The organism is Paenibacillus sp. RC21, from assembly GCF_044907935.1.
In the GTDB taxonomy this organism is placed as follows: domain Bacteria; phylum Bacillota; class Bacilli; order Paenibacillales; family Paenibacillaceae; genus Paenibacillus; species Paenibacillus terrae_A.
The window spans coordinates 1-57671 of record NZ_JBIYCS010000006.1; the positions used below are offsets into that span (position 1 = coordinate 1).

49 protein-coding genes, 19 tRNA genes, 1 rRNA gene and 3 riboswitches (1 of these 72 running past the window's edge) are annotated in these 57671 nt (G+C 47.7%); of the genes, 47 read left to right on the forward strand and 22 right to left on the reverse strand.

The genetic code is table 11. The annotated features are described in order from the left end of the window. The 20 genes from rrf to ABIA61_RS18990 form a co-directional block, all read left to right on the forward strand. A 5S ribosomal RNA gene (rrf, locus tag ABIA61_RS18895) occupies positions 1–93 on the forward strand; the annotation flags it as partial. A 37-nt stretch (positions 94–130) separates the two neighbouring features. Continuing rightward, positions 131–207 (forward strand) — tRNA-Ile (locus ABIA61_RS18900). Between the two features lie 24 nt (positions 208–231). After that, positions 232–307, forward strand: a tRNA-Ala gene (locus tag ABIA61_RS18905). A 4-nt stretch (positions 308–311) separates the two neighbouring features. Next, positions 312–387 (forward strand) — tRNA-Asn (locus tag ABIA61_RS18910). 210 nt (positions 388–597) lie between these two features. Beyond that, positions 598–669 (forward strand) — tRNA-Glu (locus ABIA61_RS18915). Between the two features lie 6 nt (positions 670–675). Then, a tRNA-Val gene (locus ABIA61_RS18920) sits at positions 676–751 on the forward strand. A gap of 31 nt (positions 752–782) precedes the next feature. After that, a tRNA-Met gene (locus tag ABIA61_RS18925) sits at positions 783–856 on the forward strand. Between the two features lie 24 nt (positions 857–880). Next, positions 881–957 (forward strand) — tRNA-Asp (locus tag ABIA61_RS18930). Positions 958–1038: 81 nt separating this feature from the next. After that, positions 1039–1111, forward strand: a tRNA-Phe gene (locus tag ABIA61_RS18935). A 25-nt stretch (positions 1112–1136) separates the two neighbouring features. Next, positions 1137–1212 (forward strand) — tRNA-Thr (locus ABIA61_RS18940). Between the two features lie 4 nt (positions 1213–1216). After that, a tRNA-Tyr gene (locus ABIA61_RS18945) sits at positions 1217–1302 on the forward strand. Positions 1303–1322: 20 nt separating this feature from the next. After that, a tRNA-His gene (locus ABIA61_RS18950) sits at positions 1323–1395 on the forward strand. A 16-nt stretch (positions 1396–1411) separates the two neighbouring features. Further along, positions 1412–1486, forward strand: a tRNA-Gln gene (locus ABIA61_RS18955). 4 nt (positions 1487–1490) lie between these two features. Beyond that, a tRNA-Lys gene (locus tag ABIA61_RS18960) sits at positions 1491–1566 on the forward strand. A gap of 14 nt (positions 1567–1580) precedes the next feature. Further along, positions 1581–1667: transfer RNA gene (locus ABIA61_RS18965), tRNA-Leu, on the forward strand. Between the two features lie 6 nt (positions 1668–1673). After that, a tRNA-Gly gene (locus ABIA61_RS18970) sits at positions 1674–1748 on the forward strand. Between the two features lie 10 nt (positions 1749–1758). Next, positions 1759–1830, forward strand: a tRNA-Cys gene (locus ABIA61_RS18975). Positions 1831–1856: 26 nt separating this feature from the next. After that, a tRNA-Arg gene (locus ABIA61_RS18980) sits at positions 1857–1933 on the forward strand. 22 nt (positions 1934–1955) lie between these two features. Beyond that, positions 1956–2029 (forward strand) — tRNA-Pro (locus tag ABIA61_RS18985). 9 nt (positions 2030–2038) lie between these two features. Beyond that, a tRNA-Gly gene (locus ABIA61_RS18990) sits at positions 2039–2109 on the forward strand. A 105-nt stretch (positions 2110–2214) separates the two neighbouring features. On the opposite strand, the gene ABIA61_RS18995 is transcribed toward ABIA61_RS18990, so the two are convergent. The 3 genes from ABIA61_RS18995 to ABIA61_RS19005 all read right to left on the reverse strand — a co-directional run bounded on the left by ABIA61_RS18995 (position 2215) and on the right by ABIA61_RS19005 (position 4557). Continuing rightward, on the reverse strand, positions 2215–3318 hold the full coding sequence (locus ABIA61_RS18995; protein ID WP_283654269.1) for a PAS domain-containing sensor histidine kinase: 1104 nt from the start codon (positions 3316–3318) through the stop codon (positions 2215–2217). Continuing rightward, on the reverse strand, positions 3311–3964 hold the full coding sequence (locus ABIA61_RS19000; RefSeq protein ID WP_014279401.1) for a response regulator: 654 nt from the start codon (positions 3962–3964) through the stop codon (positions 3311–3313). Before ABIA61_RS19000 ends, ABIA61_RS18995 begins: the two co-directional genes overlap by 8 nt. Positions 3965–4107: 143 nt before the next feature. Further along, positions 4108–4557, reverse strand: coding sequence for a GAF domain-containing protein (locus ABIA61_RS19005; protein WP_283654270.1), 450 nt, complete (start codon positions 4555–4557; stop codon positions 4108–4110). Positions 4558–4856: 299 nt separating this feature from the next. Between ABIA61_RS19005 and ABIA61_RS19010 the strand changes: the two genes are divergently transcribed. Further along, positions 4857–5597: a Crp/Fnr family transcriptional regulator gene (locus tag ABIA61_RS19010; protein ID WP_283654271.1), complete on the forward strand. Its 741-nt coding sequence runs from the start codon at positions 4857–4859 to the stop codon at positions 5595–5597. A gap of 258 nt (positions 5598–5855) precedes the next feature. Here the strand turns inward: ABIA61_RS19010 and ABIA61_RS19015 are convergent, their stop codons facing one another. After that, the gene (locus ABIA61_RS19015; protein ID WP_014279404.1) at positions 5856–6017 is read right to left on the reverse strand and encodes a lysine-specific demethylase; all 162 of its coding nucleotides are present in this window, start codon (positions 6015–6017) and stop codon (positions 5856–5858) included. Between the two features lie 292 nt (positions 6018–6309). On the opposite strand from ABIA61_RS19015, the gene ABIA61_RS19020 reads away from it, so the two are divergent. The 5 genes from ABIA61_RS19020 to ABIA61_RS19040 all read left to right on the forward strand — a co-directional run bounded on the left by ABIA61_RS19020 (position 6310) and on the right by ABIA61_RS19040 (position 12471). Beyond that, positions 6310–7641 (forward strand): extracellular solute-binding protein, encoded by a 1332-nt coding sequence (locus tag ABIA61_RS19020; RefSeq protein ID WP_283654272.1) that lies wholly within the window; start codon positions 6310–6312, stop codon positions 7639–7641. A 109-nt stretch (positions 7642–7750) separates the two neighbouring features. After that, complete coding sequence (locus ABIA61_RS19025; protein ID WP_283654273.1) at positions 7751–8641, forward strand: carbohydrate ABC transporter permease; 891 nt, start codon at positions 7751–7753, stop codon at positions 8639–8641. Between the two features lie 13 nt (positions 8642–8654). Next, positions 8655–9479: a carbohydrate ABC transporter permease gene (locus ABIA61_RS19030; protein ID WP_283654274.1), complete on the forward strand. Its 825-nt coding sequence runs from the start codon at positions 8655–8657 to the stop codon at positions 9477–9479. 30 nt (positions 9480–9509) lie between these two features. Beyond that, the gene (locus ABIA61_RS19035; RefSeq protein WP_283654275.1) at positions 9510–11306 is read left to right on the forward strand and encodes a sensor histidine kinase; all 1797 of its coding nucleotides are present in this window, start codon (positions 9510–9512) and stop codon (positions 11304–11306) included. Continuing rightward, positions 11287–12471, forward strand: a complete 1185-nt coding sequence (locus ABIA61_RS19040; RefSeq protein ID WP_283654276.1) for a response regulator — start codon at positions 11287–11289, stop codon at positions 12469–12471. Before ABIA61_RS19035 ends, ABIA61_RS19040 begins: the two co-directional genes overlap by 20 nt. A gap of 72 nt (positions 12472–12543) precedes the next feature. On the opposite strand, the gene ABIA61_RS19045 is transcribed toward ABIA61_RS19040, so the two are convergent. Then, a complete protein-coding gene (locus ABIA61_RS19045) occupies positions 12544–13449 on the reverse strand; it encodes a LysR family transcriptional regulator (RefSeq protein WP_283654277.1) in 906 nt (301 codons plus the stop codon). A gap of 163 nt (positions 13450–13612) precedes the next feature. Here ABIA61_RS19045 and ABIA61_RS19050 point away from each other — a divergent pair, with 163 nt between their 5' ends. From ABIA61_RS19050 to ABIA61_RS19075, 6 genes are all read left to right on the forward strand, one after another. Next, complete coding sequence (locus ABIA61_RS19050) at positions 13613–14203, forward strand: flavin prenyltransferase UbiX (RefSeq protein ID WP_283654278.1); 591 nt, start codon at positions 13613–13615, stop codon at positions 14201–14203. A 28-nt stretch (positions 14204–14231) separates the two neighbouring features. Further along, on the forward strand, positions 14232–15650 hold the full coding sequence (locus tag ABIA61_RS19055) for a non-oxidative hydroxyarylic acid decarboxylases subunit C (RefSeq protein WP_283654279.1): 1419 nt from the start codon (positions 14232–14234) through the stop codon (positions 15648–15650). Positions 15651–15691: 41 nt separating this feature from the next. Then, a complete protein-coding gene (locus ABIA61_RS19060; RefSeq protein WP_283654280.1) occupies positions 15692–15928 on the forward strand; it encodes a non-oxidative hydroxyarylic acid decarboxylases subunit D in 237 nt (78 codons plus the stop codon). Positions 15929–15987: 59 nt separating this feature from the next. Next, positions 15988–16449, forward strand: a complete 462-nt coding sequence (locus ABIA61_RS19065; RefSeq protein ID WP_283654281.1) for a pyridoxamine 5'-phosphate oxidase family protein — start codon at positions 15988–15990, stop codon at positions 16447–16449. 165 nt (positions 16450–16614) lie between these two features. Continuing rightward, entirely contained in the window at positions 16615–17775 is a 1161-nt protein-coding gene (locus ABIA61_RS19070) for a serine hydrolase domain-containing protein (protein WP_283654282.1), read from the forward strand. Positions 17776–17947: 172 nt separating this feature from the next. Next, positions 17948–20284, forward strand: coding sequence for an Ig-like domain-containing protein (locus ABIA61_RS19075; protein ID WP_283654283.1), 2337 nt, complete (start codon positions 17948–17950; stop codon positions 20282–20284). Between the two features lie 102 nt (positions 20285–20386). Here ABIA61_RS19075 and sdaAA read toward each other — a convergent pair whose 3' ends face one another. Both sdaAA and sdaAB read right to left on the reverse strand, forming a co-directional pair. Continuing rightward, complete coding sequence (gene sdaAA, locus ABIA61_RS19080; protein ID WP_283654284.1) at positions 20387–21286, reverse strand: L-serine ammonia-lyase, iron-sulfur-dependent, subunit alpha; 900 nt, start codon at positions 21284–21286, stop codon at positions 20387–20389. After that, on the reverse strand, positions 21276–21965 hold the full coding sequence (gene sdaAB / locus ABIA61_RS19085) for an L-serine ammonia-lyase, iron-sulfur-dependent subunit beta (RefSeq protein ID WP_283654285.1): 690 nt from the start codon (positions 21963–21965) through the stop codon (positions 21276–21278). The genes sdaAA and sdaAB overlap by 11 nt, the downstream gene beginning before the upstream one ends. Positions 21966–22174: 209 nt before the next feature. Continuing rightward, positions 22175–22288, reverse strand: a riboswitch (glycine riboswitch). Positions 22289–22501: 213 nt separating this feature from the next. Here sdaAB and ABIA61_RS19090 point away from each other — a divergent pair. From ABIA61_RS19090 to ABIA61_RS19120, 7 genes are all read left to right on the forward strand, one after another. Further along, on the forward strand, positions 22502–24079 hold the full coding sequence (locus ABIA61_RS19090) for a DUF6359 domain-containing protein (RefSeq protein WP_283654286.1): 1578 nt from the start codon (positions 22502–22504) through the stop codon (positions 24077–24079). Positions 24080–24403: 324 nt separating this feature from the next. Next, positions 24404–25435 carry an ABC transporter ATP-binding protein gene (locus ABIA61_RS19095; protein ID WP_404581126.1) on the forward strand — a complete coding sequence of 344 codons (1032 nt, stop codon included), beginning with the start codon at positions 24404–24406 and terminating at the stop codon, positions 25433–25435. Then, the gene (locus ABIA61_RS19100; RefSeq protein ID WP_404581127.1) at positions 25413–26339 is read left to right on the forward strand and encodes an ABC transporter ATP-binding protein; all 927 of its coding nucleotides are present in this window, start codon (positions 25413–25415) and stop codon (positions 26337–26339) included. Before ABIA61_RS19095 ends, ABIA61_RS19100 begins: the two co-directional genes overlap by 23 nt. A gap of 14 nt (positions 26340–26353) precedes the next feature. Further along, the gene (gene opp4B / locus ABIA61_RS19105) at positions 26354–27322 is read left to right on the forward strand and encodes an oligopeptide ABC transporter permease (RefSeq protein WP_044647740.1); all 969 of its coding nucleotides are present in this window, start codon (positions 26354–26356) and stop codon (positions 27320–27322) included. Between the two features lie 40 nt (positions 27323–27362). Beyond that, entirely contained in the window at positions 27363–28262 is a 900-nt protein-coding gene (locus ABIA61_RS19110; RefSeq protein ID WP_192512264.1) for an ABC transporter permease, read from the forward strand. Positions 28263–28304: 42 nt separating this feature from the next. Next, positions 28305–30125 (forward strand): oligopeptide ABC transporter substrate-binding protein, encoded by a 1821-nt coding sequence (opp4A, locus tag ABIA61_RS19115; RefSeq protein WP_283654289.1) that lies wholly within the window; start codon positions 28305–28307, stop codon positions 30123–30125. 101 nt (positions 30126–30226) lie between these two features. After that, positions 30227–31120: a LysR family transcriptional regulator gene (locus ABIA61_RS19120; RefSeq protein WP_283656174.1), complete on the forward strand. Its 894-nt coding sequence runs from the start codon at positions 30227–30229 to the stop codon at positions 31118–31120. Between the two features lie 21 nt (positions 31121–31141). Here ABIA61_RS19120 and ABIA61_RS19125 read toward each other — a convergent pair whose 3' ends face one another. From ABIA61_RS19125 to ABIA61_RS19140, 4 genes are all read right to left on the reverse strand, one after another. Further along, positions 31142–31792 (reverse strand): amino acid ABC transporter permease, encoded by a 651-nt coding sequence (locus tag ABIA61_RS19125; RefSeq protein WP_283654290.1) that lies wholly within the window; start codon positions 31790–31792, stop codon positions 31142–31144. Between the two features lie 14 nt (positions 31793–31806). Then, positions 31807–32466 carry an amino acid ABC transporter permease gene (locus ABIA61_RS19130; protein WP_283654291.1) on the reverse strand — a complete coding sequence of 220 codons (660 nt, stop codon included), beginning with the start codon at positions 32464–32466 and terminating at the stop codon, positions 31807–31809. Positions 32467–32484: 18 nt separating this feature from the next. After that, positions 32485–33315, reverse strand: coding sequence for a transporter substrate-binding domain-containing protein (locus ABIA61_RS19135; RefSeq protein WP_283654292.1), 831 nt, complete (start codon positions 33313–33315; stop codon positions 32485–32487). An 83-nt stretch (positions 33316–33398) separates the two neighbouring features. Beyond that, on the reverse strand, positions 33399–34157 hold the full coding sequence (locus ABIA61_RS19140; protein ID WP_044647746.1) for an amino acid ABC transporter ATP-binding protein: 759 nt from the start codon (positions 34155–34157) through the stop codon (positions 33399–33401). Positions 34158–34464: 307 nt separating this feature from the next. Between ABIA61_RS19140 and ABIA61_RS19145 the strand changes: the two genes are divergently transcribed. After that, complete coding sequence (locus tag ABIA61_RS19145; RefSeq protein WP_283654294.1) at positions 34465–34920, forward strand: cupin domain-containing protein; 456 nt, start codon at positions 34465–34467, stop codon at positions 34918–34920. Positions 34921–35020: 100 nt separating this feature from the next. Here the strand turns inward: ABIA61_RS19145 and ABIA61_RS19150 are convergent, their stop codons facing one another. The 6 genes from ABIA61_RS19150 to ABIA61_RS19175 all read right to left on the reverse strand — a co-directional run bounded on the left by ABIA61_RS19150 (position 35021) and on the right by ABIA61_RS19175 (position 46269). Beyond that, a complete protein-coding gene (locus tag ABIA61_RS19150) occupies positions 35021–35728 on the reverse strand; it encodes a GGDEF domain-containing protein (RefSeq protein ID WP_283654295.1) in 708 nt (235 codons plus the stop codon). 93 nt (positions 35729–35821) lie between these two features. Continuing rightward, positions 35822–39412 (reverse strand): collagen binding domain-containing protein, encoded by a 3591-nt coding sequence (locus ABIA61_RS19155; RefSeq protein ID WP_404581128.1) that lies wholly within the window; start codon positions 39410–39412, stop codon positions 35822–35824. Between the two features lie 214 nt (positions 39413–39626). Beyond that, complete coding sequence (locus ABIA61_RS19160; protein WP_283654297.1) at positions 39627–40253, reverse strand: class D sortase; 627 nt, start codon at positions 40251–40253, stop codon at positions 39627–39629. A gap of 104 nt (positions 40254–40357) precedes the next feature. Then, on the reverse strand, positions 40358–44044 hold the full coding sequence (locus ABIA61_RS19165; protein WP_404581129.1) for a collagen binding domain-containing protein: 3687 nt from the start codon (positions 44042–44044) through the stop codon (positions 40358–40360). Positions 44045–44257: 213 nt separating this feature from the next. Next, a complete protein-coding gene (locus ABIA61_RS19170; RefSeq protein ID WP_404529715.1) occupies positions 44258–45025 on the reverse strand; it encodes a transglutaminase family protein in 768 nt (255 codons plus the stop codon). A gap of 52 nt (positions 45026–45077) precedes the next feature. Further along, a riboswitch (cyclic di-GMP riboswitch) is annotated at positions 45078–45159 on the reverse strand. 42 nt (positions 45160–45201) lie between these two features. Next, a riboswitch (cyclic di-GMP riboswitch) is annotated at positions 45202–45282 on the reverse strand. Positions 45283–45381: 99 nt separating this feature from the next. Then, positions 45382–46269 carry an AraC family transcriptional regulator gene (locus ABIA61_RS19175; RefSeq protein ID WP_283654300.1) on the reverse strand — a complete coding sequence of 296 codons (888 nt, stop codon included), beginning with the start codon at positions 46267–46269 and terminating at the stop codon, positions 45382–45384. A gap of 722 nt (positions 46270–46991) precedes the next feature. Here ABIA61_RS19175 and ABIA61_RS19180 point away from each other — a divergent pair. The 6 genes from ABIA61_RS19180 (at position 46992) to ABIA61_RS19205 (ending at position 51152) form a co-directional block, all read left to right on the forward strand. Continuing rightward, positions 46992–48248, forward strand: coding sequence for a DUF445 domain-containing protein (locus ABIA61_RS19180; protein WP_283654301.1), 1257 nt, complete (start codon positions 46992–46994; stop codon positions 48246–48248). Positions 48249–48289: 41 nt separating this feature from the next. Continuing rightward, positions 48290–48697: a TIGR02328 family protein gene (locus ABIA61_RS19185; RefSeq protein ID WP_283654302.1), complete on the forward strand. Its 408-nt coding sequence runs from the start codon at positions 48290–48292 to the stop codon at positions 48695–48697. Continuing rightward, positions 48681–49241 (forward strand): hypothetical protein, encoded by a 561-nt coding sequence (locus tag ABIA61_RS19190; protein ID WP_404581130.1) that lies wholly within the window; start codon positions 48681–48683, stop codon positions 49239–49241. The genes ABIA61_RS19185 and ABIA61_RS19190 overlap by 17 nt, the downstream gene beginning before the upstream one ends. Before the next feature lie 423 nt (positions 49242–49664). Next, positions 49665–49913, forward strand: a complete 249-nt coding sequence (locus tag ABIA61_RS19195; RefSeq protein WP_404581131.1) for a histidine kinase dimerization/phospho-acceptor domain-containing protein — start codon at positions 49665–49667, stop codon at positions 49911–49913. A gap of 16 nt (positions 49914–49929) precedes the next feature. Further along, positions 49930–50463, forward strand: coding sequence for a sensor histidine kinase (locus ABIA61_RS19200; protein WP_404581132.1), 534 nt, complete (start codon positions 49930–49932; stop codon positions 50461–50463). A 32-nt stretch (positions 50464–50495) separates the two neighbouring features. Next, on the forward strand, positions 50496–51152 hold the full coding sequence (locus ABIA61_RS19205; protein ID WP_404521526.1) for a sensor histidine kinase: 657 nt from the start codon (positions 50496–50498) through the stop codon (positions 51150–51152). 107 nt (positions 51153–51259) lie between these two features. Here ABIA61_RS19205 and ABIA61_RS19210 read toward each other — a convergent pair whose 3' ends face one another. Beyond that, on the reverse strand, positions 51260–52408 hold the full coding sequence (locus ABIA61_RS19210) for a response regulator (RefSeq protein ID WP_404521528.1): 1149 nt from the start codon (positions 52406–52408) through the stop codon (positions 51260–51262). A 221-nt stretch (positions 52409–52629) separates the two neighbouring features. Further along, positions 52630–53304 (reverse strand): NAD(P)H-dependent oxidoreductase, encoded by a 675-nt coding sequence (locus tag ABIA61_RS19215; RefSeq protein WP_283654309.1) that lies wholly within the window; start codon positions 53302–53304, stop codon positions 52630–52632. Between the two features lie 187 nt (positions 53305–53491). Here ABIA61_RS19215 and ABIA61_RS19220 point away from each other — a divergent pair, with 187 nt between their 5' ends. Further along, on the forward strand, positions 53492–53875 hold the full coding sequence (locus tag ABIA61_RS19220; RefSeq protein WP_283654310.1) for a winged helix-turn-helix transcriptional regulator: 384 nt from the start codon (positions 53492–53494) through the stop codon (positions 53873–53875). A 107-nt stretch (positions 53876–53982) separates the two neighbouring features. Here ABIA61_RS19220 and ABIA61_RS19225 read toward each other — a convergent pair whose 3' ends face one another. From ABIA61_RS19225 to ABIA61_RS19235, 3 genes are all read right to left on the reverse strand, one after another. Further along, entirely contained in the window at positions 53983–55230 is a 1248-nt protein-coding gene (locus ABIA61_RS19225; protein WP_283654311.1) for a stalk domain-containing protein, read from the reverse strand. Positions 55231–55602: 372 nt separating this feature from the next. Then, positions 55603–56352, reverse strand: coding sequence for a YcnI family copper-binding membrane protein (locus ABIA61_RS19230; RefSeq protein WP_404521531.1), 750 nt, complete (start codon positions 56350–56352; stop codon positions 55603–55605). A 47-nt stretch (positions 56353–56399) separates the two neighbouring features. Next, on the reverse strand, positions 56400–57671 hold the 3' portion of the coding sequence (locus tag ABIA61_RS19235; protein WP_404581133.1) for a copper resistance CopC/CopD family protein. 450 nt of this gene lie beyond the right edge of the window; 1272 of the gene's 1722 nt are visible here — the last part of the coding sequence; its start codon lies beyond the right edge, outside the window — the gene reads right to left on this strand; the stop codon is at positions 56400–56402.

Here is a 57671-nt window from a genome sequence, read left to right on the forward strand (position 1 = left end):
CCACACGTACCCATCCCGAACACGACCGTTAAGCCCTCCAGCGCCGATGGTACTTGGACCGCAGGGTCCTGGGAGAGTAGGACGTCGCCAAGCAATGTCCCTTTAGAGGATAATGAAGACATACATATTAGGGCCTTTAGCTCAGCTGGTTAGAGCGCACCCCTGATAAGGGTGAGGTCGGTGGTTCGAGTCCACTAAGGCCCACCACTTCTTGATTAACACAAAATGACTGGGGCCATAGCTCAGCTGGGAGAGCGCCTGCCTTGCACGCAGGAGGTCAGCGGTTCGATCCCGCTTGGCTCCACCAATATTCCCTGATAGCTCAGTTGGTAGAGCACTCGACTGTTAATCGAGTTGTCACAGGTTCGAGTCCTGTTCGGGGAGCCAAATCTTGAATATTTTTCAATTTTATATATAAGGTGGCGGCGTAGCTGGTTGAGGACTACAATCCATTCCAGTTAGGTAGGGTTTAATCCATATGTTGCTTGTTAGAGAGATACCCAAGTGGATATAAGGGGTTAGACTGCGAAAGTGGTGCAAGGGTTTGAATCCCTCTCTCCGTCATAAAGTTTGAAAATTTCAAGGATTCTTTTGTAAGGCCCGTTGGTCAAGCGGTTAAGACACCTCCCTTTCACGGAGGTAACAGGGGTTCGATTCCCCTACGGGTCATAGTATGGAGGCTTAGCTCAGCTGGGAGAGCATCTGCCTTACAAGCAGAGGGTCGGGGGTTCGAACCCCTCAGCCTCCACCATTTATGTTATACAAGTATTCCCTTTTAATGTCGCGGGGTGGAGCAGTTCGGTAGCTCGTCGGGCTCATAACCCGAAGGTCACAGGTTCAAATCCTGTCCCCGCAATTGATTTTCCTTAGGATTATCTATGGAACTGTGGTGTAGAGGCCTAACATGCCTGCCTGTCACGCAGGAGATCGCGGGTTCGAATCCCGTCAGTTCCGCCATTTTATGAAATATATAACTGGCATTTTTGTGTATTCTACATATAATGTGGGTTTGTATATTACAGCTATAAAACAACATATGGCTCGGTAGCTCAGTCGGTAGAGCAGAGGACTGAAAATCCTCGTGTCGGCGGTTCGATTCCGTCCCGAGCCACCTTTCAAGTGGGAATGAGTAATGTGCCGGTGTAGCTCAACTGGTAGAGCAACTGACTTGTAATCAGTAGGTTGGGGGTTCAAGTCCTCTCGCCGGCACCATTTTGGAGGATTAGCGAAGTGGCCAAACGCATCAGACTGTAAATCTGCTCCCTTACGGGTTCGGTGGTTCGAATCCATCATCCTCCACCAGTCTTTTCATAATCATTATGGCGGTCGTGGCGAAGTGGTTAACGCACCGGACTGTGACTCCGGCATTCGTGGGTTCAAGCCCCATCGGCCGCCCTTTATTTTCATTTAATGGGGATTAGCCAAGCGGTAAGGCAACGGACTTTGACTCCGTCATGCATAGGTTCAAATCCTATATCCCCAGCCATTAAGAGCCATTAGCTCAGCTGGTAGAGCACCTGACTTTTAATCAGGGTGTCGAAGGTTCGAATCCTTCATGGCTCACCATTTTTGTTTATTTTGCGGTCGTGGCGGAATTGGCAGACGCGCACGGTTCAGGTCCGTGTGGGCTAACCCCCGTGGAGGTTCGAGTCCTCTCGACCGCACCATATTTTGCGGACGTGGCTCAGCGGTAGAGCATCGCCTTGCCAAGGCGAGGGTCGCGGGTTCGATTCCCGTCGTCCGCTCCATTATCCATTCGGCGCCATAGCCAAGTGGTAAGGCAAAGCTCTGCAAAAGCTTCACTCCCCAGTTCAAATCTGGGTGGCGCCTTTACTGCTCATTATGGATTATATTATGCGCCCTTAGCTCAGCTGGATAGAGCGTTTGACTACGAATCAAAAGGCCGGGAGTTCGAATCTCTCAGGGCGCGCCATTTTCTTAAAAATGTATAATATCGGGATGTAGCTCAGCTTGGTAGAGCACCTGGTTTGGGACCAGGGGGTCGCATGTTCAAATCGTGTCATCCCGATACTGATTTGCGGGTGTAGTTCAATGGTAGAACTTCAGCCTTCCAAGCTGATAGCGTGGGTTCGATTCCCATCACCCGCTTTTTGCTATAGCGGATTCTTGTTGCCTCAGTGGTGACACCTTATAAATAAAGAGAGCCTGTCTGGGGACAGCGCTCTCTCTTTTTTTATTTATGCTGTTGTATCTTTACACAGGAATGGTCAGTTGGATGGAGGTCCCCTGTTCTGGTGAAGAGGTTACGCTCATCCATCCTCCTACGCCCCTGGCTCGTTCCTCCATGCTGAACAGTCCCACGCCCTCCCCTTGGGATTGCTCGGAGAATCCAATACCTTCATCCCAAATAGTCACTTGTATGGTCTCACTCTGATCCTCTACGTTGACATGTGCCTCTGCTACGTCCGCATACTTGGCTACATTCGTCAAGGCTTCCTGTACAATCCGATAAATCGCTATTTCTTTGCGGATATCAAGGCGTTTACGTAAATTACATTGAAAATGTACCTCAATTCCGTAATGAGAACAATAGTTTTCAATATAGGTTCGTATGGCCGGTACGACGCCCAAATCATCCAGAACCGACGGACGAAGTTCCCATGCCAGTCCACGGACATCCTTAATAATGTCAGTCACCTGTGAACGCAGCTTTTCCAGAGCAGGACTAGGCTGTTCAGCAAGCTGGCTATCCAGTTGAATAATCAGCGCAAACAAGCTTTGCCCAATTCCATCGTGAAGCTCTCTTGAGAAACGCTTGCGCTCTTCCTCCTGTATTTGCATCACTTGCGTCATCATCGTCTGAAGCTCAGCCTCTACTTTTTTTAGTTTGGTTACCTCATTACGGATCGCCAAATACTGATAGGGCTTACCTTCTTCGTCCATGGACGGAACGATGGTGGTATTCACCCAATAGTAGGTGTTGTCTTTGGCTCGATTACGTATCTCTCCCTGCCATACCTCGCCTGAACGAATTGTGGTCCACAGGTTTTTCATAAAGGCAGGGGTATGATAGCCCGAATTAATGAGGCGATGATCCCGACCGATCAGCTCTTCGCGACTGTATTGCGAAATCTCGCAGAACTTGTCGTTGACGTACTGAATAATGCCCCGGTGATCGGTCAAAGCAACGATAGAGGACGTATCCAACGCAAATTTCAGATTGGATAGCTGGTGAAGTGAGTTACGCAGTGCATGGAGAAAAGGGGATTCCGGTATATGCGCTTCCAAATTATCCAGCAGCTTATCGGCTGACTCGCCAAAAGCATGCTGGAGCAAAGGATTAGAAGGTTCATTCATAATGCAGCAGCCCCTTTTTTAATGCAAATTTGACCAGCTCGGGCCGTGTTTTCAGGTTAAGCTTCTCCATCAGGTTACTTTTGTGGGACTCAACAGTTTTGACGCTGATCACCAGACGCTCGGCAATTTCCTTGTTTGCATATCCCTTGGCTACCCACGAAAGGATTTCCTTTTCACGTTCAGAAAGGGACTCATACGGGCCGGCTATGCCTTCCTTTTTGATCTTATCCAGATATTCACTCATTAGCCGTTTGGTTGCATTCGGGTACAGATAGGCGCTACCTTCGGCCACAGACTGAATGGCAGCAAGTAATTCCTCGTGAGGTGCGCTTTTTAAAATATATCCGGAAGCTCCGGCCTGAATGGCCCGGAACAGATATTCTTCATCGTCATGCATCGTTAAAATAAGCACTTCCGTATCGGGCAACTGTTTTTTCAATTCAGTAGTTGCCGTAAGACCGTCTTTGCCAGGCGGCATACTAAAATCCATGAGTACAACATTGGGCTGTAACTCTATCGCCTTGCGAATCGCTTCATCCCCGTCCGCTGCATCTCCTACCACCTTAATACCGTGTTTGCCGTCCAATAGGGCCATGAGGCCGGAACGTACGACAACATGATCATCCACTACAAGTATACGAATCAATTTGTCATCCCCTCGAACGGTAGAACCGTACGTTTTGTCATCATCATAGCAAATTTAAGGGATTCCAATCAACATAAACAGTTAGATACAATTATATTTCGTAATATATATCCGTCTCATTTTCTATAAAAATGCCATTAATCTTATAGAGTAAGAGTGTGGGCACATAGCTGACCAAGCTGCTCGGCGACTTGTGTGGCCCCTGCGACGTCGGAATCGGTGAACACTCTCACATCACGATTACCGAGAAGCAATACACCGTTCGGCAGATCCCCTGTGCTGGAAAAGGGAATAGCCACAGCAGAGTGAAGCTGCTCCGCCAGCATCAGCGCACATTCCTGACGTAAACGGATGCTGCCGGAGAGCATAGCACTTACGGTCACGGTACGCCCCAGACGAACAGCCATCCCGGCAATACCATGTCCTACCTTAAAAGAAATACGCCGATAGCGTTCGCTACGGCTGCCAGAGGCATAATACCATTGCAACCTGCCGCCCGGCTTGGACATGAGCGCAAGTGCTGTGAGATCCCCATAGATACGATCTCTCAACTGATCCAGTGTTTTGCGCATTTCATCCGTTATTTCTAGCATAGAAGACACATCCTTTTCCGTAACAAAACTGTAGCTCTAACTTATTGTAGTCCCGGCAGTTACAAAAGTAAGTCAGGGAACCCCCTGATCTATAGGTGCAGGAAACACTGACTTTTGAACATGCGGGGCAAGGAGTAGGAGGAAAGCCGTTAAATTAGGCTCTGCTTGATGGCAGGAGTGATATTTATCACAGCGAATCAGGGAGTAGGAAGGTGTAAAATCAGGTGTTCTCCTGATAACAACTGATGCGTCAAAACATTATGATATAGATATCAGGTAAACACGAGGAGGACACTAACATGCAAGCCACTTGTACGGAACGGTTTGGGGATGAAGTGGAACGCACGGGAATTCAGCTTTTTTTGACTGAGGAACATTTTGGGCTGCTGAAGGATATCATGTCCTGGAAAAAGGTAAAGGCGGGTATTACGCTTTTTAGAGAGGGCGAAGAATCGGAGCAGCTATATTATATACATTCGGGCCATGTTAAGCTTCGCAAGTCGACAGAAGACGGAAAAGAATTGATTTTGACCATTCAGCATCAAGGCGACTTGATTGGGGAGTTCAGCGGGATAGATGGAGAAGAGTATAGCTGCACTGCAGAAACAGCCGATGCCTGTGAGCTGGGCGTCGTGCGTGTTCAGGACCTGGAATCGCTTCTGTCCAAAAATGGAGCGATGGGGCTTCAATTCATTCAGTGGATGGCTATGAAGCAACGGATTATGCAATCGCGGTTTCGGGATTTGCTGCTGTATGGTAAAACAGGTGCATTGGCCTCTACGCTAATCCGGGCGAGTAACACATGCGGTGTAGCAGTGAAGGATGGCATTTTACTGAATATGAAGCTGAGCCACTCCGAGCTGGGCGAAATGATTGGAGCGACGCGGGAGAGTGTGAATCGGATGCTAAGCTCGTTGAAGGAGCAGGGGACGCTTGATACGCGGGATGGCAAAATAGTCATTCATGATCTCAAGGTGCTGCGCATGATGTGCTGCTGCCCTTCATACGGCCAATGTGCGCATGAAATTTGCCGACTCTAAAAAATATGAACATAAATAAGGCGGAGTCCCTGAGGACCCGCCTTGATTTACGTTTTCTGACAACCTGCACTTATACATCAGCATTTTGCATAATTCGATTCCGAACGCTTAAAAGTACTATATATAGACGAAATAAACCATTTCGATCTTTATATTGCTGATTTGAAATCGCTCTTGGGATTTATGTAAAATGATCACATTTATAACACAAAAAAAGCTAATCAACGCCGTATAGCGGTCAATTAGCTGGGGAGACGATTATTGATCTATTTCAACCTGTTCTGTCTGGAGGACACTTAAGGCTTGAAGTTTACGTGTAATTTCCTTTTGCCACTTTATATCTCCGACTTGTACCGCAAGATTGAGAAGATCCAAATAATCATCAATATGCAGGGAGGTTCTACTAAAAGCTTCTTTCACTGCGGTCCTGCCTCCTTTGGAGTCCATGTATATTTCCCTTTTAATAATGAGAATCATTATCAAAGAATGAGCTTATTCATATTATGCCTGTGTTCGAGATAAATTGCAAGTTATGATATGAATGAATTTTGAAGCGCACGAATGAGGGCTTGAAAAAACAAACCCTTCTCCTTAAGTTCACACATTGTTCACTTCTTTTCTATAGAACATAATGAAAAAAACAAGCGGGCATTGAGTGTTCACAGACGGGAGACAATTCGCGCAATGCTTCAACAAGAGGAGGAAAAAGATAATGGGCATAACAAAAATGAAAGCGTTTGCTATTTTGATGGCGAGCGCCTTGGCATTGACGCTGACAGCTTGTAATAACGGACAGAGCGCAAGTCCGGGAAACTCGGGCAGCAAGGGTGGAGACATTGCAAGTAAAGAAGTGACGATCACCTTCCAGAACATTAATCCTGATCCTAGCACTCCTTCATACAAAATGATAAAGCAAATTGTAAGTCAATATGAGCAGAATCATCCGAATGTCAAAATTGAGCTGGATTCGCTGAATACAGATCAACAAAAGCTAAAGCTGAAAACACAGGCGGCGGCGAAGGAAGTTCCGGATATTACGATTGTAAACCCGGCCGCACAGATGAAGCCCTTCGTAGATGCCGGGCTGCTGGCTCCTCTGAACGATGTGGCGGATAAAGATGGGTTGAAAGATACATTTCAGGATGGACTGCTCAATTATTATAGTTTTGATGATAAGCTTTATGCTTTTCCCGACGGCAACAATATAGAAGTAGTGTTTTACAATAAAGAGCTGTTCACGCAGGCGGGAATTCAAAAGCTGCCGACCACCTTTGATGAGCTGATAACGGCGGTTAAGGCGCTGAAGGCAAAGGGGATTACCCCGATTGCGATTGGGGAAAAGGATTCGTGGACCGGATCACTCCTTTTCATGAATATTTTGCTGCGTACGAATGAAGGGCCGAATTTCCTCAAGGATGTGCTGGACGGCAAAAAGACGTTTAATGATCCGGCCTTTGTGGAAGCAGTGGATGCATTTCAGGAACTGGTGCAGGCAGGGGCTTTCCCGGATGGAGCTACATCCATTGACTATAATGCGGGCGGCAATATTTTTAAAACAGGAAAAGCCGCTATGTATATCATGGGCACATGGGAAACAGGGTCTATTGATGCTTCTTCGGTAGCAGGCAAAGTGGGCGCGTTCCAATTTCCTACGGTGAATGGCAAGGGAGATGTGAATGAGTATGTGATTGCGCCGGGCAGTGCGTTTGCAGTATCGGCGAACAGTGAGCATTTGCAGGAGACGAAGGATTTTCTGCACTATTTTATTACAGAGATGCCCAAGATTCAGTTTGATCTGAAAAATGCGATTGGCAGCGGCCAGAAAATGAAAGGCGATCTGAAGGAGGCGGGCTACTCCGAGCTGGCAATTAGCCTCAATGAGCTGTTCAAAAATGTGAAAGGCGGCGACCTCGCATTTGATAATACGATGAATCCAGCTATCGCGCAGGCGCATCTGAGCAGTATTCAAAACCTGTTCGTGCAAAAAGAAGACTCCGCACAAGTTGCCAAGGAGCATCAGAGCGCTTTTGAAGCGAACAAATAGTTTCAGCTTAACAGGGGAGGGGCGCATTAGTTCCTTCCCTGATTTGGGATAACCATGAGCTGCCCATTCTTAGAAGATGTTCAGAAAAAACACAAAAGGGGATTGGAGCATGAATGTACTGAAGGTGCCGGCACGCACCATTGCCGTTTTCGTGCTGCCCTGCCTGCTGCTGTACACCTGTATGGTGTTTGTTCCGATTCTGGTGTCGGTGTACTGTGGACTACTGGATTGGAACGGAATATCTGAGGCGAAGTTTGTAGGGCTGGCGAATTTCGAGCGAATATTTACAGCCGATCCGGTGTTCTGGCCGTCTGTGAAGCGGACGATGATGTTCGCTTTGTTTTCCATGCTGGAAATTCCGTTCTGTCTGCTGCTGGCTATTTTGCTTAATCGCTATGTGCGTAAGGCGAATACGCTGGTTACGATGTATTTTCTGCCAGTCATTCTGTCGGTGGTTATTATCGGGCAGCTGTGGAAGACGATCTATAATCCGGCCTCAATGGGTGGGATGCTGAACGGTATTTTGATGTCGGTCGGGCTGGAAAGCTGGACACGCTCATGGCTGACAGAACCGCAGATTGCCATGTACGCTCTCTATTTTGTGTCGTTGTGGCAGTATTTTGGCTATCATTTGCTGATTCAGTTTACCGGGGTGCAAAATATTCCGAATGAGTTGTACGAGGCAGCCAAAATGGATGGAGCTGAGGGTTTTAAAGCAGACCGGTATATTACGCTACCGCTCATTGTGCCTATTTTCAAAATATCAATTGTATTGGCCTTTATTGGTTCTCTGCAATCGTTCGATCTGATCTGGGTGATGACGGGTGGAGGGCCTGCTCATGCAACGGATACGGTGTCCACGTATATGTACAACATGTCCTTTTTGTCCATGAAATATGGATATGGCAGCGCATTGGCTTCGTTTCTCGTGATTATCTGTTTGTCATTTACAATTGTGATAAATTTTGTTTTCAAACGAATCGAAAATAAGGTAAGCTAAGGGGGATGAAGCTGTGAACACCATGAAAAAAACATTGGTCTTTTCCTTGCTGGCGGTCTTGATCGTCACGCAGCTGTACCCACTCTTCTGGCTGCTGACCTATTCGTTGAAGACGAATGAAGAGATTTTGAGCGCAAGCTTCTTTGCACTCCCTCAAGTGCCCCAGTGGCACAACTATCAGGAAGCTTATGAATCAGGGAGCTACTTGCGCTATTTGGGAAACAGTGTGCTGGTGACCGGAGTTACGATGCTATTCGTCATTTTGTTAAGCTCGATGACTGCTTATGCGATTACGCGTTTCCGCTGGCGCTTTGGGGCTGCTGTGCTGACCTTGTTTCTGATCGGAATGATGATTCCGATGCAGGCAACGCTGCTGCCGCTGATGGTGATGTTCAAAAACATCAACATTCTCAATACGTATTTCTCGCTAATTTTACCCTACATTGCTTTTCAGACACCGATTGCGGTTTTCATCCTGTCCGGCTTTATGCGGTCCATTCCCCACGAGATTGAAGAATCCGCTTACATTGATGGGGCGAGCATTTATCGTATTTTTCGCAGTGTGATCTTACCCATCTCGATTCCGCCGATGATGACGGTGTGTATTTTGACCTTTATTAATATCTGGAATGAATACATTATGGCTGCCACCTTTATCTCGTCAGAGAAGCTCAAAACACTCCCTTTCGGCGTCTATACATTCGTCAGTCAGTATTCTGTGAATTACGGCAATATTGGCGCTTTTCTGGTCATGGGGGCCTTACCGGTCATTATTATTTATTTTGTCCTGTCCGAAAAGATTACCAAGGGCATGGTAGCGGGGGCGGTTAAAGGGTAGGCGAGCGATTCGAAAGGAGCGCACGGAGGTATGATGCGCCGTTTTCAGTCTATTCACCACCGCTTGTTTATTCTATTCCTGTTGAGCATGTCCGGTATTGTGCTGGCGATCAGTTTGTTATTTTATAACCGTACTACAGTGCAGTTCCATGATAAGGTCAGTGAGCTGGCTCGTAAAAATGTTTCCCAAACGGCAGGACTGTTCGAATTACTGCTCAGCAGCTATAACAGTCTGTCCAAATCGATCAGCAACAATATGGATTTGGTTCGTCTGCTAACGACGGATACCAGTGATTTACCCGCCGTCAATTACATCAATGAACGTACAATTACCAATATTCTGGGAGCTATCTATTATTCGCGGGAGGACCTGATAGGCATTCATGTCATCACAGACACAGGCAAGGTATACAACTACGGTAATTATATGAATGTTATTGATACCGATTACGAACACACTGAATGGTATAAGGAAATTCGAAAGTCAGCGGGCAAAATCGCATGGCTGGGCGTTTATCCTCACTCTGTCATTGACCAGGTGGAAACCAGACCGGTGTTTGCGTTCGGGCGCCAGCTCTATGATCTGGATGAGCATAAGCCGATTGGTATCGTCCTGTTTGAAGCTGAACCGCGCTCGGTTCTGTCCGCCCTCCACAATTTACGGCTGGGTACCAATAGTCAGGTATATCTGGTAGGCAATGAAAATCGGATTGTGTCGGCTACTTCCTCTGAACCGCCACCGGATCTGCAAAGTCTGGAGCAGCAGGTACCTGAGGATGATGTCATTGTAAATCGGAGTAATGAGAAGGTTGTAATCGCTTCCAAGTTGCCGTTTGCCGATTGGTCGGTCATTAGTGTGACACCCAGCGGGGATTTGAACGTGGAGCTGGTGCAAAATCAAAGGTATTTGCTCATCGTGGTGCCTGTACTCATTATTTTATCCGCGCTGATTGCGTCCATCGTCTCCAGACGTATTTCGCTTCCGCTGAAGCGGGTCATTCGGGAAATGAAACGGGTAGAGACGGGGAATTTCCGCCATACGTTGGAGATTGAATCGTATGAGGAAATCAACCAATTGGCGACATCCTTCAACCATATGGTAAGACGGATTGCCGAGCTGATCGAGCTGGTTCGCATATCATCGGTCAGTGAAAAAAATGCCGAGCTGCACGCGCTCCAGACACAGGTCAATCCGCATTTTCTGTATAATACGCTGGATATGATCTATTGGATGCTGGATGAAAAGGGGCAGGATCAGCTCGGGGAAGTGGTGCTTTCCTTATCCCATATGTTCCGCTACAGCAGTCATTGGGAGGAAGGGACCGATGTCAGCCTGCGCGAAGAAGTGGAGCAGATCGGGCATTACCTCACGATTATTCAAGCACGGCTGGAAGGCAGGGTATCCGTAGACATCAGTATTGATGAGCGCTGGATGGATATCCGCTTGCCGAAAATGACCTTACAGCCGTTGATTGAAAATGCGGTCAAGCACGGACTGGAGCCTCTTCATGCAAATACAGGCGGCAAGCTGCTCGTCAGGGCAGAGGAATATGACGGTGTTTTAAGCCTGCATATTATGGATAACGGCGCAGGGATGGAGTACGAACGATGGGAGGTGGTTCAGGTTGCTTTGGCAGAACCCGGCAAGCAGACGGGCAGCGGGCAGGCGGGAGGCATCGGCCTGCAAAATCTAAATTTACGGCTACGGCACATGTTCGGAGAAGAGTACGGCCTACGGATCTCCAGCGTACCTGGGGCCGGAACGACAGCCACTGTAAGTGTGCCTCTGCCACAGAAGGAGGAGAAACATGAATATTCTGATAGCTGACGATGAAAGTATGATTCGGCAGGGGATTCGGCGCACCATTGGCCAGGCTCTGCCAGCCTGCGGCATTCATCTCGCTGCTTCCACCGAGGAAGCAGCAGGCATTCTGGCGGAGCATCCCGTGGATATTGTATTGACCGATATCCTGATGCCCGGTATGGATGGTCTGGAATTCATGCGCATTTCCAAGCGAAAGCATCCTCATCTGCAGTGGGTTGTTATTTCGGCCCATTCCGACTTCCAATATGCACAAAGAGCAGTAAAGCTGGGTGCCAAAGACTACCTGTTAAAGCCGATCGGCAAAAAAAAGCTGCTGGAATGCATTGAAATGCTGGCAGCCGAAGCACTTGTCGCTTCACAGCAGGCGAACGAGGGCAAGCTTCTCAAGTCCAATATGGTCTATTTGCGTGAAGCTGTTTTTCAACGCTATGCACTCGGACTGGATACTGGGAAGCTCGATATACAGCCGTTTGTGGAAAACTATCCGGAGTTTCATCTCTTCATGGTTCGTATGGAACCTGATCACAAGCAGACACACCTGGAGCATTTTATGATTGAAAATGTACTATCCGAGCTGGTTGAGGCAGGCGGCAGTGGCTTTGTCGTCAGTCTCGACCGCCATAGCCTGCTGGGTATTGCACGGCTGCGGGATGAGGCAGAGGCGGCACGGCTGGAAACGTTGCTCGAATCCCACTTGAAGCGTTATGTGAAGGTACCGTTACAAATTACGCGTTCGGGGGTTCACCACAATTTTGCGTCCATTCCCGAAGAAGTGGCACGGCTAAGACGAACGCCCGAGGAGATTGCAGCGGCGGCGGTGGACGCCGGAGAATGTTTGCGAAAAGGCATGCATACGGTGGATGTGGCGTTGCAATATATTCGGACACATTTTACAGAGGAATTGTCGCTGGAGAAGGTGGCTTCGGTCGTCTTTTTGAATCCGGTGTATTTCAGCCAGTTGTTCAAGCAAAAAACCGGACAAGGCTACAAGGATTACGTTATTTGCTTGCGGATGGAGGAAGCGAAGCGGCTGCTCGGTGATCCTCATCTTCGGCTGGCTGATATTTCCGAGCGGATTGGCTATCAGGACATGCGGCATTTTACACAGGTGTTCCGGCGCAAATGTGGAATGACTCCGACCGAGTATCGGCATCAGGGAGTCAAATAAGGCGGTATCAACGAAGGAATGATGGAAGTTCCTCCAGCATAAGGCTGTTTCATGAGTAGAGCTGTAGAGCATCTACTCGGGAGCAGTCTTTTTCGTGTCTCCAGCCTGTAGCTGTTCAACCAATTTGCGAGCTGCATTGGATAAATAACGATCCTTGCGCCATACGACGGCAGGCCGTGTGAAGGGGAACGGCTCTTTAATGGAGAGTGTGCGAAATCTGTCCCCGTATTCTTGTCCCAAGCGAGTGTCTGGAATGATGGTAATCCCCATGCCTGTGGATACGAGCGCGAGAATGGTCGATATTTCAGGACAGTCCAGTACGACGCGCGGAATAAGATGGTGTTCCTGAAATTTGCGGATGACGGTTTCGTATAGCCCGTGTCCTTCTGTTCGGCGTGCCAACAAAAGGTCATAGCTGGCTGCTTCCTGTAACGTCATTTGTCCACTCGGATGACGATCTGCCCATTCACACGGAAGTACCGCAACAAAAGAGACGCCCTCCAGTTCAATCGTATGGTAAGAGCTGTCGTCTACCGGAAGCAGCAGCAGAGCCAGATCGACTTTATTTTGATGCAGCAGTTCCTCCAGATGATGTGTGTCTCCGTGTCCTATTTTAACGTATACCTCTGGATATTCCTGGTGAAAGCGGCTGAGTTGTTCGGTAATCAGAGACATACAGACCGATGAAGTGCCTATGGACAGGGTGCCGGTTACGTTGCTTTCGAACTCTCCAATTTCTCTACAGGTATCCTCCATTTCAGCCAATAATCGCTTGGCGCGGGTGTATAGTGCGTATCCGGCCTCGGTGACCTCCCACTTCTTTCCTTCACGGTAAATCAGCTTTACGCCAAGCTCATCCTCCATATTTTTTAGCTGTTGGCTCAGTGGTGGCTGGGCCATGTTAAGCATTCGGGCGGCCTTCGTGATTTGTCCTTCCTCCACGATGACGCAAAAGTAATGCAGCTGCTTCATATCCATTAGGGGATTCCACCTCATTTCTGAACAACCACTTCGATTTGAATACTTTTAAAGTATGCATTACATATATTATATATATTTTTCGTGTGCAAGGAACAGGCGTATAATTTTTGACAGTGATGCATTGGTGAACATAAAACGATGGGGTGGAAGGAGGGAACATATGAAAAAAATCATTGTAGGAATATCGGGAGCGACAGGGTCTATCTTCGGTATCCGTATATTGCAGCAATTACGGGAGGCCGGAGCCCAGAGCCATCTGGTGCTATCCCCGTGGGCTATTGCGAACATTCCCTATGAGACAGGCTATACGGTGAAGGAAGTGGAGGCCATGGCGGATGCAGTTTATTCGTATAAGGATCAGGCTGCGCGTATTTCCAGCGGCTCCTTCCGGGTAGACGGCATGATCGTCGCTCCTTGCAGCATGAAGACGCTCGCCTCCATTCGTATCGGTATGGCGGACAACCTGCTCACCCGATCGGCGGATGTGATGCTGAAGGAGCGAAAGAAGCTGCTGCTCATGACCAGGGAAACACCATTAAGCAGTATTCATCTGGAAAATATGCTGGAGCTGTCACGCATGGGCGTGATGATCCTGCCGCCGATGCCTGCTTTTTATAATCATCCTGCAAGTATTGAGGAATTGGTGGATCATATTGTTTTTCGCGTATTGGACCAGTTTGGTATCGTCACAACCGCAGCCAAACGCTGGGATGGAATGAAGCAGACTGACTCCAGACTGCACCAGAATTGAGAAATCGGAAGACGAAGGAGAATGAAAGATGGCTTATAAAGACTTTCGCGATTTTCTGCATACCTTGGAAAAGGAGGGGCAACTGCTCACGATCAGCGATGAGGTAAAGCCGGAGCCAGACCTCGCAGCAGCTAACAGAGCGTTAAACAATTTAGGTGATAAGACGCCTGCTCTCTTTTTCAACAATATCTATGGATATAATGCTGCTCGTATTGCAATGAATGTGATGGGCTCCTGGCCCAATCATGCCCTCATGATGGGAATGCCCAAAAATACACCGCTCAAGGAGCAGTTTTTTGAGTTTGCCAGACGCTATGAACAATTTCCAATGCCCGTGAAGCGGGAAGAAACCGCTCCTTTTCATGAAGTGGAGATTACAGAGGATATTAATTTGTTTGATATTTTGCCATTGTTTCGTTTGAACCAGGGAGACGGAGGGTTTTATCTGGATAAAGCGATTTTGGTGTCACGTGATCTGGATGACCCCGACACCTATGGCAAGCAAAATGTAGGCTTGTACCGGATGCAGGTGAAAGGCAAAAACCGTTTGGGTATCCAGCCTGTACCGCAGCATGATATTGCAATCCATATTCGTCAGGCAGAGGAGCGCGGCGAAAATCTGAAGGTAGCTATTGCCCTCGGATGTGAGCCTGTGATTACCACAGCTGCTTCTACGCCGCTGCTGTACGATCAATCGGAATATGAGATGGCGGGCGCCATTCAGGGTGAGCCTTACCGTGTGGTCAAAGCGAAGGATGCGGATCTCGATCTGCCTTGGGGAGCTGAGGTTATTCTGGAAGGTGAAGTGTTGGCGGGTGAACGTGAGTATGAAGGTCCATTCGGTGAATTTACAGGTCACTATTCCGGCGGCCGCGCGATGCCAGTCATTCAGATTAATCGTGTATATCACCGTAAGCAGCCTATATTTGAGCATTTGTACATCGGGATGCCTTGGACGGAAACGGATTATATGATCGGTGTGAATACAAGTGTACCGTTGTTTCAACAGCTCAAGGATGCATTTCCTAATGAAATCATAGCCGTTAATGCCATGTATACGCATGGGCTGGTCGCTATTATTTCCACGAAAACCCGTTATGGCGGCTTTGCGAAGGCTGTGGGGATGCGTGCGCTAACGACTCCGCATGGATTGGGGTATTGCAAGCTGGTGATTGTGGTGGATGAGGATGTCGATCCGTTCAATCTGCCGCAGGTCATGTGGGCGTTATCCACCAAGCTGCATCCGAAGCATGATGCTGTCATTGTGCCGGGCTTGTCTATTTTACCTCTTGACCCCGGCTCTGATCCGGCAGGTATGACGCACAAAATGATATTGGATGCGACGACACCCATAGCACCGGATATTAGAGGCCATTATTCCCAGCCGCTCGATTCCCCGCTTGGTGTAGCAGAATGGGAGAAAAAGTTGAGTCACATGCTTCGTTAAATATGTTTGAAAATAAAGAAAGATTAAAGGAGTGCTGACAGATGCATATTTGTCCCCGTTGTGAATCTAATCGTTCGGAGGTCGTTACCCGTTCGCCAGTTAAAGGCGCCTGGGAGGTCTTGCTGTGTCCTGTATGCATGTTCACATGGCGCACCTCGGAACCAGATAGCATTACTGATCCGGCAAAGTATAAATCGGCGTTCAAGGTTAACCCCCAAGATATTCCGAATGCTACCCATGTCCCTCCTATTCCAGAGCGGGTACAGCGTCGTTCGTAACCAGATGTAAATTGTGGTACTTTGAAGATATAGGCCAAATGTAAAGGGGAGTATACTTCATGCAGACACCAAGGATCGGCAAGGAGCTGTTCACGCTGTTGGACGGCAAGGCATTGGAGAACAAGCAGCATGAAGCGATGATGCTGCTGACGGTCACTGAGGATCAGTGGCCGCATATTGCAATGATTAGCGTAGGCGAGGTTGTAGCGCTGGATGAGGGAAATCTGCGTCTGGCACTATGGCCGGGCACGACTACGACGGGCAACATGATTCGTACCGGGAAGGCGACACTCGCGGTGTTCATCGGCGGGAAGGCGCATTATGTCCGATTGTCGCTGGAGCATTTGCCGATGTTGCCCGGAGCCAAGCATGTACGCGAACGGTTTGCGGCACAGGTATTCGCAGCCCGAGAAGATTCGGCCCAATATGCGGATATTGTGACAGGTGTTACGGTCCGACTCAAGGAGCCGGAAGCAGTGTTAAATCGCTGGAAAAAAACAGTGGCAGAACTGTTAATGTAAAGCCATTTGGTTATGAAAATAATCTTTGTAATTACTAATTTTACCGTTAAAATAAATGCGAGGGGATAAGCGCTTACAAGAAATTCAGGTTGGGCTTGTTGTTACAGGAAATTAGAGCACGAGGGAAAGCTTGTTTCTTTTGAAAGCAAAACAGGAGGAATGAATATGTCTCGTTTTGAAAAGGTAGATCAGTTATTACAACAATTCATAGCGAATGGGCCAGCAGGTTGTGGTTGTGCCATTGCGCAAAATGGCCAAGTGTTGTATGAAGGGTATCACGGATATGCTGATCTGGAAGCTCGAAAACCAATCACTGAAGATACCGTGTATCGCTTGTTTTCCATGACAAAGGTTATTGTATGTGCGGCTGCACTTATGCTGTATGAACGCGGACAATTTTTGTTGAATGAGCCTTTGTATGAATATTTACCCGAATATCGTAATTCGTATGTATTCAAAACCGCTCCTAACGGACATACCTATATGGATAAAGCGGAGACTCCCATTTTAATTAAGCATATATTCAATATGAGTGCGGGTCTTCCTTACGCTTCCGAGTATTCAGATACAGGAAAAGCTATGCAAAAGGTCATTACAGCGTTAAAGGACAAGCAGGGGAAATATGATCTGCGCGCAGAGATTAAAGCGCTTTCTGAAGTTCCGCTTGCCTTTGAACCGGGAACACGATGGTTATACGGATATGGACATGATCTTGTTGCAGGTCTTATTGAAGTCATTTCAGGAAAATTATTAGGACAATTCCTAAAGGATGAAATTTTTGATCCGCTTGGAATGAAGAATACAGGTTACCGTTATCGTGGAGATATTGAATCGCGTATGGCCTCTTTTTATCAACGGACAGACACCGGAGAGCTTGAAAAAATTGAGGGTTTCTTGGATGAGCATCATCAGCCGGACGCTGTATATGAAAGTGGAGGGGCAGGTTTATATTCGACAGTTAAAGAGTACCTCACATTTTCACAAATGCTGTCGAATGGCGGTACGATAGACGGTGTGAGGCTTTTAGGGAGAAAAACAATTGATTTAATGCGCACCAATCATCTGAGTACAGCCCAATTATCCGATTTTACGAATTCATATCATACAGGTTATGGTTACGGATTGGGCGTGCGCACGTTAATTGATAAAGCGGCTGGACATGCAAACAGCTCTATTGGAGAATTTGGCTGGTCGGGAGCAGCAGGTACTTGGGTTTCTATAGATCCAAGCGAGCAGTTCTCGGTCGTTTATATGCATCAGCTGGCCCCAAATATGGAAGAATACCACCATTTGAGGCTTCGTGCAGCAGCTTACAGCTGTTTGTAAAAGTGAGGTTATATGTAACGGCTTAATCTTTGTCAGTACCGATTCTAGTTAATAAGGACCAAATTTTCTTTAAAGCCTAAACTATTCTTTTCCACATGTCGACATAAAACGTAGGTATAAGGATTTTGCGAAATCCTTAATTTTAAGTTTCGAAATGGGAGGGAATTAGATTTTGAAGAATAGATGGTCCGGTTTCTTGGCGTTGGTCATCCTGATCTCAAGTTTTACATCATACGCAGGGTTTGCATCCGCAGCTGATCCGGTGCTTTCCAAGATTGTCCTTTCCTCTAACGAGGTGACTGTGCAGCAGGGAGATACGGCTGCGTTGACGGCTACGGCTATTTACGCCGATGGGACGACTTCAAATGTAACTGTAAGCACGGATTGGAAAAGTGATAATACTGCTATTGCTACGGTATATAACGGTACAGTTTCTGGTAAGGGCGAAGGGGATGCGACTGTGGTTGCAACCTATAAGGATAAGATACAATCGGTTCAGGTACATGTAACGAAAAAGGTTAAGGCGCTCACATCCAGTGTACAAAGCTTGAGCTTGCGTTCAAGCGGCACAGGACAGATCAATCTGACAGCGACTTACAGTGATAACACGACAGCTCAGGTATCGGGTGATGCTACCTGGACCTCGGATAACCAGAAGGTAGCAACCGTAGTTAACGGATTGGTTACCGCTCAGGGAGCAGGTACAGCCAACATTAAGGCCGTATACGGTCAACAAACCGTAACGATTGCTGTGCAGGTAGAACAGGTTAAACGTTTGGATGTCAGTCCATCTGAGGTTTCCCTTTTGCTGAAGGATACCGAGAAGGTCAAATTGACAGCGACCTTCCCGGATGGAACCGTGCAGGATGTTACTGAGTCCGCCGAGTGGAGCTCCAGCAATGCAGCCGTGGCGGATGTACTGAAAGGCACGATTACGGGCTACAGCGCAGGTAAAGCGACGATTACCGGTAAATACGGTACGATGTCTGCTACCATTTCGGTGGATGTCGATCAAACGAATAAGCTGAAAGCCAGCGAATCCAATATTTTTCTCCGTTTGGATGAATCCAAAAAAGTACAGGTTTCTGCGGTGTACCCGGATGGAACGGTAACGGACGTCACGGATAAAGCTACATGGTCCACAAGCGATGAAAAAATTGCGACGGTGACCAAAGGAACGATTATGGCGATTGGAGCGGGTTCGGCTACGGTGACCGCGAAGTATGGCGATAAGACGGTTTCGATTAAGGCAGACGTGGAAACGTCCAGATATCTGGATTTGAGCGAGGACAAGTTGAGCCTGAATGCCAAGGAATCCAAGAAGCTCAAGCTAACCGCGACGTACGTAACAGGTACGGAAGAAGATATCACGGATAAGGCAGAATGGAAATCCAGCAATGAAGATATTGCTTTTGTCAGCAAGGGTGAAGTGACGGGCTATAAAACAGGTGAGGCAACGATCACTGCTTCTTATGGCGGCAAAACAGTCACAGCGACGGTATCTGTGAATGTGCCTGGTGACCTGTCCCTGTCCTCCAAAACAGCAACGATTGATATTGATGAGGATTATGTTGCTACTCTGACCGCTACGTATGCGGATGGTCGTAAGGAAGATGTGACACAGGATGCAGAATGGACTTCAAGCGCGGAAGATGTTGCTTCGGTGTCCAAAGGAACAATTACGGGTAAAGCAGCGGGTAAGGCGGCTGTTACCGCCACTTATAATGGCAAAAAGCTGACCATTAATGTACAAGTCGGTCTCGTAGACCGTTTGGAAACAGACACACGCGTGATTGCGCTTGGTGCCCAGGAAACGAAGCAGTTGAAAGTAACAGGCGTCAAGAGCAGCGGTACAAAAACAGATGTAACCAAGGATGCCACCTGGACTACCAGCAATGTGAAAGTGGTCGAGGTTAGCGAGGGCTTGATCAAAGCGAATGGCAGTGGTAAGGCTACTGTTACAGCTTCTTATGGCAAGCAAAGCATTACATTTACAGTAGAAGTGGATGTAGCGCAACAGATTGAGGCGGATGCTATCGCGTTATCGCTTAAATCAGGAGATCAAAAAACCATCGCAATTGTGGTCAAATCCAGTGATGGCAAAGAAAAGGACGTTACGGCCCAAGCCGAATGGAAAACGTTAAATTATAAGGTAGCTACAGTCAAAAAGGGCCAGGTTACCGCGGTAGGCTACGGTAAAACCAATATTCAAGCGAAGTTTGGCGGGAAATATATCACCGTACCTGTGGATGTCGATACGCTTAAATATTTGCAAACCGACGAAGTCTCGCTGAATTTGAAAGCAGGACAGGTAGCTAAGGTTACGGCTACAGCTACGTATAAGGATGAGTCGGAGAAGGATGTATCCAAGCCGGCAGTCTGGTCCTCGTCCCGAATTATTGTTGCCACGGTCAAAGACGGCAGCATTAAGGCACAGGGTAAAGGTAAAGCTGTGATTACCGTGAAATATGCAGGGAAAACGACGAAGGTACAGGTGAACGTACAGTAAAAAAAAGAGCAAGCATACGTCTAAGGACGACATGCTTGCTCTTTTTTTATAAGGCGACTGTTCTCTCCCCATGTGTTATTTGGGGTGGCAGTCGCCTGAAAGCTACGACTTATCCTTCTTGGCTGGTATGTTGCGCGTAAGCGACTCCGTCAGACGCTTGCCGGTCGGCGTTTGGGCCAGGCCGCCCTTGGCTGTCTCGCGGTGCTTGGACGGCATCGCGCTGCCGACTTCTAGCATCACGTCGATGACTTCGTCAGACGGGATGGCGCTGCGCACACCCGCCAGAGCCATATCCGCGGCGGCAAGCGCGGTCACGGCTCCCAGCCCGTTGCGCACGATGCACGGAATCTCCACGAGTCCGGCGACGGGGTCGCAAATCAGGCCGAGCGTGTTCTTGAGCGCGAGGCCCACTGCATGGATGGCCTGCTCTGGCGTACCGCCGCGCAGCTCGACCATGGCCCCTGCGGCCATCCCGATGGCTGAGCCAATCTCGGCCTGACAGCCTCCCTCCGCACCGGAGATGAAGGAATTGTTGGCGATGACGTAGCCAATCGCTCCAGCGGCGAACAGTCCGCGCACCATATGCTCGTCATCCCAGCCGAACCGCTCCTGCGCGCTGATGAACACACCGGGGATGACCCCGCATGAGCCTGCGGTGGGTGTGGCGACAATGCGACCCATGGACGCATTGACCTCTGACACGGAAAGGGCGTACGCCATGGCGAGTGCCGAGGCATCGCCGGAGCAGGTTTCCCCTGCACGCAAATATTCCGCCAGGCGTTTGCCGTCGCCGCCTGTCAATCCGCTGCGGGATACAGTGTCCTGTGTTTGTCCGCGATGAACGGCCTCCTTCATGACTTCATAATAATCAGCCATTTGGCGGAAGATTTCTTCCTCCGGTGTGTTCGTCTCTTGTACCTGTTCCTTGATCATCAGGCGACCAATCGTAGTGGATTCCTCGGCGCACAAGGCACCTAATTCATGCAGATGGCTAAACCGCATCGGATTCAGCTCCTTTTTTCAAGTTAATCATTTTGATTCCATACATATGAGGCAAAGCCCGCAGCTCGGCAATTAATTCAGCCGGAGCGGGGCTATCGGTTTCAATAGCAGTGAGCGCTTCGCCATCCCGGCCTTTGCGATCCACGTGCATATAGGCAATGTTAATGTCAGCCGCGCCCAGCGCTGAAGTCACCGCGCCCAATGTTCCGGGCTTATCCGAGTGAAGAAGCACCAGCGTAGGCAACTCTCCGGTTAGATTGACCCGGAATTCGTTGAGCTGTTGAACATGAATGTTTCCACCGCCGATGGAGGAGCCTAGCAGCGTGCGCTGATCTTCACCCTTCCATAGCTCGAAGCGGACCGTGTTCGGATGAGGGGCGGGCAGTCCGCTGACAGCGAACTCTACTTCCATCCCGGCCTGCTCTGCACATTGCTCAGCATCCGGAATCCGGTAGTCGTCTGTATCGTAATTCAGCAGTCCGGCAATGAGTGCCAGGTCTGTGCCGTGTCCCTTGTACGTATCGGCAAATGAGCCGTACAGCGTCATGCGGGCACGGTCAGGTTGCACACCGAGCCAGTGCCTGGCAACACGTGCGAGCCGCACCGCGCCAGCGGTATGTGAGCTGGAGGGTCCGGTCATAGCCGGACCGATAATGGAAAATACATCTTTGAAACGCATGGTGTGGCCCCCTGTATGTTTGAATATCATAGTATATGGTGCTGCCGCGCCTTTGCGCGGGTGTGACGGTTTCTAATGCTGACGCAGCATGTAAGCACAAAAAAGGACAGGATAAGGAAATTTCCCTTATCTCTGTCCTCGTTACCTGAGAGTTTCGTGCGGTGTATACCGCCTTACCCCTTGGGTGGCTTGCGCTCTCTCCAGAGTTGCGTCAGATGACGATACATGGACCTGAGAGATTATCCGCCAGCCGGGTGCTGACGTCTTGCTCCTTCGGTGCTGCCGGGATGTGATTCCCGGACAGGCTCTCCCGTCATCTTCATTCGCGTATACCGTTCAACAATTCCTCCTAAGCGTAATGTATGCCATGCCCGGTGTCAATCACAGGTTGGTATTTTACAGAATCAGGAATCTTCTCAATAAAAAAGATTAAATTTTACATAATTATGGATGAAATCAGGAAGGAATTAGAAGGTTGATAGCTAATCTGATAGAGGACAAGCTAATTTATGGAATAATGGGAGGGACATTTACGTATGGTAAAAGGTTTTCGGTTCACAGGTTCACGCTTGAAAGGAATGCTGCATCTGGCGGCAATCGTATCACTGCTGGTAGGACTCTTCGTTCCATTCGGCCAGGTCAAGGCAGAGGGCGCGTTGACGGTAGCGGAAGCGCTTCAGCGTCAAAGCAGCGGAGGTACGGTGACGGTAGAAGGCTACGTCGTCGGACATGCCACTGGATCGAAAACGGCTAATTTCTCTGCCCCATTTGCAAATGATTTTAACGTACTGATTGCGGATCAGGCGAGTGAACGCAATACATCTAATCTGTTAAATGTGCAACTGACATCCGCGTATAGAGGACCATTCGGGCTGTCAGGCCATCCTGAGCTGATCGGCAGCAAAATTCGCGTGACGGGTGCGCTGGGTGCCTATAACAATTTTGGTGGAGTGAAAAGCCCAAGCGCTCTGGAACTGGTAAGCGGAAGCGAGCCTGGGAACCCTGGCGAACCTGATCCTGGTACTACATTGCCGGATGGAAAAGGCAAAAAAGTGCTGTTCGATAATACGCACGCACAGACAGCCGGAGCGGCGGATTGGGTTATAGATGGAGCCTTTTCCGATTTTGCCAGCGGACTGCGTAATGCTGGTTTTACCGTGGACCCGTTGAACCGTTCCATTCCTTTTACCTATGGCGAGCAGGCTATAACGTACGACAAGCTGCGCCCATATGATGTGTTCATCATTGGTGAAGCCAATGTTGCCTTTAAGGCATCCGAGCAAGCTGCTCTGGTTCAATATGTGAAGAATGGAGGCAGTATTTTCTTCATTTCTGACCACTATAACGCAGACCGGAACAAAAACCGTTGGGATTCCTCCGAGGTTATGAACGGCTACCGCCGTGGAGCCTATTCCAATCCGGCCAAAGGGATGACTACAGAAGAAGCTGCATCACCAGCTATGCAGGGACTAACCAGTTCCGACTGGCTGGCAACGAACTTTGGCGTTCGTTTTCGCTACAATGCACTCGGTGACGTAAATGCCACGGATATCGTAGCGGCAGATCAATCCTTCGGCATTACGAAGGGTGTACGTTCGATTGCCATGCATGCTGGTTCTACATTGGCGATTATGGATCCGACCAAGGCTAAAGGAATCGCTTATATTCCTACAGGCACGAAAAAATGGGGCAATGCCGTGGACCAGGGTGTCTATAACGGCGGGGGCCGTGCTGAAGGGCCTTATGCTGCTGTAGCCAAGGTAGGTCAGGGCAAGGCAGCGTTTATCGGTGATTCTTCGCCAGTTGAGGATGCCACGCCGAAATATGTACGTGAGGAAAACGGACAGTCGAAGAAGACGTACGATGGTTTCAAGGAAGTCGACGATTCCACCTTCCTGGTACAAACCGTCCAATGGCTTGCATGGAAGCAGGACTATACGAAGCTGTCCGATGTGGCGGGTCTGACGCTGGACCAGCCAACACAGCTGCTGCCGTTCGAGGAGCCTGCGGCTTCCACGGAACCGCAGCCTGAGCCTTGGGCTGCTCCGGCAGCGGGCTACAAATGGTACGATCCAAGAACGTTCAAATCTGGCTCCTATGGAGCGGCTTCGTAACCAGCGAAGAGAGTACAATTTGAGCTGGACCAGCCAGTCGCTTGATCCCTTTAAGGGGGTCAGGCGGCTTTTTTTGCGCTGAAAATTAACCTGTGGTTGGTTATTTCATTACATTTTGTGCCAGAAAGGTCGCGCTGCTGCTGAATCATTGGTTTTTTAAATGATCATGATAGTCTAATCTTAATTGATATATCCATATACTGGTGATAGGATGAATTCAAATTATTCCGACTAAATCGGTATGTAATGTTGATGAGAGGTTTAACATCAAGCGTGGCGTGCATAAGCAGGACAAGGCCATGGAGAACGGAGGAAGCACACACATTGAGTATCGAGCCGGTGTTGGAGATCAAAGGGTTAACGGTATCTTTTCGCATTAAGGATCAATATTACCCCGCAGTTGACCATCTCGATCTGACGGTCAACCCCAATGAGGTGCTGGCTGTGGTCGGGGAATCCGGCTGCGGCAAAAGCGCGCTGGCGCTTTCGATAGCACAGCTGCATGATCTGGAGCGTACCCGCGTGGAGGGACAGATTCTTTTTAAAGGCACGGATCTGAATCGTCTCTCCACAGGGCAAATGAACAAAATCCGCGGAGCAGGCATCGGCATGATTTTTCAGGACCCGCTGACAGCACTGAATCCGCTAATGAGCATTGGTAAGCAAATTGAGGAAAACCTCAATTATCATACGACCCTCTCTACGAAGCAGAAAAAGGTGCGTGTGCTGGAATTACTGGAGAGTGTGGATATTCCGAATCCCGTACGTGTATACGACCAGTATCCGCATGAGCTGTCAGGGGGGATGCGGCAGCGTGTGATGATCGCCATTGCCATCGCTTGTCGTCCTGCCCTCATTATTGCAGACGAGCCGACTACAGCGCTCGATGTAACCATTCAATCTCAAATTCTCGACTTGCTCAAGCAGCTTCAACAGGAGACTGGAAGCGGCATTATCCTGATTACGCACGATCTTGGCGTTGTGGCAGAGGTGGCGGACCGCGTGGTGGTCATGTATGCCGGAGAAATCGTGGAAAGCGCCAATGTTTTTGAATTGTTCCGACAGCCCCAGCATCCGTATACGCGCTCTTTGCTCGCATCCATGCCGGGATCACATACCAAGGGAGAACCGTTGCACGTCATCGGAGGAATCGTCCCTTCCTTGCAGGATATTCCCCGCAATAGCTGCCGCTTTACTCCACGTATCCCCTGGATTCAGCATGAAACGCATGAGGATCATCCCCATTTAAGTGAGATTTCTCCCGGGCATTGGGTCCGCTGTACATGTTATCAGCATTTTCATTTTGAAGACGAGGCAAAGGGGGAAGCTGCTCATGGCACTGCTGGAGCTAAATGATCTGAGAGTCCATTATCCGGTGCGCGGTGGTTTCTTCCAGCGTGTGGTCGATCAGGTAAAAGCAGTGGATGGTGTGTCCATCAGCATTGAGGCGGGTCAGTCGTACGGGCTGGTTGGAGAATCCGGCTGCGGAAAAACGACTACAGGAAGGACGATCATCGGTCTAAATAAGCTGACGAGCGGGCAAGTTCTTTTTAACGGAGATGACCTAACGGCCTTAAGCCGTAACAACCTCCATCCGCTGCGGAGAGACATTCAGATGATCTTTCAGGACCCGTATTCCTCGCTCAATCCGCGTAAGCGTGTGCTGGATGTCATCGCCGAGCCGTTGCGGAATTTCGAAAAGCTGAGTAGTGAGGAGGAACGCCGAAAAGTTCAGACGCTGCTGGAAAAGGTCGGCTTGAACGCCGATGCGGCCTACAAATATCCGCATGAATTTTCCGGGGGACAGCGGCAGCGGATCGGCATTGCGCGTGCACTCACATTAAATCCAAAGCTGATCATTGCCGATGAGCCGGTATCAGCGCTGGATGTGTCCGTTCAGGCACAGGTGCTTAATTTTATGAAGGATGTGCAGCGGGAATTTAATTTGACGTATTTATTCATCAGCCACGACCTCGGTATTATCCGCCATATGTGCGACCAAATCGGGATTATGTACCAGGGGCGTCTGGTGGAACAGGGAAGCGAACAGGATATTTATGAGCATCCGCAGCATTTGTATACCCAGCGTCTTATTGCAACCATTCCGAATATAGATCCTGCCAAGCGGCTGGACAATGCTCAAAAAAGGCGAACGCTGTTGTCCTCCTACAAAACAGAGCTGCCCAAACATCTGGATGAGAACGGCAAGCCGTTTGCGCTAAAAGCGGTAAGCTCGTCCCATCAAGTCGCTTTACCATAAAGGGGGGACAAAATATGTGGAAATTTACACTGCGTCGGCTGCTGATCATGATCCCTCAGCTGCTTGCTTTGAGCATACTTATCTTTTTTCTGGCAAAGGCCATGCCGGGGGATGCCCTGACAGGACTCATAACCTCGACACCCAATCTGAATCCGGCGGCGCTGGAGGAGCAACGGCAAAGGCTGGGGCTGAATGATCCGGTGTGGGTACAATATGGCAACTGGCTTGCCCAATTGGCTCATGGGGATTTGGGAAAATCTTATGTACATAAAATCGGCGTCACCGATCTGATCGGTAGCCGTCTGGGAAACACGTTCTTTTTGGGCGTGGTGATCCTGATTTTGACGTATCTGATCGCGATTCCGCTTGGCGTACTCAGTGGACGTTATCAGCATAGCCCGCTGGACAAAACCGTGGTTGGCTATACCTATCTCAGCTTTGCGACCCCCTTATTCATACTCGCGTTGCTGCTGCTGTACGTGTTCGGCTTCAGGCTCGGCTGGTTTCCGACCAGCGGCAGTGTGGATGTGGGCGTGGAGCCGGGAACCTCGGCATATTACATCAACAAGGCTTACCATCTCATATTGCCAGCGGTTACAGGAGCATTGCTTAGTACAACAGCCACGATTCAGTATTTGCGTAATGAGGTCATCGACACACGGTTAAAGGATTTTGTGAAAACAGCGCGTTCCAAAGGGGTACCCGAGGGGAAAATCTATTCCCGTCATATTTTCAAAAATTCGCTGCTGCCGATTGCCGCCTTTTTGGGCTATGACCTGACGGGAGTGATTGCGGGCAACATTTTCCTTGAATCCATCTTTGGGTATCCGGGGCTGGGGCAGCTATTTCTCCAGTCTATCACCCAACGTGATTTTTCAGTCGTGACCGCGCTGGTGATGATTTCCGGCTTCCTGGCATTATTGGGGACCCTTTTGTCTGATGTCATCCTGAGCAAGGTCGATCCCCGCATTCGGATCGAATAACGAACAACTTCAGAAGGAAGGGGAGGGATGTAAGGTGTCCATACAGGTGGAGGAGGTTTTCACGCCGGAGATCATTCGTAAATCACCATCCAGCTGGTCTGTACTGCGCCGCGAGCTGGTGCGTGACAAAACGGCGCTGGTGTCCATCGCGTTTGTGGTTTTGTTTTTGATCTTTATTTATTCATCCGTTCTGTTTGTGAATCAGGATGTAGTTACGACGGTGGATTTGGGCGCGATCCGTGAAGCTCCAAGCTCGGCGCATTGGCTGGGCACGGACCGGGCGGGCAGAGATATTTTCGGTCAGCTGGTCATTGGGGCGCGTAATTCCTTCACGATTGGCTTCACGATTACGCTATTATCCGCTGCCATCGGCTTGACGCTGGGACTGCTGGCCGGTTTTTATGGCGGCTTGGTGGATAACATCATCATGCGGATCATTGATTTTATCCTGGTGCTTCCGTTTTTGATGCTGGTGATCGTATTCGTCAGTATTGTCCCCAAGAGCGGCATAGGATCTTTTATTTTCATCATGACCGCTTTTTTGTGGATTGGAAAAGCACGTCTGATTCGAGCCAAGGTACTGTCGGAGCGGGAGCTGGACTATGTGCAGGCCTCCAAAACGCTCGGCACACCCAATTGGAAAATTATCTGGTTTGGCGTACTGCCCAATCTCAGCTCGGTCGTGATCGTCAATCTGACGCTCAGCCTCGCGGGAAATATCGGGATTGAAACTGGACTTTCCTATCTCGGCTTTGGGTTGCCAGAATCCACGCCAAGCTTGGGTACGCTGGTGAGCTACGCCAATGACCCGGATGTATTACAGAATAGCTGGTGGATGTGGTTGCCTGCATCTTTACTTATTTTGGTGCTAATGCTGGCGATCAACTTTATCGGCCAGGCGCTCAAACGCGCCACGGATGCCAGACAACGATTGGGTTAATCGAAGTTCCATAATAAGGACAATGACAAGGAGGGGCTTACAATGGTTAAACGCTGGAAAAAAGGAATTCTGCCTGTTCTATCTGCAATTTTGGTGCTTTCTCTGGCCGCATGCAGCGGCGCGCCTTCCGCTTCAAATGGAGGAAAATCGTCTGATGGTACAGGCGGCTCAGGATCAGACAGCAAGCAGGTGAATGCGACAGCGCTGGCGAAGGCGGTCAAGAATGATAAGGCACCGATTAAGGGCGGTGTCATCAATTATGCACTTGTGTCCGATACCCCTTTTGAAGGAATTTTGAACCCTGTATTTTATGATGGAAACCCGGATTTTGAAGTCTTCCAATTTTTCTACCCTTCTATGTTTTCGATTGATTCCAATCTGAATATTGACGATAAAGGAGCGGCGACGATTTCCTTTTCCGCAGACAATAAGGCGGTGACTGTCAAAATTGATCCCAAGCTGAACTGGACAGATGGTAATCCCGTAACGGCGGAGGACTATGCCTTTTCCTATGAAGTCATCGGTCACAAGGACTACGAGGGTCCGCGTTACGATAGCTTTATGACGAATATTGTGGGTATGGAGGAATATCACGCGGGCAAGGCCAAAACGATTTCCGGCATCAAGGTGTTGAATGAGAAAGAGGTTACCATTCAGTTCAAGGAGCCTAATCCATCGGTGAAATCGGGACTCTGGTCTACGCCACTGGAGAAAAAGGTGTTTCAGAACATTCCCGTGAAGGATATGGCTGGATCTGATCCTGTCCGTAAAAATCCGATTGGCTATGGGCCGTTCAAAATTAAATCTATGGTCACAGGTGAATCTGTGGAATTTGTCAAAAACAAGGATTATTTTCACGGTGAGCCCAAGCTGGATGGCCTTCATTTGAAGGTTGTGAACCCGAATGTCATTACAGAAGCGCTGAAAAGCGGAGAAATTGACTGGGCCAGCTATCCAACCACCCGTTACGATGAAGCCAGCAATCCGAAAAATGTACAGTTTCTCGGTCAGGAGGAATTGTCTTATAGCTATGTAGGCTTTAAACTGGGCAAATTCGATCAGGCCAAGAGTCTAAATATTATGGACCCGAACGCCAAGCTGGCGAACAAGTCATTGCGTCAGGCGCTCGGCTATGCGCTGAATAATGAGCAGGTCGGCAAGCAGCTCTATCACGGGCTTCGGGTTCCGGCAACGTCCCTGATTCCGCCTGCCTTTAAGGGATATCATGACACGAACGCGAAGGGCATCACATATGACCCGGACAAAGCGAAAAAGCTGCTGGACGAGGCAGGATATGTGGATACCAATGGAGATGGCTACCGTGAGGACCCTAAGGGTAAGGAGCTGGTGCTCCATTATGCAGCGATGAGCGGGGATGCGACAGCCGAATCACTGGCGAAGTTCTATTTGCAAAACTGGAAGGATGTCGGGCTTCATGTGGAGCTGGTGGACGGTCGTCTACTGGAGTTCAATTCTTTCTATGATCGTGTGCAAAAGGATGATCCCGGCATCGATATTTTTGGCGGCGCATGGGGAACAGGTTCAGATGTAGATCCTGGTGGGCTGTATGGACGGGGAGCCAGCTTTAACTATTCGCGCTTTACGAGTGAAGAAAATGATAAGCTGTTGAAGGAAGGCGTGTCGGTCAAAGCCTTTGACGACAACTATCGTAAAGATATATATAATCAGTGGCAGGCGTATATGAGTGAGGAAGCTCCAATCGTACCGACGTTATTCCGCTATTCGCTGGAGGCTCTGAATAACCGGGTAGCCAATTACGACATTACCCGTGGCAAGGAGTATGGTGCAGACACGTTTGCCAATATTACGTTGACGGCGGAAAAAGCAGAAGTAGCACAATAATCTAAAAAGAAGCGCGAACCGGAGTGATCCGATCTCGTGCTTCTTTTAGCCTTTTAATGTAACCATCTGCGGAATTTCGAAGGGAGAGAAATAAGACGGAAATACGCCAGCTTCAATACTTCATAGCCGTATGTGAGGAACTGCATTTTACGAAAGCTTCTGAAAAGATCGGAATCTCCCAGCCTACGCTCAGTTTGCAAATTAAGGCGTTGGAGGAAGAACTGGGGATGACCCTCTTTAATCGTGCAGGCAAAAAGATCAAAATGACAGAGGCTGGAAAACTGTTGCTACAGCACAGCGCTCATGCGCTCAAGGATCTACAGCAGGCGAAAGCTTCCATTGAGGAGCTTCGCACCGAGCAACGGGGAAGCTTACGGATCGGTATCGCGTTGCCGGAGCTGGAGGAACCATTGCAAGAGATGTTTATGGATTTTCATCGTTTGTTTCCTAAAATCAGTCTGCACATCCACCCATCCTTTGAATTGCTGGAGCAGGTGCTGGATAACCGGATGGACCTTGGCATTACGCTGCACTCAGGTATGGATGAAAGGCTCGTCCAGCTACCGCTTCGGACGGAGAGCTACTGTCTTATTGTCCCGGCAGGACATGCGTTTGCCAACCGTTCTTCGATTGCACTGGACGAATTGAGGCACATGCCTTGGGCTATGCAGCCAGGGGATCATCCGGGTAGAAGGCACATTGAAAAATGCTTCTGTGATCGAGGGTATCCCTTTACCACTGCGATGGAGACCCATTCCATTCCTGCGATCCTGCGCTGGGTACAGGAGGGACTCGCAGTGACTATCCAGACCAAATCCCTCGCAGCATCCCTGGACCGTTCATCCCTTTGTGCAGTACCTATTTCACGGGGAGTACCCGAGGTTCGGCTGGAGCTGATTCATCGGTCAGACCGTTACAAGGGAGAAGCAATCAAGAGGCTGATTGAAAAAATACATGCTGTGCTGACAGAACGTTCAGGCTGGCGGCAGCCCTGATCAAGCTATGTGTAATGAATGCTAATGAGTACGCACCTCCAGCCTGCGTGCAAGCAGCGACATGCTGTAATTGACAGCGAAGTACAGGAAAGCGGCGAACAGCAGAGCAGGAATGACGAAGGACTGATTTTGACCGCCGACAATCTGAATGTTATGTGTCAGCTCCGGCAGACTGATAATGACCGCGAGAGAAGTATCCTTGAGCAGGGAAATGAACTGGCTGACGATGGGCGGCACCATACGGCGGAGCGCTTGCGGCAAAATGATATGCCATAACGTTCTGGAATAGCTCAGCCCGGAGGACCGTGCGGCTTCAATCTGTCCTTTATGAACGGAGTTCAAACCGCTACGGACAATCTCGGCGATCATGGCACCCTCGAAGATCGACAGGCCCGTAATGGCTGCCCATTTAAGTGAAATGGAAAGACCAATGGACGGTAAGACCATACCGATGAAGAAGATAATGAGCAATAACGGAAGATTGCGAATCAGATCGATTAAAAAGGCCGCTACTTGTGAAATGACAGGTAAGCGCGTATAGCGCAGGATACCGAACACGATACCGAGCACGAAGCTGAACATGATGGAATAAACGGAGACCTCCAGCGTCAGCAGGAAGCCCTCCAGTATAAAACGCACATTAGGCCATGCAAACATACCACTGAAATCCATACGGGCTTCCCTCCTTAGGATGTTTTGGACAGGCGACGCTCCATATACAGGACAAGAAAGCTAAGTGGAACCGTCAAGGTAAGGTATAGCAACGCTGTGATGGCATAGACGGTGATGGGCATAAAGGTATCCGAGTTAATCAGATCCGAATAATACATCAGGTCCAGTCCGGCTACTATAGCTAGTACGGAAGAGTTTTTGACCAGATTGATGAACTGGTTGCCAATCGCAGGCAGTACAATTTTAATCGCTTGTGGCAAAATAATACTGATCATCGTCTGGTTGTAGCTCAGCCCGGAGGAGCGTGCGGCTTCGAATTGCCCCTTCGGTACGGACTGGATACCGGCACGTATCGCTTCTGCAATAAAGGAGGCTGTGTACACGGTCAAGCCAAGCGTTCCAGACACAAACCCGTCCAAGGGAACGCCCAAAGTGGGAAGTCCCAGATAAAAGAACAATACAACGATCAGTAACGGGATATTACGAATGACCTCTACATAGACAGTCCCAATCCAGTTAAGCCATTTAAAGGGCGCAATTCGGAGGATAGCGATGATCGCGCCCAGAATAAAGCTTCCGATCAAGGCAATGACACTGGCTTGAACGGTATGAAGCAAGCCTTCTATGAAGCGGTCGCTATGGTCGAAAAGTACGTTGATATCAAAAGTAAGCATCTGCGGATGACACCCCCATTATTCGGGTTTAACCCCAAGCCATTGCTCGTGGAGCTTATCGTATTCACCGTTGCTTTTCAGTTCCTTGAGCGTATCGTTAATGGCTTGCAGCAATTCCGTTTGTCCCTTCTTCACCGCAATGCCGTAAGGTTCCTCAGTGAAGTTCCCGCCTACAAGAGTGTAATTCGGGTCTTGTTGTTGCATGCCGAGCAGAATAGAGTTATCGGTGGTCAACGCCTGCCCTTGACCTGCCTTGAGTGCGTTGAATGCATCCTGGTAGTTTTCGAACTCCAGTATAGTCGCTTTGGGTGCTTTTTCGCGTATATTTTTGGCGGAGGTGGAGCCTTTAACTGCGAGTACCTTGGTAGCCGGGGTCAGGGACTCCAGACCGGTAATCGGGCTTCCTTTTTTCACGAGCAGGGATTGCCCGGCGTTAAAGTAGACATCGCTGAAATCAACCTGCTTTTTACGTTCGTCCGAAATGGTCATGGTTGCGATAATGGCGTCGATGTCCCCGTTTTGCAGCAAGGTGATTCGTGTTTTGGATGTGACTTCCTTCAATTCAAGCTTGGTTTCGTCTCCAAAAATATGTTTGGCTACCGCCTTGGCAATGTCGATATCAAAGCCTTCTACTTCCCCGCTAGCCGGGTCTTTCAGACCGAACAGCTTGGTGTCGTATTTCACCCCAACAACCAGCTTGCCACGTTGCTTGATGGCTTCCAGCCCGTTGGCTGCCGCCGCCTCATTCCCCGACGTTGCCGTTCCTTGCTTGCCTCCACAGCCAGCCAAAACGAGTAGACAGGACAGCGTAAGCAGCATAAGGGCACTCCATGAATATCTTTTTCTCATTTGAACAATCCCCTTTCGATTTACATTCTGAATTTACACTCCAGAGGAGTTTGCAAAAATCCTGACTCCATTTAAAGGTCTGCTTAATGATGAATCAGACGGCTCAGGAACAGGCGTGCCCGCTCTTCACCCGGATTCTGAAAAAACTCGGCAGGCTGACTGTCTTCTAAAATCTGTCCTTTGTCCATGAAAATGACGCGATCCGCTACTTCACGGGCAAAGCCCATTTCATGAGTCACAATGACCATAGTGATGCCCTGATGGGCGAGCGAACGCATAACATCCAGTACCTCCCCAATGGTTTCGGGATCAAGAGCGGAGGTAGGCTCGTCAAACAGCATGATCTTTGGATTCATCGCGAGGCCACGGGCGATAGCAACCCGTTGCTGCTGTCCCCCGGACAATTGGGCGGGGTAGCTCTGTGCTTTTTCCTCGATTCCAACACGCTTCAAATAGGTGATGGCTGTTTGGGTAGCCTCTTTCTTTGAGATGCCCAGCACCTTCATGGGTGCGAGTACAATGTTCTCGATTACCTTTTTATGGGGATACAAATTGAAATGCTGGAATACCATACCGATATTGCGCCGGAAGGCGTTAATATCAATCTTTTTGTCATGTACAGGTATTTCGTTGACGATCAGTTCCCCGTCCGATATGGTTTCCAAACGGTTGATGCAGCGTAGCAGGGTGCTTTTACCCGAGCCGGAGGGTCCGATGATCACGACGACCTCGCCCTCCTTAATCTGAAGATTGATGTCTTTAAGTACATGGAAGTGACCAAAATGCTTGTTGACGTTGCGAAACTGGATCAGAAGGCTCACCCCTTTCAGGCTTGGATACATAGCTTGGTAGATTGGCTGGCATGATCAAGCTCTATCAAAATTTCAAAATTTTCTCTCATGATACTATAAGCTTACAATAAAAAACAAGATTTTATGTCATAAAACTTCACGTAAAATATATTTTTATGTAATTATTCATGAGTGAACCGGAATTTTCACATGTAAACGAGCATGAATGCATAAATTAATGTTATTTTATTTGACATAAAATAATCTCCTTCGACATTCCAAGGGAGAAACGTGACAAAAGCAACGCTATGTTTTACAGTAGGGGAGAAGGAATTTAGGGTAAAGGAAGGTTAGTACAATGACGAAAGCTATTTCACCGCTGGTAACCGCATTGGGCATGGAGCCCCATCCGGAAGGCGGCTGGTACAAAGAAATGTGGAAGTCCCATTTTCAAATTCCGAAGCCTGTACTGCCGGATGTGTATTCCGGTCCGCGCTTTGCAGCTTCATCGACGTATTTTTTGCTGCATCCGGGCGAGTTCTCCGAGTGGCATGTCGTGCATTCGGATGAGCTGTGGCTGTATCATAGCGGAAGCCCTGTGGAGTTGAAATTGGGTGGAAGCGGAGAACAACCTGGTGAAGAAACGGTGATTATTGTCGGTGCCGATGTGGAGGCAGGACAGCATCCACAAGCGCTGGTGCCGGGCACAGTATGGCAAACGGCGCGTCCGCTTGGGGATGAGCCTGTGCTGGTAACCTGTGTCGTTGCTCCGGGATTCCACTTTGACGATTTCAAGCTGATTGCAAAGGTGTAAAACTGAATAAGGAAGTTTTTATTGGCGGGTGTGTTCCTTAAATCAACAGGAATGACCCGCCTGATTTATATTCTCAGCCGGGTTTGGATAGTTTCCTGGCTTATAGAGGTGCAGGTTGTTTTTTGACATGGACATTATGGCGCTTTCGAATGTCTTTTGCGAGGTTTTTGATCCGTGTAGTGTTGTATGAGCTGCTCTGTTTCCGGCTAATCTTGGAATACACGGCATAACGATTTCTTCCCATTCGTTTGGCATGGTACATGGCGATATCCGCCTCTTTGAGCAATGTCTGCAGATTGTCCTTCTGGGATGGATTCAAGCTAATACCAATACTTCCTGTGACAGATAGTCTGTGTCCATGAATGCTGTAGGCGCTGCTGATTTTTCTTAGGAGGAGTTGCGCCAAAATTTTTACCTGGTCGGAATCAAAATTTTTTATAATGAGTAAAAATTCATCCCCTCCAATTCGAAAAGCCTTTTGGTTCGCATTCATGACTTGTAGCAGATGAAGGCTAACTTCATGTAACAACATATCGCCAACCTTGTGTCCATAAGCATCATTAATGGCTTTGAAGCCGTCCAGGTCAATGTATAAAATAGCAGTGCTTTCTTTGCCTTTATGTTGCTGCCAAAAGTGGTTGAGCGCATTCCGATTGAACAAACCTGTTACAGGGTCTTGGTAAGCAAGTTTCCTTAGCATAGTTCTTTCCACAAATACAGACCTTAAAAAAATCCCAAGGCATGTCCATACGATCAGGTTTAAGATCAATAAACATAAGAGCATGTAGGAGTTTTGAGCTAAATTCAAGTTCATGTCACCACTCATATCATTGATAGTTGTTCCCCTTCCTCGTTTTGTGTAAGCCGAGAAAGGGGATTATTTGATTATTTGATTATTTGATTATTTAATTCTTTTATTTTTATGCATCCGTCTGTATTTCAAATAGGCACCCAGAAGAATGAAAGACATTCCGCTCAAATAGAAGGGAGCAGGACTGTTTTCTCCTGTCTGCGGTAATTTATTTACCTGCGGAGTACGACCTGGATCACTTGGGTCCTCGGGGTCCTCAACAGGGAACTTGATGCCTCCTTTGGGTATGGGTTCATCTTCAATCTCTACAGGTGGAGACGATTTCTGAGGAGGATCAATTTCTGGCGATTCCGGCAGCGCATCGGGTTCTGCAGGAGGCTGCACAATCTCTGGAACACCCAATGGCACATCTTCATCTTCAACGATCTGTGGCTCATTGGTTACTGGCTTAACGGGTACATTCGGCGTTTCTGTGGGTTCAGGATCTTTATCGTGCTTTTTACCTGAACCCGGATTCGTAGGCGTTCCTGGATTCGTAGGCGTTTCCGGATCAGTAGGTTTACCCGGATCGACAGGGGTCTCTTTTTCATTAGTTACCACAATCTGCTTAATACCTGAGCTTTCTTTAACCGTGGCGTCTATTTTGACCGCTGTCTTCGAGGCTGTTATTTTATAGCCTGCTGGAGCCGCAAGTTCCTCCAGAATATATTCATCATACAGCAATGAATTGAACAAAATTTTCCCGTCTGCATTGGTAGTTTGAATGAGCGGGGCTCTTTTTTGGTTCTTATCATAGAGTGCAAAGCGTGCTCCAGGCAACACCTTGTCAGGATGATCCTGGTCAACCTTGGTCACTTCCAGGCTTCCTGTTATGCCTCCCCCTGAACCTGAACCGGAGGATGTCCGCACGATGATTTCTTTACTGGTTTCTCTCAGCTCCGTAGTTAAGCGGTCGCCTTCAAAATAGACGTTGTTACTCACTTTCGCTTTATCATCCGCTTGAATAAAAGATTGATATTCCAAAATATAGCCGGATGAAATGGCCTGTGTGAAGCCAAGCTCAAAGGATTGCTGACCTTGATCGTTTGTCGTAATTTTCAGCTTATAATCCTGATCTTTGACTAATTCAGTGTCTTTGGCAGCTTCTCCGTTGGCTGATACTTTGGTGGAATACAAATGAAAGGAATCTTCAATCAGGATTTGATTGCTGCTGGGTGTATCCACGATTTTGGCGTTGGAGACATAAGATTGCCCTTCATTGATCCGGATCTGCCAGTCAATCTTATTACCATTCTGGCTACCGGCTTTTGTAACGTATTCTCCCCCATGAGGCACAGTTACTTTGGCTGCCCACTCAGTCATCATGTTTTTTCCATCCATCAGCAGAGCCTTATTGTTGATTTCTTTATCAATAAGCTCTCCCTCTAATGTGGTCTGGAAAGTGATCCAGTAGGGAGTGTTGATCTGTTCATTAAAACGGATACGCAGCTCATTGCCGTTATCAGCGGTGGGAAGAACAAGGGTGTATTGGTCTGCCGACAGTTCAGCTCCCTTTTCCACACCATTCCACCATCCAAGCAGTGTCATGTCATACACTTTGGCAGAGCCGGGAACCAGCTTCTGACCTTGCTGTAGCGTATCCTTTATTTCAGCCTGATTCAGGGTTTTACGGTTATAGTTCGTCAAGATGTCCCATGTGATGTGCTTGGAGGTAGCGTTATAGCTTCCTTGCTTGGCACCGTTCTGCTGTGTCAGATTGTCAGGCCATAGCCGGGCTTCGGCTTCAGCAGAGTAGGGCGTTCCATTTTGCACCCATGAGATGGAAGCTTTATTCCAGAACTCCGGCTTGCTCGTATCCTTTTTCCATTCATTGTTAAATGTTGTTGAATAGCTGATGGTATACGCGTCCTGGATCGTTTTATGGAAACGTATCGTGAATCCTTGCTTATAGTCTTGCGATAAAGGAATCAGTTCATAATCTGCTGGTGATGTTAGCGTTGATTTTCCGTCCGCGCTTTGGATCTTTAATGTATCTGGTAAGAGAGCCAGACCGCCATTCGGAAACGTATCGTTGATCACAACCTGATTCATCGTGTATTTATCCGTATTGATGGCAATAACCCAGGGAATCGTTTTTGTGTTGTAGTTCGGTTCCTTGAAGCCTTTGACAATGACCCCGCTTTTTAGCTCAGTGGTGGTATCTTTGGTTACTCCATCAGACGTTACGGTATTCGTTATCCGTTCATTTTTAAGTACACGATCTACCGCCTTGGTTTGATAACGGATCGTGTATGCTTCCTCCACATCGGAGTTGAAGCGTAAATCGAAGCCGTTGGCCGTTTCATTGCTAACCAGTGAGACGGTATATTCGGAGGAAGAAAGTTCCTCAGAAGTAGCTCCTTTGTACACTTTAAGTGAACCGGCCACGAGCTGCTGGCTTTTGTTGAAACGGTCAGCTAACACAGCTTTCCCGGCGGGAATTTTCTTTTCGCCAAAATTATACTTGATCGCCCAGGATACCGTTTGAGTAACCGGGTCGTATTGCTCCATTTTTTTGGACAAAAATTCGCCGCGTTGAACGGTTACTGTAGCTGTTGCAGAAGCGTCTTTCGTATTGCTGCCTGAAAAAGTGGCTGTGTTGGAAAAACGGGATTCTTCGCTGGTGATGTTAGTGGAGTATTGGATTCGGTATGCGCTGCGGATGTTTTCATCTTTAAAACGGATGATGAAGCCGGTACCAGCCGAATCGGCTTCCAGCGTATACTTATCCTTATCCACCGGATCACGCAGCAAGGTTGAACCATCCACGTTGATTTGTAAATGGTATAACCGGATAGAATCCCTCACCAGCTCCAATCCTTGGGGAGTCGGGTCGGTGACTACAGCATGTTGAACCGTATCCAATTGTTTATTTACGTCAATCGTCCAATCAATCTGATGGGTTCCATTGGCTTTCCCTTGCTTATCCAGGGAAGAGCCTGCCGCAGGCTTGATATTTACGACTGCTGTTTGTACGCCACCCTTGATCGGGATGGCGATAATGACCTCTGTACTGCCTTTTTCTATTTGCTTGCTGAACTCGGTCTTAACCTCCAGTTTTCCGCTGACATTGGAATGGCTCTCCACGTAATCGTTAAAAGTCATGACCACTTTGCCTTGGCGGTCTACCGTGAAATGGCCAACATTTCCATCTGTCGTAACCAAAGGAGAGGAGATATCTGTGTAGATTTCAAATTGCTCGGGCAATTGAAAAGTAAAAGTGTCTCCGGCTTTGTACGTATTGTTGGGAAGCTCCCAGTCATAAATGAGATGGACTGCATCGTCAATGTCCAAGCGGCTATCGGGATTGTATACCGCATCAATCACTTGACCAGTCGCATCGGTCAGGGTAAGTTTCGTTAAAATACTTGCTTGAGCAGCTTCTTCAGAATTCGTGGTGGCCGCTGCCTGAACAACAGGAGCTGGTAGGGAAGGAGGCTTCTGCTGTTCTGGTTCTATGACTGGTTCTGTTTCGGGTACTACGATATCATATACATCATTTGTAACGGTTTGCCCTGCCTCGGTTCCGGCAATCTCCGGCTGATCCGGGGCAGGGATTTGAGCATAAGCTTGGGTGATACCAAAAAAGCTTTGTAAAATGAGTAATAATGCAATAATCATTACATTCCATTTTTTTCTCATACTCTATTTAAGTCTCCTTTCTAAAGATTACTGTATAAAGATTACTGTATATTGTATTCATGTTCGGGCGTTTATAGCATCCCTCCTTCTTTCCCGGAAGTAATATATTCAACGGACTAAGAGTCTGTCCAATGAAATAGAGATACCCCCTACGCTGCAAATTAAGTAAATCTGAGTAGCAAAGGGTGTTCGGATATGGCGAACAGATCCAGCTTTAGGTGCTTTGTCGGGCCTGAACAATGAGGCGATGTGTCGGATTTACAAGAGGGTCACATGTAATTAATGTGAGCAGCTTTTGATTTTCAAAGCTTTTCAGAACGGAGACGTCTGTAGGAGCGACAATCGAAATTTTATAGACTGTATAACTATATTGTTCACCCTTGGTATTAATCATGATTTTATCTCCAATCTTTACCTCGTTCAGCCGATTAAATAAACGTCCTGCTGTACGCGCACGGTGGGCTGCTATGGCGGCGTTTCCTGTCTGACCCAGAGCTGCCGTTTCCGACATATGTACAGATGCGTGCTTCATATTATCCCGAGTTGCACCCTCCAGCACAGGAAGCTTCAAATCAATGCGATTAATGCTAATGGTGGCAATGGGGAGTTGCTTAGGACCTGTTTCATTTGCGGGTACCGAAGGACCTCGTGTGGTTTCGATGCTCGTGTTTTCTGCAAGCTTGCTGGACAAGCGCTTATAGCCGTCGATAATGCTAGGGTTCAGTACTTCTGCCTCTTTCAAAAGCTCGCTCTGCTTCCGATCTTCGTTCCATTCATTGGCTTTAGGAAACAAAATAATGAGTATTCCCAAGGCGATGAACAAGTATGATAGCTTACGCAATCTAAAAAACCTCCCTAACTTATGTAAGGTGTATCACATACTGATTTTAAAAATCCTCCCTTTCCCATATAGTGTAGTCTGAGAAAGGGAGGGTATGATTATTTTTATTTTTTGCCCATCCGTCTATATTTCAGATACGCGCCACAAATGATCATAGCTAGACCTGTTAAATAGAAGGGAGCAGGGCTGTTTTCTCCTGTTTGTGGCAATTTATTTGCCAATGGTGAAACATTCGGATCTTTCGGTACATCAGCAGGAACTTTGATTCCACCACGAGGCAGAGAGTCGTCATCACTTTCCACGGGAGGATTAGGTTCCTTATTAGGTTTAATGATTGGTAATTTCGGTTTTGCTTTCGGTGCAGGTGTAGATTCAGGCACAATGCCACCCGTTGGCAGGCCCCCATCATCATCCGTCTGTTTTTTGTCAGGTGTAGATTCAGGCACGATGCTATCTAATACCGGGTTCACATCATCCACAGTTACTGGGCTCTCACCATCCACAGTCTGTTCTTTATTGTCCACTAAAGGAACGGATATAGACGGCGTAGTTGTTGTTTCAGGCTCCTTGTCGCGTTTTTTGCCTGATCCTGAGCCGGTAGACGTACCTGGATTAGTAGGCGTACCAGGCGTACCCGGGCTGGTAGGTGTACCAGGCGTACCTGGATTGGTAGGTGTACCAGGTGTACCCGGATTGGTAGGTGTACCTGGATCTGTGTTGTTTTCTTTTTGGTTGGTTACCACAACCTTCTTTATGCCCGCGCTTTGTTTGATCGTATCGTCTATTTTGATTTCAAGCTTACTATCCATTATTTTATAGCCTTGGGGAGCTACAAGCTCTTCCAAGATGTAATCATCATGGAGCAATGCAGAAAACACAATTTTCCCTTCCGCATTGGTAGTTTGAATGATTGGGGCTCTTTTCTCCGCTTTATCATAGAGCGCGAATTTTGCTCCGGGCAGTACCTTATCAGGCTCATCTTGATCAACCTTTGTAATTTCGAGGCTTTCTTTAATACCGCTGCCTGAACTGGAGCCGGAAGAAGTCCGCACAATAATTTCTTGATTCGTCTCCTTCTGTTCTGTCGTTAAGCGATCCCCTTCAAAGGTTACTTTGTTGCTCACCTTTTCTTTGTCAGCTGCATCAATGAACGCTTGATATTCCAGGATAAAGGCGGAGGAGATCTCCTTCGTGAAAGCAAGCTCAAAAGTTTCCTGACCTTGAGCATCTGGCTTGAAAATGAGCTTGTAATCACGATCCCTGGTTAGTTCTGTACTCTTGGTAACCTTCCCGTTTTCAGACACCACAGTTGAATACAGATGAAAGGAATTCTCGATCAGAATCTGATTGCTGCTGGGATGATCCACAATTTTGGCATTTGTTACTTGAGACTGTCCTTCGTTTATACGGATTTGCCAGTTAATTTTATTCCCGTTCTGGCTGCCGCTTTTAGAAACATATTCTCCACCGTGAGGTAAGGTTACTTGGGCTGACCATTCTGAGATTATATTTTCTCCATCCAGAAAAAGGGCCTTATTGCGGATTTCTTTTTCAATAAGTTCTCCTTCCAGCGTGGTTTGGAACGTAATCCAATATGGGGTTTGAATCTGATTTTTAAATTGGATACGCAACGTGTTGCCATTTTGTTCGGATGGAAGAATAAGTGTGTACTGGTCTGCTGGTAATTCGGAGCCCTTTTCCACGCCGTTCCTCGATCCATTCAGTGTCATGTCGTACACTTTAACGGAGTTTGGCAGTAGCTTCTGACCTTGCAGCAATGGATCTTTTATTTCCGGTTGTTTCAGGGTCTTACGGTTATAGTTGGCCTTAATGTCCCATGTGATGTGCTTGGAGCTGGCATTGTAGCTTCCTTGCTTGGCTCCATTTTGTTGTGTCATGATATCCGGAAAGAGCCGCGCGTCTGCTTCTGCAGATTTTGAATCTCCGTCCTGCTGCCATTCAATGACGGATTTATTCCAGAACTCTGGCTTCGTCGTATCTTTCTTCCAGTCATTATTGAATGTGGTTGAATATTTGATCGTATAAGTATCTTGAATTGGTGCATGGAAAATGATATTAAACCCTTGTTTATAATCCTGTGATAACGGAATAAGCTCATAATCTGCAGGGGCTTGAAGTTCCGTTTTTCCGTCAGCGGATTGGATTTTCAAAGTGTTCGGCAACAAGGCCAGGCCATCGTTGGGAAATACATCCTTGATGACGATATCGTTCATAGTATATTGATCTTCATTGATGGTAATAACCCAAGGTATGAATTTTGCGTTGTAGTTTGGCTCCTTGGATTCTTTAATAATAATTCCACTTTTAAGTTGTGCGGTGGCATCCTTAGAGACTCCACCTGAAGTCACACGGTTCGTTACCTTATCATCTTGATATACACGTTCTTTGGCTTTCGTTTGATAACGAATGGTATAGGCAGTATCCACATCGGAGTTGAATTGGAGATCAAAGCCGTTGCTGTCCAAATCATTCGTAACCGGGGAGACGGTATATTCTGAGGATGGAAGCACCTCTTGAGTGTCGTCTTTGTATATTTCAAGTGAATCGGGAAGCCATACCTGACTGTTGTTGAACCGATCACTTAACAAGGCTTTGTCGGCAGGTATTTTCTTTTCGCTGAAGTTGTACTTGATCACCCAAGATACCGTTTGTGTAACAGGGTCGTAACTTTCCACCTTCTTGGACAAAAATTCTCCGCGATCAACCTGCACGGTAGCGTTAGCAGAGACACCATTCATAGAGTCTCCCGAAAAAGTAGCTGTGTTGGAGAAACGGGTTTCGTCACTTGTAATATCTGTGGAATACTGAATCTGATAGGCTTGGCTAATGCTCTCGTCTTTAAAACGAATAACAAAGCCCGTACCGGCTTGATCTGGTTCGAGCGTATACTTGTCCCCACTGATTGGGTCCTTAACTACCGTCGAGCCGTCAATATTGACTTGCAGATTATACAGTTGGAAGGAGTCTCGCAACAGCTCCAGCCCTTGAGGAGTCGGGTCTGTTACGATCGCATTCTTTACGGTGTCCAATTGTGTATTCACATTAATGGTCCAGTCAATCTTGTTTTTGCCGTTAGCTTTTCCTTGTTTACTTATTGGGGGACCGGACACGGGTTTGATGTTGACGATGGATGTTTGAACCCCGATCTTAATTGGAGTCGCAATAATGACTTCTGTGCTGCCTTTTGCAACTTCCTTACTGAACTCGGTTTTTACTTGCAGTTTTCCGCTTACGTTGGAATGATTCTCTACGTAATCGTTAAAGGTCATAATGACTTTCCCTTGGCGATCTACCGTAAAAGTACCAACCTCTCCATCTGTTGAAATCAACGGAGACGAGATATCTGTGTAAATTTCAAATTGTTCCGGTAAGTTAAAGGTGAAGGTATCGCCTTCTTTATACTGATTGTCCGGAATCTCCCATTCATAGCTCAGCTGGACTGCTGCGCCAATGTCCACACGTACGCCAGGATTATCCACAGCATCAATGATACGGCCGGTTTCATCCGTCAAGATCAGCTTGGTTAAAATATTGTCTGCTTGAACTGAGCTGGCTGCTGCCTGAATCATGGGAGCTATGCTGGGAGGTGCCTCTAATGGTTCAGGGTTCGGAATACCGTATACATCTTCCATAACTGTATTCGCAGTATCGCTTACAGCGCTTTCTGGTACAGCCGCGGTCGAAGTGTCTGCGTAAGCCAGCGCTGCACTAAAAAAGCTTTGGAAAATAAGCAATAGCACAATGATCGTTACATTTATTTTTGTTCTCATACTCTTAAGTAAGTCTCCTATTCATCATAATATTATGGAAAGTACCCGGGCGGATTTGGTTCCCCCCTCTTTCTTGTCCCGGAAATAGTATATTCAACATCTTAGTTTTTAAATGACTGACTAGATATACAATACCTTCCTTATCTCAACAATTTCTCAACAAGAATAGAAAAAAGCCCTGATCGCAGTGATCAGGGCTTTCTACAAAAAAAATTAATATTGTTTTGTTTTTGTATATTTGGAGGGTTCTTTGGCCATTGCAAACTTCTGTTTTCCGCTTTTTAGAGCGGCATCTACTGTAGTGTCAATGATAACCCATTGATTGTTGATATTGACTTCATTCCAGGCGTGGTAAGTTTTCACATAGGAGGATTCACCCATAACCAGCTTCGTTGGAACATCCACACTTCGAAGCATGGCGGCGAACAGTGAAGCGTATCCATAGCAAATGTCTTTTTGCGAAACTATTGTACGATCAATTTGTGGAAGGTAGTCTGTTGATAGGTTGAAAGGCTGGTTGGAATCGTATTTAATATGACTAATGACATACTCGTAAATACGTTTCACCTTTTCATCATCTGTCGTTGCACCCTTGGTTAATTCCTTGGCTTTCCGAATCGCCTGATTCGTATCGCTCCAGTCAATATTTTGAATAGAATTGAGGTATATGGTTTTACTGTCATTCAAATTTAACTGGACCGTTTCTTCACCTATCACTTTATACTGATTGCCAGTTAGCTGTTCCAATAAACGAATGTTATAATTGCCATTGCCCATTTGAAGAGCGAATGCTTCCTCAGATTTGCTCGAATTCAGATAATAAGAGTATTTCTCCGCATCCTTGGTAATTACGATCTTGGTTTTGACATTGGACTTGACAGGATAACGTATACTAACAATACCGTGGTTTACGTTGTTTTGATTCAGCCATGCCTGACTTTCGGCAGCAAACGCTGTCGTATGTAGGGGGATGGATAACAAAAAAACTAAAATTATTAAAAAAAATGACATTTTCCTCATAGAAAAACTTCCTTTCGGCGGCCAGGCTACCATCTTAAAAAGAAGGCCCTATAGCTTTGCGTCCCTGCCTTTCGACAGGTTTGCTATTATCGTATAAAGTTTTTCAGGAAAAAAAGACACGACAAAAAGCCTCTCCAACCGGTAGCTGGCTGCCATCTTAAAAAGAAGGCCCTGTAGCTTTGCGTCCCTGCCTTTCGACAGGTTTGCCATTTATCCTGAACAGTCTATATCTATCATTCTATCAGTTGGGCTTCTGATTAGGCAAGCACAATCTTAGATTTTCTCTGTTTTTCGACAAAGTCATCTGATAGATGAGTTTATAGTTTGGTTCGATTCCCCCATTTTTTGCGGAAGGAATGTGGGGTTTCTCCGACATGTTCCTTGAACAGGTTGATAAAATGGCTGGTGTTGGGAATACCTACAAACCGTGCGATATCCACAATGGATTCGTCACTGGTTTTAAGCCAGCCTTGAGCCGCTGTGATGCGGACATTAATGAGATAATCGATAGGAGAAAATCCGATCTGTTTCTTGAAGTTTTTAGCGAGATTGAATTTGTTTAACTCAAACATGTCTGCCAGCGAATCCAGCGTAATTCGTTCACTGTAGGATCGATCCAAATATTGCTGAACCTTGCGTATCTCGGTGATCGTATCCTGGTTTACATACGGATGATCATAGGGGTGCTGCAAAATATACGTCAGCAACTCACCAATGAGTCTGGATGTAAGCAGCTCAGCAGAAAGAGTTCTGTCAGATTGTACGCATAACAGGGAATGCAGCTTGTCCAATATGGTGCATGGATCGTTGAGTGATATTACAGGCTTGTTGTGCTTGGCAAATTGTTCGTAGAAATTGTCGATCAGATTGCCGTACACATTTACACTGATAAACTCCCATGCTTCATGACCAGCGGTGCTGTACTGTACGAATTCCTCACAATTAACGAAAAACATATCATGAGGCTTCAATATGTATTTTTTCTCCCGGTACAGTAATTCCCCTTGTCCTGATAACGTAAAAACGAGCAGAAACGAGGTGAGTTCCTTCCGTTCCATGGCATAAACAGATGTTTTTTTGAAATAGCCTATTTCCTGTATATAAAAAAGGGATCGCTTGGCAAAAGCGGAGGGAGTACATGCAATGACGACTGGATCGCTGCTCCAAGGGGTCCCGTTTCCGTTGTTTTTTTGGTCTGTTGTCATGTCCAATTCCTTTACAAAAGAGCAAATTTATCAAGCTAATCACTGTTTGTTTAACAAATAAAATGGTGGTTTACACATGATTTCCTATTAATACGATTTATTTTATCACATCACATAAATGCATGTAGCGAATAATATTTTGAATTATTTTCCATTCGAATTCAGGTGTACTAATATGGTGAAAACAGCCTCGTTTCCTCCATATTTTTAACTCATTCATCCATATGAAAAAGTTAAATCATGTTGAAAAAATTCGGAGATGCCATGGGTTCAATTCAATTCTGGAATAAAATCCAGGACAGGATGCTAAAGGTATTCTATGCCCATTCCACCTTCCAACGCACATATCCTTTCGTTTTGAAAAAAATGGGTCTTTGTTCTATCGAAATAGTTCATTAGGCTTATCGTGAAGAAAATTAGATTGGGTCCAATGTTGTGATTTTGTTCACAAATATGTAGGTGCACGAGGGAGATATATGAACTCTTTTTATGCTGATTAGTGTACTGTAAATATATGCAAATCATATGATAAATAACAGCATAAAAGTACAAAATTACACAAAGAGTGTATTCACTTATTTGCGTGATTTTCTGCTCCGGTGTGTTCTAATATAATAGGAAATAGAGTGCCGTTAGCTTTGGAATTCATACAGGCAATGATATGATGGGTAATACAGATATAGGGCTTCACTTACTCGACAGTCAGTTTGGAGGATTATAGGATGGGAAAACCAAAAAATACGAAAACAGCAGCGGCTTGGTCGCTCGTTATTCTGGGAGCGGGCTTTGCAGCTATGTTGCCTTTTCAGCAATATGGCTGGGCTCGGTTGTTAGCAGGTGCTTTCGAGGCAGGACTTGTCGGAGGACTGGCAGACTGGTTCGCCGTCACCGCATTGTTCCGTCACCCGCTGGGCATTCCGATTCCACACACGGCGCTTCTTCCCAAGAATAGGGACAAGCTAACGAGTACCTTGGTGAGTACGGTGGAAAATAACTTGCTTAACAAAGACAGTATCGCATCTAAAATTGCCGATATCCGGCTGGCCGATTTGATGCTGGATGGTGTGGAAAAGGGCTTGCGCACGCCGGAAGCGGCCGCATCCATAGATGTTCTCGCCAAACGACTGGTCCGGTCGCTTCCGCTTGCGGAGCTGGCCCCGGTAATTGCGGCCGAGATCAAGCGGCAGGTGACAGACTTCGACGCTGGACCGCTGCTGGAGGCGTTTGCCCGTCAAACCAGTGAGAAGGGCTATGACCGCCGCGCGCTGGATTACTCGCTGGAGCAGGCTGAATCCTGGCTTTTGAAGCCGGAAACGGGCTACACGCTGGGTACCTTGGGAATGCAGGCTATTAGCGGTTTGCAAGTGAGCGGGCTGATGCAATTCGCCCTGAATGCGTTCCTTGGCTATCTGAACGAAGAGCGCATGGGTGAAATGATTCGCCATTTCCTGCTGGATCAGGTTGCGGAGCTGCAAAGGGAAGAACATCCACGCCGTCAGGCCGTGCTGGATGGTCTGAAAACACAGTTGACCCGTCTGGCGACGAAAGATACGGTTCAGGAAGGATTGAACAGCTGGAAAAACAACCTCGTGGGTACCTGGGAAGGCGATGCGTCGGTGCTTCATAAGATGGAAGAGCTGCGCGTACGTTTATTGGGCTATATGGAAGATAGCAGCTATGTGCCGACCTATATTTTGCCGCTACTGGATCGGATGCTGGCTGATTTGAGAGGGAATACCGAGCTGCTGGACAAGATCAATTCTAGAATTGTGGCAGGCATTACCGGGCTGGTGGAAGCCAACCACAGTCGGATTGGTAATCTGGTACGCGAAAATGTAGATAAAATGGATAACGATTCCCTGATTGCTCTGATGGAGGACAAGCTGGGGCAGGACTTGCAGTGGATACGTATTAACGGCGCGGTTACGGGCTTCCTGATCGGTATTGTCCTGACAGGTGCCCGTATGCTGATCGGTTGATTCATTAGAGAAGAAAATGCTACAGATAAGGTTGTGGAAGCATGAGACTTTGGCACGAAGAGTTGATCGACAAGCTGCCGCGGCCGCAACTGCTGGGGCAACACCGCGAGTGCTGTGCACTGCGTGGGAACGGGTGGGAAAAGCGACATGCTACGGTTAATTATGTGTTCGACTATCACCCGATGCTGCTCGTCCGCTACCATAAGCTCATCATGGACGAAATGAAAAGTCGCGGTTACAACGTTGATCCGCTATGGGAGCAGCCGTTGTATCGCGGCAAGCAGTGCGAACCGTGGGCGACAGGGCTTGGCGAGGAACTGGAAGCTGTCGGCGCGTATGCGGAGCATGACGATGCTTATATGCAGGAATGCCTGGATAATCTGGCCTCCAAGGGTATTCTGATCGTGGAGCACGGTACAGGAAATTTAAGAAATGGATCGAATGTATAAAAACATGATGACTAAACGAAAAATATTCCTGATTACGTTGTTATTTGTGCTTGTGATCACTGGTTTCCGTATGCTGTGGTTTCATTATTATCAAGGACAGGAGTATCCTGAGGCCAAAAAAGGAGTATTGGACTTGCGGGGCTGGGATTTGCAGGGCCGTGAGACTATTCCGTTAAAGGGAGAATGGGGATTTTATGCAGGAAATCTATCAAAACCGGATCTTTTAAAATCCTTACCAGCGAAGGAGCAGCAGTGGATTCGTGTTCCAGGAAAATGGAATGCTGATTTGCATTCACCTGATTCTACTGCATATGGCTTCGGGAGCTATCGTCTGTTAATCCTGGTTGATCCCCAAAAAGCACCACTGTACGGGCTTCGAATTCCGTCGATTTACACCGCATCCAACCTGTTTGTAAACGGGCGGTTAATAAATAGCGAGGGCCAGGTGGCTGATCATCCTGAACAGCATACAGGAAGTTTCTCTCCGTATTCTGCTGCTCCATGGAATGTATGCGGGTGCCATCTTTTTTATGGCGTCTCGTAAAAAGCTGCTATTCTATTTTTTATTTTTCAGGTATCGTGGTGTGTACCGTTTTAACCATCATGATGAACGATGACAAGCTGTTACTGAGCGTGTTTCGCTTTCACTTAAAATACATTTGCTTTCCTATATGGGCAGCCATATATGCATACTCAGGGTTGTGCAGTTACTATTGGGCAGGTCCAGAATTGTTCAGACTGTTTTCGTGGGACAGTGTCTTTTTGCCATCCTGATTTTATTTATACCTTCACAGGAAATCCGTTCTTATCTAATGTTGATAATGGTGTTTCAGGGAAGTACGTTTGGTGTCATCATTCCCTTGTTTGCCTTTCTTAAGATATTCAGAGGTCAAAAAGACGCCATATTTCTATTGCTAGCTACCATAAGCGCCGGGTCCAGCATATTGTGGGGCGTTTTCAAAATGATATGGTGGAATTATCTTCCATACTACCCTTGGGATGTCGTGCTGTCCTTCCTGGGCTTCGCCTCATACTGGTTCAACACTTCTTCCAAACGAACACCGAACTGAGAAGTTTGTCGGACAGATTGCAGCGAGCTGATCAGGTTAAGAATGATTTTCTGGCGAATACCTCACATGAATTGCGAAATCCTCTGCACGGAATGATCAATATAGCGCAGTCTGTGCTGGATAAATCAGACCCATACCCTGGATGAACGGAACAGGAGCAACATGCAGCTGCTCATCACCGTGGGTCGGCGGATGTCTCTGCTGCTTAATGATTTGCTTGACGTAACGCGCCTGCGAGAACGGGATATTCGCCTGGAAAAACGAAGTTTGAAGCCCCAAGGGGTAGCTTCCGGTGTACTGGACATGCTCCGGTTCATGACAGATGGTAAATCGTTGGAAATGGTTATCTCGATTCCAGATCATTTCCCCAATGTGCTGGCGGATGAGAATCGGCTGGTGCAAATCTTCTTCAACCTTCTCCATAATGCGGTCAAGTATACGAATGCAGGAATGATCTCGATTCAAGCAGATATTCGGGACGGGATGGCCCATATCCACGTTCGGGACACGGGAGTTGGCATGGATGAGGAGACGCAGCAGAGAATATTCCAGCCCTATGAACAGGGAACGACACACTTGACGGTGATTGGAGACGGGCTGGGACTGGGGCTAAGCATCAGCAAGCAGCTCATTGAGCTGCACGGGGGAACCTTGAGGGTTCACTCTTCCTCTGGATCATTCCCCTGTAGTCGGTGAGATACCGGGGGATGAGGGGGCTTATATGGAGTATGCAGCGAGCGCAAGTGAAGAGATCCGCAAGTGAACGACTTCGTATGGAGGCCGCATGGCTACAGGCACAAATCAGGCCGCACTTTTTGTTTAATACCTTGAATACGATCGTTTCGTTGAGTGAGACGGATGGAGCAAGAATGATCGTTCTGATCGAGGAATTTGGAAAATACCTAAGAGGGAGCTTCAATTCCCGAAACCTGGATCGTGTCGTTTCACTGGAATATGAGCTGGCACTCCTTCGATCCTATCTGTATATCGAGAAGGAGCGCTTTGGAAACCGATTGAATATCGTCTGGGAAGTGGATGAAGAGTTGAGCCTGCATCTCCCGCCCCTTTCGATCCAGCCACTTGCGGAAAATGCCGTTAGACACGGCATTCTGAAGCGTATCCGTGGAGGGACATTGCGTATTCGTATCACGGATCATGCGAAGGGTACAGAAATAGCAATCTCAGATGATGGAGTGGGCATGGATCAGGAGAAGCTGGACAATATACTGACCTATCAGAATAAAGAAGAAGGAGGAGTCGGTTTGCTAAATACAGATCGGCGCCTAAAGCAAATGTACGGTGACGGACTGCATATCAGCAGCCATCCCGATCAAGGAACAACCGTCAGCTTTCATATTCCCCGCGAGAAGAAAAAAGAAGACTGACGGCTTTTGTCAAGTACGGATATCATGCAGGATCGGCTGGAAAAAGCACGCTTCTGCATGATATCCGTATCATATATAGGTTGCAGCTTGTTAGTTGACGCACGCAACTAGACATGCGCCATTTTCCATCGATTATACCAATCGGTGATCTGTTCATTTGGCTTCACATGTAGTTCTTCCCATAGAACGGATAATAATAAATCATACCACTGGCTAACCAAGGTATCCTTTTTCATATCCGCATATATTTTCATCAAACCCCAATACGCATCCTCTGCTTGAGGGTGTCGGTTACAGATATCCTCATAAAGAGAGATAGCCTTGTCAGGCTGAGCGTTTTTGTTATACCATTCTCCCATTTTTAATGAGGTGGCTATCCACATTTTTTGAAGTCTTTGACGTTCGCTTTCAGCCCACCAATAATCGTATTCTTGTAAATAATCGCCTCTGTATAGCTTCATTATTTTGGTATAGTCATCAATCGTTTCCTGGCTAATCGGCGGAGCAGACGTCAGGCTGTCCTCCCATTCCTCTTTATCCAGTAGTATGTTTGTCGTATTCAGAATATATCCGCCGCTGGTATTATCAATTTTTAAATAGTCCTTATATGGGCCCATAGCTTTTCTGAGGTAATAAGCAGCAGTATATAAAAGAGAGTAAGCCTTCTCCTCATCATGCTCCGACCAGAGCAATTCAATCAGTGCTGATTTTCGAACCAACTGGTCATGGTGCAGAAGCAGGTATAGAAACAACTCCTGTGATTTTTTTGTTCGCCACTGTATAGCCGTTAACTGCTGATCTGTTAATTCAACCGCGACTTCCCTGAAGACTTGTAACCGGAGAGGAGGACCAATGGAAGGCTGGAGCGCAGGGTGACCATCACGTTCCAGAATACGGTTTAGGGTCTTAATGAGGCGATCTGTGGTGACTGGTTTGATCAAATAATCCAGTGCATTAATTTCGAAGGCCTGAATGGCATATTCATTGTAGGCCGTTACGAATACAATATGGAGACGAGGTTTTTCAACCTGAATTTGCTTTGCTAGCTCAATGCCGTTCATTTCAGGCAGGCTTACATCGAGAAAAGCTACATCTATATTTTCGAGAAGAATTTGCTCTTTTGCTGCCAGTGGATTCATAAATGAACCTACTATATGTATGTTTTCAATTTTACTAAATAGACGCTTCATATAATCTAAAGCCAGCTCTTCATCATCTAGAAGAATAATTCTTGTGAATTTATCTGATCTCCCCACAAATAGTCTACTCCTTTTTAATCGGATACATACCATTATATATGATAACTTAGCTCCAGATATAAACAAAGTATCGAAATAGAAAAAATTTTAACGAATCATTATGATCACATGAAACAGGCGGGCTGTGGCATATTCATGATTAAGATGAAATGCCGCAAGCCCGCCTGTTTGTTATTTTGTTATGTTCCAGTGTCATTGTCTAATAGGGGGATAATTAGTTACAGAATCCAGCGTGTGATCTGTTCCAGCGGCAGTCTGGATTTTTCCCGCTTGGGTTCAAGGGCCCGATAACCAAAGGCAGCGATGACCGAAATATCCAGCAGTCCGTTCTCCAACAGTCCTTCTTCCTCCAAAATGGCATGCACCTGATCGTAGTTAAATCCCTCAATCGGGCAGGAATCAATGCCGATCTGAGCCGCCGCCGTCATCATATTGCCCAAGGCGATATAGGTTTGCTTGGAAGCCCAGTCGAATAACGTACGTTCGTTTTCCAGCAGGCGTTGATTTTCACCCTGAAAGATTTTATATCGGCCCGGCAGTGAGGCAAAGTCTTCCTCGGACATCCCTTTAATCTCTTTATACATGTACTCCACATACGGGGAATCATAACGAACATCCTTGCGTGCCAAAATCAGGACAACATGGCTGGCAGCAGGGATCTGTTTTTGGCCCCCGCTTGAAACCGCAGCCAGCTTTTCTCTCAATGCCTGATTTTGTACGACCACAAATCGCCACGGCTCAAAACCGACAGAGCTTGGGGAAAGTCGTCCGGTTTCGAGAATAAATTGAAAATCTTCCTCCGGTATGATGCGATCAGGATCGAATTCCTTGGTGGCATGTCTGAACAGAAAGGCATCCAGAATCTCCTGTTTTTTAGCTGATGTATTGGACATGAAGTGTACTCCTTCCGTTTTGGGTTAAGTTGGTGCTCCATTTATTTTCTGCTACTATAATGAGAGCTGATATCGAATGTATAGTCATCATATAAAAAGTTTTTCGCAGGAACAAGTACGCACATATTTGTTCCTTGTCATAAGTCTGAGATTTCGGGTCTACAATCGGTAGAAAGAAGGGGAAACCATGACGCAAGAGATGGAAAATACAGTCAGCGTGAACTTTGGATGTCCGGTAGCGAAAACGGTAGGGGTTATAGGCGGAAAATGGAAGGGAGTCATTTTATATCATTTGACCACGGGACCGCGCCGGTATAACGAAATTCGACGGACCTTGCCCAATATTACGCAGCGTATGCTGACCTTGCAACTGCGTGAGCTAGAACGTGACGGTATCGTACACCGTGAAATCTATAACGAGAATCCGCCGCGTGTGGAATACTCGCTTACTCCGTTGGGGGATACGTTGAGGCCGTTGCTGGATTTTATGAGAGAATGGGGTATCTTCTATGGGCAACAGACCTGCGAGCCTGTGGCGGCAAATTCCAAGTGTGGGGAGCCTTCTTGTTGAAGTGAAAAATGAGGAAAGCCCGTTGATGATCTCATGAGCTTCGCATGGAAGATGCATGAAATTCATTAGCGGGCGGAATAAGAGCGAGACGTTATTGTGAGGTTTACTTATTTGAACTCGATAGATTCGTTCATCTTCGTCCAGGCGGTTTCTCCGATGATGCCCAGCCGCCAGATGGCGATGCCTTTCAGGTCATAGCGTTTGGCCAAACCGATCTTGGCGTTGATGGTGCTGTCTTTTTCGCTACCCATAGAGATCCCCAAAATCAGCTTGTCCCGCAAAGTTTCCTTCAAAGCCAGTCGAATGGCTTCGTCCACTTTATCGAGTGGCTCAGGCGTTGCCTTTTGTCCGTAATCATAGGCCATAATGATCAAATCGTCCGCCAGATTACCCAGTGTCTTGTAGTCGTAACCTGAGTAAGAGCTGTTCAGCGGGTGCAGGACGACAGTGAGCTTGAGTCCGGCCTGATGCGCTTTGGCGGACAGCTTTTGGATGAAGGCGTTGTAGTCTGAACGCGCCTTGGCTTTATCTCCGCTCCAGCCCAGCCCCTCGAGATCCAGCGTGATGCCCTTGAATTGCTTGTCAGTGGCGGTGCTAACGATTTGGGAAATAGTTTGCTCCTGAAGCTGTGCATTTTCCAAAACTTTGGTCAGCTCGTGATTGCCGTCTCCAGAATAGACCATCAGGTAAGGGGAAGTCCCCTGACTGTCTGCCTCCTGTACAATGGACTCTGGTGTCACGGTGTCGGCTGCTTGAGGCCATTTGTATTCCTTGCCGCTGGTCGTAAATTGTCCGTTCGCATCAATTCGGCTCCAGCCGAAGGCTACCGCGTTAAAATCCGGTATTTTGGATTTTTGGTCGAAGGAAGATAGCGCATAAAATCCCACTGTATACATAGGCTCACGCGGCGATGTAATGGATACAGTCCGCGTTCCCTGATTCCAGTTGACTGTGGCTCCAAACTGCTGCCCGAAGAAGCCTAACGGAATCATTGTGCTGCCACGCACGGTTTGGGGTGCGGCTGTTAGTAGCACCGTTTGCCCGTCGACTGTCGCATTGCGGCTGCTCATTTTCAGCACCACCTGCTTGGTTGCAGAGCCTTGTGATTTTGTAGCGGTAATGCTTTGGCTGGCTTGATCCCATTTCACCGTAATGCCAAGAGCCTCAGAAATAGCACGAAAAGGGACCATGGTCGTGCCGTTCATCATTGCGGGCTGTACGGGGAACGGTAACGGATATCCGTCCAGCACAATGCTGACCTGCCCCGCTTCTGCCTGTGCAGACGGGCTATAGATGCCTGCGGCGGCGCTCAGAAAGATGGCGCTGGATAACAGAGCCTTATTTACGATTTTCATCCTATACTCTCCTATGCATCATAGATTACAAAGCTATCATGTTAGAATCGTGAGGTTTCTACCATTTTACCAAAAAAAACGATAGATAGGTGAATGTTAAGTTCGTACATACAGTTTCGAATTCTATGCAAAATACAAAAAAGTCGATTACTTAGGAGTAATCGACTTTGAATTAAAAATCTTTGATGAGGAAAATGAAAAATAAAAAAAAATCTAGGGACGATGCTTAATTGCTGCATAAATATTGCAAGCTTAATAAGGAATAGAACAAAAGCAGGTACCCTTAATACAGGTGCCTGCTTTTTATTTTTTACCACTCATATAATTCATACATTCATATAACTAACTTCTATATATATTCGTAATTAAAAATTACCTGCGGCGCTTGAGCGCAATACCGACGGCTGCTGCACCAAGCACGACTGCAATGACCGACAGAACGAGTGCTGTCGTTTGTACGGCAGAGCTGGCAGGGGCAGCAGCGGCAGGTGCGGCTTCGGTAGCATTGTTCGAAGCGGGTGCCGGGCTGCTGCTATCCTTAGCCGTGTCTGTGCTTGCATGGCCTGCGGCTGCACCAGCCGAATCATGCCCATGATCTGCGGAAGGTGCCGAAGCTTCGGAGGTGGCATCTGCCGTGATTTTTGTAATGGAATGCGGATTGTTGCTTCCTTCATCGCCTGTCCATTCCACGATACTTCCGTCACTGTAATATTGGAAAGCGTTCCATGCGGCTTCAGTATTCCGGTCTGCATTTTGTGCTACGAAGCTGAAACGCATGTATTGACCCGCTTGAATGCCATCTTCGTCGGTCGTCCAGGTAACGGTGGTTACTTTGCCGGAGCTGTCTTTCTCGGTTGCTACCTTCCAGTCTGGTACAGGCTCGTACTGTTTGAAAACGACCTCTTTCGGGATTTTTAAAGCCACTTTGGTTGTTGGAATGTTTTTCTCTACAGGTACTTTCAACGTGTACGTCTCCCAAGCGTTAGGCTGTGAAACGGAAGGCTTGACCGTCACGTGGGCACTGGCCATACCCGCAAAAAGTAAAGCACCTGCTGCAATCAGACCCATGGAGGTCGCAAGCCTGGAAAATCTCGATTTTACCATTTGAATCCTTGTATTCATATAAAAAGCTCCTTTAGTTTGAAAGATTTGTAATTACGTGTCCTAGGTTATTTTACTGGGCTGACATGCAGAGTAAATTCGGCGTCAACTGCATCCAATGATGCGGTCAGAGCATGTACCTGTACAGCCCATGTTCCTTCAGCGGTCAGCAGCTCTTGAGTAAGGAATGGCTGCTGCTGCCGCGCAGGGAGAACAAATTCCTGTCGGGATTTGTCAGGGGCGTCCGGAACGAGTGTCAGTGTGACCTGCTGGATTCCCTGTACGGTGGCTCCTTTGGCATCCCGCACGGTTACCTTAAATTCATTGCTGCCCACGATATTCGGGCTAACCGCCAGCGTGACGTTATATTTGCCAGCGGTGCGAGTTTCCTCAAACGGTACCGCAGGTGCCTGACCAGGCGAAAGGTGGGTGAGCACCGCCGCCAACAGTAGCACGAGCAGGCCGATGGACAGCTCGATGCGCAAGCCCCCGGCGGCACGCTTGGCTGCCGCCGCTTGCCGTGCGCTGCGAAATTGGCTGGCCGCGAAGGCCAGCATGACCAGCAGCAGCGCTGTTTTTCCAAGCAGAACGAGTCCGTAGGACGTGTTCAGCAGCAGGGATGGAGCCGGGACGTACAGCACGGCTCCATAAATGCCGGTGGCGAGCAGCGCCGCCACCGTGGCAATGCCCCAGCCGGCAAAGCGGCGCAAGGCCGCTTGCCGCAAAGCTGTCCGCTCGGACACGGGCAGTTCTGGAACGGCAGCAGGCAGGCACAACGCCATGACGGCAAGTGAGCCGATCCAGAAGGCTGCCGCGGCCAGATGGACGAAGTCCGCTGCGATGGCTGGAGCCGGATGGGTAGCCGCCGCCGGATGGCCTATAAAGGCCTTGGACAGCATGAGGCCTAGCGTCAGGACGACGGAGCCGTAGCCCCAGAGACGGCGCTGGCGGTTAGAAATGCTGTGATCCAGCGCGTAAATCAGCGCTACGCTCAGTACCAGTACGAGAATCATCTGGATAAACCAGATTTGTCCCGCCCCCGTGAACTGGAGGGCTTCTCCAAGAATCGGGAACGAAAAGCCCTGCCCGATAGAAACCCCGGCATCCCAGGATGCCTGAAGCGGCAGACTGATCAGGATGGCGACAGACGTGATGCCGTAGCCGCTCCATAGCAGTGCGGACCAGTGTGGTAACGTGATGCCTGTCTGTTGATCATGTTTCTGCCGCTCACTTGTGTCCTTGCTTTGATCCGTTTCTGGCAGGATGAGCAGCCGAAAACAGAGCGCTCCCAAAAGCAACGACAATCCTATATACAGCAACCAGCGGGTAGCAATTAGGTC

What these genes read in the sequence shown, in the direction of transcription:
- ABIA61_RS18995 (WP_283654269.1), bottom strand. Translation starts at nt 3,318, where the DNA reads ATGAATGAACCTTCTAATCCTTTGCTCCAGCATGCTTTTGGCGAGTCA.
- ABIA61_RS19005 (WP_283654270.1), bottom strand. Translation starts at nt 4,557, where the DNA reads ATGCTAGAAATAACGGATGAAATGCGCAAAACACTGGATCAGTTGAGA.
- ABIA61_RS19010 (WP_283654271.1), top strand. Translation starts at nt 4,857, where the DNA reads ATGCAAGCCACTTGTACGGAACGGTTTGGGGATGAAGTGGAACGCACG.
- ABIA61_RS19020 (WP_283654272.1), top strand. Translation starts at nt 6,310, where the DNA reads ATGGGCATAACAAAAATGAAAGCGTTTGCTATTTTGATGGCGAGCGCC.
- ABIA61_RS19025 (WP_283654273.1), top strand. Translation starts at nt 7,751, where the DNA reads ATGAATGTACTGAAGGTGCCGGCACGCACCATTGCCGTTTTCGTGCTG.
- ABIA61_RS19035 (WP_283654275.1), top strand. Translation starts at nt 9,510, where the DNA reads ATGATGCGCCGTTTTCAGTCTATTCACCACCGCTTGTTTATTCTATTC.
- ABIA61_RS19040 (WP_283654276.1), top strand. Translation starts at nt 11,287, where the DNA reads ATGAATATTCTGATAGCTGACGATGAAAGTATGATTCGGCAGGGGATT.
- ABIA61_RS19045 (WP_283654277.1), bottom strand. Translation starts at nt 13,449, where the DNA reads ATGGATATGAAGCAGCTGCATTACTTTTGCGTCATCGTGGAGGAAGGA.
- ABIA61_RS19050 (WP_283654278.1), top strand. Translation starts at nt 13,613, where the DNA reads ATGAAAAAAATCATTGTAGGAATATCGGGAGCGACAGGGTCTATCTTC.
- ABIA61_RS19055 (WP_283654279.1), top strand. Translation starts at nt 14,232, where the DNA reads ATGGCTTATAAAGACTTTCGCGATTTTCTGCATACCTTGGAAAAGGAG.
- ABIA61_RS19060 (WP_283654280.1), top strand. Translation starts at nt 15,692, where the DNA reads ATGCATATTTGTCCCCGTTGTGAATCTAATCGTTCGGAGGTCGTTACC.
- ABIA61_RS19065 (WP_283654281.1), top strand. Translation starts at nt 15,988, where the DNA reads ATGCAGACACCAAGGATCGGCAAGGAGCTGTTCACGCTGTTGGACGGC.
- ABIA61_RS19070 (WP_283654282.1), top strand. Translation starts at nt 16,615, where the DNA reads ATGTCTCGTTTTGAAAAGGTAGATCAGTTATTACAACAATTCATAGCG.
- sdaAA (WP_283654284.1), bottom strand. Translation starts at nt 21,286, where the DNA reads ATGCGGTTTAGCCATCTGCATGAATTAGGTGCCTTGTGCGCCGAGGAA.
- sdaAB (WP_283654285.1), bottom strand. Translation starts at nt 21,965, where the DNA reads ATGCGTTTCAAAGATGTATTTTCCATTATCGGTCCGGCTATGACCGGA.
- ABIA61_RS19090 (WP_283654286.1), top strand. Translation starts at nt 22,502, where the DNA reads ATGGTAAAAGGTTTTCGGTTCACAGGTTCACGCTTGAAAGGAATGCTG.
- ABIA61_RS19100 (WP_404581127.1), top strand. Translation starts at nt 25,413, where the DNA reads ATGGCACTGCTGGAGCTAAATGATCTGAGAGTCCATTATCCGGTGCGC.
- opp4B (WP_044647740.1), top strand. Translation starts at nt 26,354, where the DNA reads ATGTGGAAATTTACACTGCGTCGGCTGCTGATCATGATCCCTCAGCTG.
- opp4A (WP_283654289.1), top strand. Translation starts at nt 28,305, where the DNA reads ATGGTTAAACGCTGGAAAAAAGGAATTCTGCCTGTTCTATCTGCAATT.
- ABIA61_RS19125 (WP_283654290.1), bottom strand. Translation starts at nt 31,792, where the DNA reads ATGGATTTCAGTGGTATGTTTGCATGGCCTAATGTGCGTTTTATACTG.
- ABIA61_RS19130 (WP_283654291.1), bottom strand. Translation starts at nt 32,466, where the DNA reads ATGCTTACTTTTGATATCAACGTACTTTTCGACCATAGCGACCGCTTC.
- ABIA61_RS19135 (WP_283654292.1), bottom strand. Translation starts at nt 33,315, where the DNA reads ATGAGAAAAAGATATTCATGGAGTGCCCTTATGCTGCTTACGCTGTCC.
- ABIA61_RS19140 (WP_044647746.1), bottom strand. Translation starts at nt 34,157, where the DNA reads ATGTATCCAAGCCTGAAAGGGGTGAGCCTTCTGATCCAGTTTCGCAAC.
- ABIA61_RS19145 (WP_283654294.1), top strand. Translation starts at nt 34,465, where the DNA reads ATGACGAAAGCTATTTCACCGCTGGTAACCGCATTGGGCATGGAGCCC.
- ABIA61_RS19155 (WP_404581128.1), bottom strand. Translation starts at nt 39,412, where the DNA reads ATGAGAAAAAAATGGAATGTAATGATTATTGCATTATTACTCATTTTA.
- ABIA61_RS19165 (WP_404581129.1), bottom strand. Translation starts at nt 44,044, where the DNA reads ATGAGAACAAAAATAAATGTAACGATCATTGTGCTATTGCTTATTTTC.
- ABIA61_RS19175 (WP_283654300.1), bottom strand. Translation starts at nt 46,269, where the DNA reads ATGACAACAGACCAAAAAAACAACGGAAACGGGACCCCTTGGAGCAGC.
- ABIA61_RS19180 (WP_283654301.1), top strand. Translation starts at nt 46,992, where the DNA reads ATGGGAAAACCAAAAAATACGAAAACAGCAGCGGCTTGGTCGCTCGTT.
- ABIA61_RS19185 (WP_283654302.1), top strand. Translation starts at nt 48,290, where the DNA reads ATGAGACTTTGGCACGAAGAGTTGATCGACAAGCTGCCGCGGCCGCAA.
- ABIA61_RS19190 (WP_404581130.1), top strand. Translation starts at nt 48,681, where the DNA reads ATGGATCGAATGTATAAAAACATGATGACTAAACGAAAAATATTCCTG.
- ABIA61_RS19195 (WP_404581131.1), top strand. Translation starts at nt 49,665, where the DNA reads ATGGTGGAATTATCTTCCATACTACCCTTGGGATGTCGTGCTGTCCTT.
- ABIA61_RS19200 (WP_404581132.1), top strand. Translation starts at nt 49,930, where the DNA reads ATGCAGCTGCTCATCACCGTGGGTCGGCGGATGTCTCTGCTGCTTAAT.
- ABIA61_RS19205 (WP_404521526.1), top strand. Translation starts at nt 50,496, where the DNA reads ATGCAGCGAGCGCAAGTGAAGAGATCCGCAAGTGAACGACTTCGTATG.
- ABIA61_RS19215 (WP_283654309.1), bottom strand. Translation starts at nt 53,304, where the DNA reads ATGTCCAATACATCAGCTAAAAAACAGGAGATTCTGGATGCCTTTCTG.
- ABIA61_RS19220 (WP_283654310.1), top strand. Translation starts at nt 53,492, where the DNA reads ATGACGCAAGAGATGGAAAATACAGTCAGCGTGAACTTTGGATGTCCG.
- ABIA61_RS19225 (WP_283654311.1), bottom strand. Translation starts at nt 55,230, where the DNA reads ATGAAAATCGTAAATAAGGCTCTGTTATCCAGCGCCATCTTTCTGAGC.
- ABIA61_RS19230 (WP_404521531.1), bottom strand. Translation starts at nt 56,352, where the DNA reads ATGAATACAAGGATTCAAATGGTAAAATCGAGATTTTCCAGGCTTGCG.